The organism is Aeromicrobium piscarium (assembly GCF_007421815.1).
Lineage (GTDB): Bacteria > Actinomycetota > Actinomycetes > Propionibacteriales > Nocardioidaceae > Aeromicrobium > Aeromicrobium piscarium.
In genome coordinates this window covers 1-56,632 of the sequence record NZ_VLNT01000014.1, presented here as the reverse complement: position 1 = coordinate 56,632, position 56,632 = coordinate 1, and the positions used below count along the sequence as shown (strand labels likewise).

Sequence of the window (56,632 nt, the reverse complement as noted above, 5' to 3'; positions counted from 1 at the left end):
GAGGACGTCGAGAAACTCATGATTCACGAATAGCCGTTCGCGGCCGACCTTGACATCGTGCAGGAGCCCGGCCTCCACCAGTGCGTGCAGCCATATCGAGGCCGTCTGTCGCGAAACCTCGCAACGGTCGGTGACCGTGGCGATGCGGCAGTAGGGCTGTTCGAACAGCACAGCGAGGAATTGCGCATCCCGGCCCCCTTGGGTGGCTGCCCGCGCACGTTCTGCGATGTCCTCCTGGCAGGTGCGTATCGAGTCGATCTTCCGGATGGTGGATGCTGCGGATTCGAGCACGATCTCGAGCATGTAGTGGATCCACTCGATCCACGCGCCTTCGGCTGTCACTGCGCGGAGCAGGCGGTAGTAGTCGTTTTTGCGCGCGATGATCGAACGAGAGAGATAGAGGATCGGATCGTCCAGCAGGCCCGATTCCATCAGCATCAGGATGTTGATGACGCGTCCCGTACGTCCGTTTCCGTCGTGGAAAGGGTGGATCGCCTCGAATTGGTAGTGCGCCACAGCCATGCGCACGAGAGGGTCGAGATCATCGTCGGCGTGGACGAAGCGTTCCCAATCGGCGAGTTTCTCCCGGATGACCGAGGCGCCCTCGGGCGGTGCGTAGACGATCTCGCGGGTGTTCGGATTGGCTATCCGCGTCCCTGGGACAGCTCGCACATCCATATCCCGGCCGTGGAGGCGTGAGCAGATCGTGGTTGCTGTGCGCGTCGAGAGGGGGCGCTGCCGGAGGGTATCTATTCCAGCGAATAGTGCGCTTCGGTAGCGAAGTGCCTCTTTCGTCGCGTGGTCGCCACCGCCGGAATCGACGTGCTTGAAGAGTTCGTCCGCCGTGGTGACGATGTTCTCGATCTCAGAGCTCGCTTGTGCTTCGAGGAGAGGGACAGCGTGGAGTAGCACGTTCGGATTGGGAAGTAGGCGACCTGCCTGAGCAAGCGCTGCCAAGGCAGAACGAGCCTCGATCGCGAGTTTGAGAACGGACTTCGGCTCCAGATCGATCCCCGCTGGGGGGAGGGGAGGAAGAGCGTTGAAGGGAACCTCAGGACTCCACCCCACGTGTTAACTCCTCCGCCATATCCGCTCGACGTGTTAAGAATATCGAGAAATCTTAACACGTTGAGCGGATGCGTTAGATGAGTTGACGTGTCGGATCAGCGCCGGTCGCGTCGTTCCTCCGGGGCCGAGTCCGGGAGTGGAACATCGACATCGAGGGGTACCCCTTCGTCCGGCTTCGGCCGGGTCAGATTCATGACGACGGCCAGGATCGCCGCCGGGACGATGCCGGTCTCGAGCAACACCTTGATGTTCTCCGGCATCAGCGCCATCGAGTCGGGCACAGCCGCGAAGCCCTGGCCCACGCCGATCGACACGGCGATGACGAGCATGTCGTGGCGGTCGAGCGGGTTCTCGGCGATCAGCTTGATGCCCGCGCCGAGCATCATGCCGAACATGACCACCGCCGCGCCGCCGATCACCGAGGACGGCATCAGCGCGATGAGGGTCGCCAGCTTCGGGAAGAGCCCGAGGAAGACCAGGAACGCCGCGCCGATCGACACCACGTGACGGCTCATGACGCCGGTGAAGGCGACCAGTCCCACGTTCTGGCCGAAGGTGGTGTTCGGCAGCGCGCTGAACAGCGACGCGAAGGCGGTGGAGACGCCGTCGGCGATGACGCCGCCGGACATCTCCTTCTTGGTGACCTCGCGGCCGGCCCCGCTCTTGGTGACCGCGGACAGGTCGCCGATGGTCTCCACCGAGGTCGCGATCGCCATCGCTCCCATGGCGATCAGTGCGGCCACCGGGAAGTCCAGACCGAATTCCAGCGGGGTGGGGATCGCGAACCACTTGGCCTCGTTGATCTCGGCGAAGTCGACCTTGCCCATCGGGATGGCGACGAGATAGCCGATGACCAGGCTGATGAGCACGGCCGAGGCCCCGATGAGCCCGTTGCCGAAGCGGTAGAGCACGAGCATGATGACCAGCACCAACGAGGCCAGGCCGAGGTTGGCGAAGGAGCCGAAGTCCGGTGAGCCGTTGCCACCGGCGAACAGCGCCATGCCGGTCGGCAGCAGGCCGATGCCGATCACCAGCACGACGATGCCGCTGACGAGTGGCGGGAAGAGCACCTGCAGCCACCTGAGACTGAAGCCGAGGGCGACCTGCACCACGCCGGCGAAGATGGCTCCGCCGAAGACCGCGGCGATCCCGTAGTCCTGGGCGAGGGGGATCGAGACGGCCAGGAAGCCGAAGCTGGTGCCCTGCACGATCGGAAGCCGCGAGCCGACCGGGCCGAAGCCGACCGTCTGCAGGAAGGTGGTGAGGCCGGCCACCAGGAGGGCGACCTGGACGAGGAACGCGGTCTCTCCGGTGGTCGCGCCGATCGCGGTGGCCAGCACGATCGGCAGGGTGACATTGCTGGCCATCATGACCAGGACGTGCTGGATGCCGAGCAGGGTCGCCTCCCCCCACGGAGGCATCTCGTCGATGTCGTAGCGCGCGTGGATGGAGTTGTTGGTACTCACGGGGCCCTTTCGGATCGAGGGGTATCCCCTCGATCCTTCCGTTTGTGACATCGGTCTCACTACCCCAGATCTGCACAGTTCGCCGATCGCCTGACTGTGACACGTCGACAACCCCGGGCGGGCATCTGTTTATCTCGACTGTGATAAACAGGCGTCATGGGTCATCTCGATGTCTCCGCCTGCTCGCTGACTCTCCCGGACGGTCGGGTGTTGCTCGATGACGTGTCCTTCCGGGTCGCGGAGGGCTCCAAGGTCGCCCTGATCGGCGCCAACGGCGCGGGCAAGACCTCGTTGCTGCGGATCATCGGCGGCACCCTGAGCGCCTCGTCCGGCGCCGTGCAGGTGGCCGGTGGTCTCGGCATCATGTGGCAGTTCATCGACGAGTCCGCCGAGACGATCGCCGACGCGCTGCTCTCGGTGGCACCGCGCTCCGCGCGCGAGGCCGCGGAACGACTCGCCGCAGCCGAACGGCGGATGATCGAGGTCGCAACCGAGTCGGCCCAGCTCTCCTACGCGTCGGCGCTCGCGGCATGGGGCGACGCTGGTGGCTACGAGGCCGAGGTGCTGTGGGACACCTGCACGGTCGCGGCGCTGGGCGAGCCCTTCGAGGCGTGCCGCGAGCGCGATGTGCGCACACTGTCCGGCGGCGAGCAGAAGCGTCTCGTGCTGGAGGCCCTCCTCCGCGGGTCCCACGAGGTGCTGCTGCTCGACGAACCCGACAACTATCTGGACGTGGCGGGCAAGCGCTGGCTGGAGGAGCAGTTGCGGGCCACCGCCAAGAGCGTGCTGTTCGTCAGCCATGATCGTGAGCTCCTGGCGCGTACCGCCGACAGCATCGTCACCCTCGAGCTGGGAGCCGCCGGCAACACCACGTGGACCCATCCGGGTGGCTTCGCGACCTACCACGAGGCGCGCGAACGACGCTTCGAGAGACTCGACGAGCTGCGGCGGCGGTGGGATGACGAGCACGCGAAGCTCCAGGCCCTGGTCCAGATGTACAAGCAGAAGGCCGCGTACAACTCCGACATGACCTCGCGCTACCGCGCCGCGCAGACCCGCCTCGCCCGCTTCGAGCAGGCCGGCCCGCCACAGGAGCGGCCGCGGGAACAGCGCATCGACATGCGACTGCGGGGCGGCCGGACCGGCAAGCGCGCGATCATCTGCGACCACCTCGAGCTCGTCGGCTTGACCGACCCCTTCGGCCTGGAGGTCTGGTACGGCGACCGGCTCGCGGTCCTCGGCCCCAACGGCACCGGCAAGTCCCACCTGCTGCGGCTGCTCGCGGCGGGCGGGAGCCACCCCGACGTCCAGCACCGTCCGGTCGGCGATCTGCCGATCGAGCCGGTCGAGCACACCGGAACGGCTCGACTCGGAGCACGGGTACGGCCCGGATGGTTCGCTCAGACGCAGGGCCGACCGGACCTGCACCGCCGGACCTTGGTCGAGATCCTCCACCGAGGAGACCAGCACCGCGACGGCATGGACCGCGAGACCGCGTCGCGGGCACTCGATCGCTACGAGCTCGCGACCTCGGCCGAACAGGACTTCGGCTCGCTCTCGGGCGGGCAGAAGGCCCGCTTCCAGATCCTGCTGCTGGAGCTCGGCGGCGCCACGCTGCTCCTGCTCGACGAGCCGACCGATAACCTCGATCTGCTGTCCGCGGAGGCCCTGCAGCAGGCCCTCCGCGCCTTCGACGGCACCGTGCTCGCGGTGACCCACGATCGCTGGTTCGCTCGCGAGTTCGATCGCTACCTGGTGATCGACGATGCGGGCGCGGTCCGCGAGACCGCCGAGCCGGTCTGGGCGGCGTGAGCATGGACGGTGTCGAGCGTTGCTCCGAGACCCTGGATCCCTCCCGCCGGGTGGGCGGTGGGTTAGGCACCTCTCCGGTGCTCCGACAGGTGCCTGACCCACCGCTGCCCGCGAGCCGGGAGGCGTGAGCGATGCCGGCCCGGATCGACGCCTCACAGCGGCGCGCGGACGTGGTCGCCGCCGCCTCGCGACTCGTCGCCCGTGACGGCGCGGCGGCACTGTCACTGCGGAGAGTGGCCGACGAGGCGGAGCTCAATGTCGGCTCGGTGCGGCACTACTTCGACGGCAGCGACGATCTGCTGACGGCCACGGCCGAGGACGTCGGCCGGCGGATGGGCGAGCGATTGGCCACGCACCGGCTGGACGACCTCGGCGCCGAGTGGCCGGAGCGGCTCGCCGTCTTCGTCGAGGAGGTTCTGCCGGTGGACGTCGAGCGACGGGAGGAGGCCGCTGTGCTCGTGGAGTTCGTCGTCGCCTCGCGCACTCGGCCGATCCTCGCGGCGGCGACCGCCCGGATGGGACGCGATCTGCGCGAGGCGCTGTGCACGGCGCTCGCCTCGGCGGGGATCGGTGCGGCCGAGCAGGAGGCGGATCGTCTCGCGACCCTCATCGGCGGCCTGACCATGGATGCGATCACCCCGCACGGCGAGCTCGGCCCGGCCGAGCTGCGCGCGACGCTCCGCCGCCACCTGGAGAGCCTGGCGCGCCACGAGTGATGGAACCGCCTCGCCACCGGGCGGTAGCCTGCCAACGTTATCCGCGCGCGATGAGGTTGATGACGTACCGCCGTAGTCGCTCCCTCAGTAGGTGGCTCGGCCGCCGCTGATGTCGTAGACGGCCCCGGTCGAGAAGCTGCACCGCTCGGTGGCCAGCCAGGCGACGAGCTCGGCGACCTCCTCGGCCCGCCCGAGGCGGCGCATCGGGATCAGGCCGGTGATGTGCGCGAGGACGTCGGGTGCCGTGGTGGCGTTCATCGGCGTCTCGATCACCGCCGGCGTGACGACGTTGACCAGCACGCCGCTCGTCGCGAGCTCCTTGCCGAGCGACTTGGTCAGGGCGATCACCGCCGCCTTGGAGGCGGAGTAGGCCGAGAGATTCGGGTTGCCGTCCTTCCCGGCCATGCTGGCGAAGTTGACGATCCTTCCCCAACCGCGCTCGCGCATGCCCGGCACAACGGCGCGGCACATGAGGAACGTCCCGAGGGCATTGACGGCGAAGGTCCGTTCCCAGGCCGTCGGGTCGACCTCCCACAGCGGCGCGTTGGGGCCCACGATGCCCGCGCTGTTGATCAGCACGTCGACCGGGCCCACCTCCCCGGCCAGCCGGTCGACCGATGCCGCATCGGTGACGTCGACGTGATGGTCGGCGCCCTCGGCGATGTCCGCGGTGACGACCCGGTACCCCTCGTCCGCGAGCCGGGCGGCGCTGGCCTCTCCCAGGCCGCTGACGCCTCCGGTGACGAGCGCGATGCGCGACTCGGTCATATGAGCTCCTCCTAGCGTTCCATTTAACAAAATCCTAGTCTATTATTTGGAATATGTCCGCAGACCTCCCAGCGCCCGACGCGACCGAGTCCCAGCGCCTCGTCGGCGCGGACCGTGTCCTCGCCGCGCTGGTGCGTCTCGGCGACCATCCCGACGGGGTCGGCCTGGACGACCTCGCTCGCGAGCTCGGCTCGGCCAAGCCGACCGTGCACCGCGCGCTCGCCTCGCTGAAGCGCGCCGGACTCGCCGCCCAGGCTCCCGACGGCCGCTACGCCCTCGGCGACGGTCTCCTCCGGCTCGCCTTCTCCTTTCACGACGCCCGCCCCGAGACCGCGGGCGTGCGCGACCGGCTCGCCTCGCTCACTCGCGAGTTCGGCGAGACGGCCCACTATGCCGTGCTGGACGGACGCGAGGTGGTCTACCGCGAGAAGGTCGTGCCCACGACCGGGGGCATCCAGCTCACCTCGACGATCGGCGGCCGCAACCCCGCGCATGCCACGGCGCTCGGCAAGATCCTCCTGGCCGACACCTTCGACGACGACGGCGTCAGGGCCTGGGCCGCGGAGCAGTCCCTGACCACCCGCACACCCCACACGATCACCGACCCCGGCCGGCTCGTCGAGGAGGTGGCCGCGGCCCGCGAACGCGGCTGGGCCGCCGAGGACGAGGAGAGCGAGCTGGGCGTGTGCTGCCTCGCCGTCCCGTACGACGACGCCCGGCCCATCGCCCACGCACGGGCGATCAGCGTCAGCTCGGTCGCCAGCCGTACCCCGCTTCGCGCCCTCACCGAGCGCGTCGACACCATCGTGGCCGCGTCGCGGCCCCTCAACGACCCCTTGGAGGCACCATGCGTGTGATGCGACTCGGACAACCCGGTGAGGAGCGGCCCGTCGTCCGCGTCGACGACGGGATCGTCGAGGTCGGCGATGTCGTCGGCGATATCGACGCCGCGTTCTTCGCCGGCGGCGGCGTGGAGCGGTTGCGGGACGTCGTGGCCGAACGCGTGGCCGCCGGCGCCGTCCGGCCGCTGGGCGACGAGCGCATCGGCGCCCCCATCGCCCGTCCCCACCAGATCCTGTGCGTGGGGCTCAACTACAGCGACCACGCCGCCGAGACCGGCCAGGCCGTGCCCGACGAGCCGATCCTGTTCTCCAAGTCACCCAATACCCTCGTCGGCCCCGATGACGACGTGCTCATCCCGCCCGGCTCGCAGAAGACGGACTGGGAGGTCGAGCTCGGCATCGTCATCGGTCGTCAGGTCACCTATCTGGCCGACGAGCGGGCCGCGACGGAGGCGATCGCCGGCTACGTCCTCAGCAACGACGTGAGCGAGCGCGCCTATCAGCTTGAACGCGGCGGTCAGTGGCTCAAGGGCAAGTCGGCGCCGACCTTCAACCCCTGTGGCCCCTGGCTGGCCACCCCTGACGAGTTCGACGATGTCGAGGATCTCGGCCTGTGGCTGGACGTCAACGGTGAGCGCCGCCAGGACGGATCGACGGCGACCATGATCTTCGGCCCGGCCACGATCGTGCACTACATCAGCCAGTTCATGACGTTGGAGCCCGGCGATCTGATCAACACCGGTACGCCGCCGGGTGTCGGCATGGGCCTGGATCCGCAGGTGTACCTGCGGCCGGGAGACGTCATGGAGCTCGGCGGCGAGGGACTCGGCCGGCAGCGCCAGCGCGTGGCGGCGACACAGGTATGAGCCAGCGCAGCGTCGTCGTCACGGGTGCCGCCCGCGGGATCGGCCGGGCGATCGCGCGGCGCCTGCACCACGACGGATGGATCGTCGTCGGCCTGGAGCGCGAGCCGGACGACGCGATGCGCGATGTCTGCGCCGATGTGGTGACCGGCGACAGCGCCGATGTCGACGCCCACCGGGCAGCGGCCGCCGTGGCGATGGCGCTGGCACCACTCGGCGGCTGGGTCAACAACGCCGGCATCACCCGGCTGACGCCGTTGCACGATCTCGACGACGAACTCGTGCGATCGGTCGTCGAGGTCAACGGGCTGGGTTATATCTGGGGCTGTTCGGCCGCGGTCGGCGCCTTCCTCGACCAGGGCACGCCCGGTGCGATCGTCAACGTCGGCTCCATCCACGGTCGCGCCAGTCACGTCGATCACGCCGCCTACGAGTTCACCAAGGGCGGTGTCGATGCGCTGACCCGCAGCATCGCGGTCAGCTACGGTGCGCGGGGGATTCGTGCCAATGCCGTCGCGCCGGGGGCGGTGCGCACACCGCATCTCGAGGCGAGCCTCGCCGCCCAGCCCGACCCGGCGGCGGCCGAACGCGGGCTCGCGGGAGGTTCGCCGGCGGGCCGGCTCGCTGAGCCCGAGGAGGTGGCGGCGGTGGTCGCCTTCCTGCTGTCCGACGACGGCTCGTTCGTCAGCGGCGAGTCGGTCGCTGTCGACGGCGGCTGGTCCGCGCGCTTCTCCACCCACGCCGACTGAATCCCTCGGCCCGTGGCGGTAGGTGGTCAACCTTTCGCCGATAGTGGCGGTAGTTCATCAACGTCATCAGGCCCGGTTGGGGTTGATGACGTACCGCCACGAGGTCAGCCGAGGGACTTGCCGGGGTTGAGGATCCCAGCGGGATCCAGGGCCCGCTTGATCGCTCGTTGCACGTCGAGGTGCAACGGTCCGACCTGCTCGGCCATCGCGTCGCGCTTGGCCTGCCCGACTCCGTGCTCGCCGGTGACCGTGCCGCCGAGCCGCAGTCCGAGCTTCGCCACGTCGTGGGTCGCGAGCTGAGCCCGGCGCTCCGCATCGGCATCGTCGGGCGCGAAGATCACCGTGGGGTGCATGTTGCCGTCGCCGATATGGCCGAAGCACGCCACCGTCACCCCGTGGCGTTCGCCGATCCGCTGGCAGCCGGCCACCAGCTCGGGTACGGCGGACAGCGGCACGCACACGTCCTCCAGCATCCAGCGACCTCGCGCCTCGAGGGCGTCCACGGCCGTCCGGCGGGCCATCGTCAGCATCTCGGCCTCGGCCGCGTCGTGCGTCGTCATCACGAATGCCGCCCCGGCCTCCTCGCACGCCTGGGCGCAGCGGGCGATGGCCTCGGCATCGCCGTCATCGGTCTGGACGAGCAGCAAGGCGGCGGCGTCGGTGTCCAGGCCGCTCGGGCGGAAGGCCTCGACGGCCCGCAGGGTCGGCGCGTCCATCAGCTCGCACATGCTGGGACGGCCCGCGGCGAGCACTCGTGCGACGGCACGACCGGCCGCCGTCAGGTCGTCGAAGGTCGCCACGAGAGTGCCCAGAGCGAGTGGCGCCGGATGGAGCCGGACGGTCACCTCGGTGACGACTCCCAGCAGCCCCTCGCTGCCGACGAACAGGCCGACGAGGTCGAGGCCCGCGACGTTCTTGACGGTGCGCCCGCCGGCCCGCAGGGTCCGTCCGTCGGCGAGCACGACCTCGAGGCCGAGCACCGCGTCGCGCGTGACGCCGTACTTCAGGCAGCACAGGCCACCGGCATTCGTCGCCACATTGCCGCCGATCGTGCAGAACTCGGCCGATCCGGGATCGGGTGCGTAGCGCAGGCCCTCGGCGGCGGCGAGGCGCTTCAGATCCGCCGTCACGACACCGGGCTGCACGACCGCGTAGTGGTCGTCCCGGTCCATCGTGAGGACCCGATCCATCGCCTCGAGCGACAGCACCACACTGCCGGCCAGCGCGTTGGCCGCTCCGGTCAGGCCCGATCCGGCTCCGCGGGGCACCACGGCGATGCCGTGCTCGGATGCCCACCGCAGCACGGTCGCGACCTGCTCGGTCTCCGCCGGCCGGACGACGGCACCGGGCGGGTGCGCCGGCGCCCACAGCTCTCGGTCGCGGGTATAGGAGCCCAGCACGTCGGGGTCGGTGACGACGCTGCCGGGCGGCAGTCGCGAGGTGAGCTCGGCGAGAGCGGCGGCCGGGACAGCGGCCGATCGGTCGGTCATCGTGTCGCGGTGCTCGGGACGTCCATGCCCCGATTCTCCTCGTTCGCCGCCGAGGTCTCCAGCCTGGGAATCGACTCGCGGCCGGTCGCCCGCGCGAGCTGGTCGAAGAGCACGTCCACCTCGGCGCGGGTCTCCGGGTCGAGAGTGAAGCCCTCCGGTCCGCGCGTCGTCGTAGAGCTGAAGACGCCCTGGCGGACCAGTAGATGCTTCTCGACCGCGACGAAGGCGTCGAGCCCCGACTGCAGGGCGACGAGTCCCGCCAACGGCCCGTTCACGGCGTAGACGGTGTCGAAGTCGCCCGCCTCGAGAGCCCGCCACAGCGCCGCGATGGCCCAGATGGTCTCGGTGCCGGGCATGGTGCCGATCGCACCCCGACGGTAGCTGTCGACCAGTGCGGCACCCGCCGTGCCCTCGAAGATCCGGGCCTGGCCGTCCGTCGCATCGCGCAGCGCGCTCACCCGCGGACCGAGCGGCGCCGCCTCGGGCTTGAAGTAGACCCGCTCGCCATAGGTCCGACACAGCTGTGCCTGGAGGTCGATCGACAGCGGCTGACCGACGTATCCGCTGGCGTCCTGGACGATGACGCCGAGTCGGGTCGACTCGATGAGGGTCGCGTAGTAGTCGTAGAGCTGCTGCTCGCCCAGGCTGACCGACAGCGGGGGGATCGCCATGACGGCGCGAGCGCCCGCGCGCTCGGCGTGCCGGGCGAGCCGGCGCGCCGTGTGGATGCTCTCCGCCCCGCAGCTCGCCACGACCGGCACCCCAAGCCGGTCCCCGTGCTCACAGACGATCTCGGTGAGCTGCTCCTGCTCGTCCGTTGCCAGGCGCAGCACCTCCGAGACCATGCCGATGGTGAGGCCGTGGGCGCCCATGCCGATGGCCCAATCGATCTCGCGGCGGAGCTCGCCGGCGTCGATGGACCCGTCCGGCCGGAACGGTGTCTGCAGGACGGGCAGCACACCGGCGAGTGCGGGAGTGGTGGTCGGCATGGGGCCTCCAGTCAGGATCGGCCGACGACGGGCGGAACGACCCGTCGTCGGTCTGGGGTGGGTGCGGCGAGCACGTCGAAGTCGGCGCCTTCGGGAGCCTGGAGGACGCGTTCGCGATAGAGCGCGGGCCAGCCGCGACGATGAGGCGAGGGGCGCGGCGACCACGCCTGTCGTCGGTGTTCGAGCACGGTGCCGTCGACGAGCAGGTCGATGCGGCCGGCGGGGACGTCGAGGGCGATGAGGTCGCCGTCCTCGACGAGGGCGAGCGGGCCGCCGACCTCGGACTCCGGGGCGACATGCAGCACGACGGTGCCGAAGCTCGTGCCGCTCATCCGGCCATCGCTGATCCGCACCATGTCGGTCACTCCGGCGCGGGCGAGCGGCTCGGGCACCGGCACCATGCCCCATTCGGGCATGCCGGGCGCACCGACGGGGCCGCAGCCCCGCATCACGAGCACCGCATCGGGGCCGATCGCGGACGCCTCGTCGTCCATCCGCTCGCGCATGTCCTCATAGGACGAGAACACCCGCGCCGGGCCGGTGTGGCGCAGCAGCTCGCGGGATGCCGCGGCGACCTTGATGACCGCGCCGTCCGGTGCCAGCGAACCGCGCACGACCGCCATCGTCGGTGCCGGGGCGAGCTCCCGCGAACGCGGGCGGATGACCTCGCCGGGGGCTGGTGCCTCGGCGACGACGTCCGCCACCGTTCGGCCGTCCGCGGCGGGCGCGGTCGGGTCGGCCAGTTCGCCGAGCGCCTTCAGTAGCGTGCCCAGGCCACCGGCCGCCACGAAGTCCTGCATCAGCCTCGCCCCGCACGGCTCGACATCGGCGAGCAGGGGAATGTCGGCGAAGATCCGGGCCGCGTGGTCCAGGCTCGCGTCGAGTCCGAGCCGGCCGGCGATCGCGGCCAGGTGGATGATGGCGTTGGTCGATCCGCCGACCGCGGCGAGCACGCGCAGGGCGTTGTCCAGGCCCGCCTGCGTGATGACCCGCTGTGGACGGATGTCCTCGCGCACCATCTCGACCACCCGGCGGCCGGTGCGTGTCGCCAGCTCCGCGAGTTCCGTGGACCAGGCGGGCAGCCCGGCGGCACCCGGGAGCGTCATCGCGAGCGCCTCGGTGAGCAGCGCCATCGTGGAGGCGGTGCCCATGGTGTTGCAGGCTCCGGTGGTCGTGCCCAGGCAGTGCTCGAGCTCGGCCCATCCGTCGTCGCCGAGCCGGCCGGTGCGCCGTTCGTCCAGCATCCGCCACAGGTCGGTTCCGCTGCCCAGCCGGCGTCCGCGCATCATCGCCGGCGTCCGCGGACCGCCGAGCAGCAGGAGGGCGGGCAGGTCGGCGCTCGCGGCGGCCATGAGGGCGGCGGGGACCGTCTTGTCGCAGTTGGCCAGCAGCACCAGACCGTCGAGAGGGTAGGCCCGCGCGGTCTCCTCCAGCTCCATCGCGGCGAGATTGCGGTAGAGCATGGCGGACGGCTTCATGAGGTCCTCGCCCAGGGACATGACCGGGAACACCACGGCTGTGCCGCCGGCGTCTTCGATCGCGCTCCGGAGGGGATCGATGAGGTCGCGCAGCCCCAGGTTGCAGGGGTTCAGGTCGCTGGCGGTGTCCGCGATGCCGATCACGGGTCGTCCGTCGGGTGTCGCACCGGCCGATCGCAGCGCGGCCCGGTGCAGCAGCGCCGCCTCGTCGGTCCCGTCGAGCCAGGCGCTCGAGCGCAGCTTCCCGGTCATGCGTCCTCCGACCCGGCGGCCGTCTCGACGATGTGCTCGTCGGCTGCCTCGATGAGCCGTTCCAGGCAGCCGGCGGCGAGGACGCTCTGCCAGACCTGATAGCGATCGCGCTCGTAGGCCTCGCGGGTGGGCAGGTAGACGTGCCCCGGGCCGTTGGTCAGATTGGCCACCACCACGGGGCGGTCGACGTGGCGACGGCGCAGCTCGGTCTGCAGCGCGGAGTAGGCCTCGCCGGGATGCGCGACGAGGACGGCGGGGCCGAGGTGCCAGACCCAGACCGGATGCCGTGCCCGGTCCCCGTCCACGTACCCGCGGCGGAGTCTGGCGGCGCGCCGGGCGCGCTCCTGCGCGACGTGCTCGGGAAGGTCGGCGTCCTGCTCGGCCACGCGGCCGGCCAGCGGCATCGAGACCTCGATCCGCTCGCAGCGCAGCCCCCCGATCCCGTCGGCGGGGTGGTGCTCCCATACGCCGACGGGGGCGCCGGACTCCACGACGCGTGTGAGTTCCAGCCCGGTGCCGGGCGGCGGCATGAGGGTGAGGGCGGCGCTCGCGGCGTGGCCCAGAGCGTGTCCGTTGCGGTCGGCGTCCTCCGGGTCCCCGGTGAAGCCGTACCGGGGGCCGAGGTCCCCGGAGGCGCCCTGGACGAAGAGGCACGGCGCCCCGGTCTCGGCCTCGACGATCTCGCGCGCCCCGGCGACCAGATCGGGTGAGAGCAGGGTGTTGTCCCAGGCGAGCGTAGTGGGATGACAGGCGTAGTTGAGTAGCGTGCCGAGCACTCGGTCGTTCTCGTCGGTGATCCGCCCCACGAGCAGGGTGTCGTCCGCGGGTGTCCCGGGGTTGAAGGCCACGACCGTGCCGTCGCCGCAGGGCAGGTCGCGGTTGACTGCCAGGTCGCAGCGGCCGTAGGCCCAGGTCACGAGCCCGGGCACACGGGCCCGCGCTGCCTCCTCGCACGCGTCGACGATGTGCTCGGCGAGCGCCGCGATGTAGTCGGGGATCAGCTCGCCGCCGGGCAGGTCGGTCTCGTCGGTGCGCACCGAGGGACCCGCGTGCGTGTGGATCAGGTGGATGAGCAGGCGTTCCTCGCCGGCTCCGAGCCGGTCCAGCACGATATCGCGCAGGGCGCGCTCGTCCTCCGCGCTGGCCCACCAGCCGAGGTCGAGGCTGACGAGATAGGCGGGCCGATCGCCGTCGCCGAGCGCGAGGGCGGTCGCGGTGAGCGGCGCGTGCACGCCGGTGGAGACGTCGGAGAGCGCCGCACCCCAATTACGTGCCCGGATGCCGACCGGCGGGGTGATGTCGCGCCGGGCGATGCCCAGGGCGACGGCCGTCGCGGGGGGATCCCAACGACGGACGGCAGCATGTCGCGCTGTGACAGCCACGCTAGTTCCTGTTCGTTATGACCGAAAGCTGTACGGCAATACCGTGTCACGAAATCCGGTCGGGGGTCAACCGGCTGTCCGCGAGCGTGGCGTTCTCGTCTCTCCTCCCGCGGTGGCGGTGCGTCGTCAACCCCAATCGGGGAGCGATGGGGTTGACGAGATACCGCTGCCACGCGGGAAAGGTTGATGGCCTACCGCCACCTGGGGAGGGGCGGTCAGAGGGGGGTGACGCTGGCGGCGTGCTTGTGCACGAGCTGGCCGACGAGGTCCGGGCGGCGCATGGTGTCGTCGGCGGTCAGGCCGGTCACGCTGAGGGCGGCCATCGGGCGGCCGTCCCGGCCCGCGATGGCCGCCGCGACACAGGTGATGCCGACTGCATCCTCGCCGTCGTCGACGGCATAGTCCGCCTCGCGGATCTCGGCGAGGTGCTCGATCACCGCGTCGACCGTCCCCAGGGTCCGCGGCGTGTGCATCGGGGTGCCCAGGCGGGCGAGGATGTCGCGGACCTCCTCGTCGGGCAGGAGCGCCAGCAGCGCTTTGCCCAGCCCGGTGCAGTGCGGGCGTTCCAGCTGTCCCAGCCGCAGGTCCAGCCGGACGGCATGGGGGGCGTCCACCCGGGCGATCACGACGGCCCAGCCCTCGGGATCGAGAACCGCCGCGCGGGCCGTCAGCCCGGTCTCACGGGAGAGCTCGTGCATCGCCGGGGTGAGAAGCGCGGTGATCGGGGTCTGCGCGGCCGCGCGCTCGCCCAGCCGGGTCAGGCCGAGTCCGAGGCGATAGCGCCGGGACATCCCCGCGCCGCTGTCGGCGACCAGCCCGTGGGCGAGCAGGGTCTGCAGCGTGGCGAACACCGTGCTCTTCTGCCCGCCGGCGATACGCGAGATGTCCGAGACGGTGAGGCCGGGATCGTTGGGCGTCACCTGCTCGAGGACGTTGAGGATGCCGATCGCCCGGCTGACGCTGCGGACTTCATAGGACCCTGCGGCCATGGCTGCCAAGCCTCCTTCGGACGAATGCGCCGACGACGGATGTACAGCGGCGTTGGGCCGACTCGACGACCCGAAGTGCTTGACATCCTGCCACACCGAGTGCCTAGAGTATCAACTACCCAATACACCGTTCGCTCATACCGCACAGTTCTCGGGCTGGTCAGTGGGCTCACGGCTCTCGTCTGTCTTCGCACCACCCGTCACTGAGGAGCCAGCAATGACGACCACGATTCCCGTCTCTCGCCGACGCCCGTTCCGTCGGGTCGCGGCCAAGCTCGCCGCCGTCACGCTGGCCGCCGCGGTCGTCGCCGGCTGCGGGGGCGGCGGAGGCGGCAGCGACGAGCCCGTCGAAGGCGGCACGATCACCGTCGCGACCGGCCAGGACGCGATCCCCCAGCTCGACCCCGGCCTGGCGACCTTCCACTGGGAGTGGGTGCTCTACCCGCTGCTGTGGGACGGCCTGACCGCCCTGGACGAGGAGAGCGAGGTGCGGCCCGCCATCGCCGAGTCGTGGGAATCCAATGACGACTTCACCGAGTGGACCTTCCACCTCCGCGACGACGTCACCTACTGGGACGGCTCGCCCCTCGAGGCCGACGACATCGTCTGGAATATCGAGCGGATCATCGCCGACGACAATGCCTCGATCGGGCACAGCTACCTCGAGGGGACCTCGGGCGCCTCGAGCGACGGTGACACCGTGGTCGTCACCCTCGACCGGGCGAACGCGACCCTCCCGCTCGCCATCAGCCACGTGCGCATCATCGCCCCCGACTCCGTCGACCGGATCAACGAGGAGCCGATGGGCACCGGCCCGTTCATGGTGGATTCCTTCGTGCCCAGCGATTCGCTGAAGCTCGTGCGCAACGACGACTACTGGGGCGAGGCCCCGACCCTCGACGGCATCGACTTCGAGGCCGTCAACGACACGGCCGCCGGCGTCACCGCACTGCGCTCCGGGGACATCGACGTGCTTTGGAATGTGCCCGCGCGCGACGCCCAGGCACTGGAGGGCGCCGCGGACATCCGTATCGACGAGCCCGAGATCTCGACGACCAACCATTACCTCTTCTTCGACACGCAGACCCCGCCCTTCGACGACCCGCGGGCGCGGCAGGCGGTCGCCTACGCCCTGGATCGCGAGTCCGTGCGGGACACCGCCTTCTCCGGCTTCGGCGAGCCCTCGCTGCGCAACACGCTGATCCCGCCGGACAGCTGGGCCCACGACGACAGCCTGACCGAGTACGAACCCGACCTGGACCGCGCGAAGGAGCTCTTCGAGGAGGCCGGCGTGACCGAGGGCGACACGCTCACCTGGTGGGGCATCGCGGGGGCCTACCCCGAATGGCAGACCGAGGCGCAGCTCCTGCAGGAGAGCCTCGAGGAGATCGGCATCACCCTGAAGATCGAGAACAACGAGATCGGCACCTGGGTGGACGCCTTCCTGCCGCTCGGCAAGGAGTTCCCCGGTTACATCGTGCCGAACCAGGGCGGTGATGTGAACGATCCGAACTATCTGCTGGACCGGCTCACCGGAGGCACCTACGAGGGCAACTGGCGCAGTGATGAGCTCGACTCCCTCGCGGCGCAGGGCACGGCCACCGAGGACGAGAGCGAGAGGGCGGCGATCTACGCCGAGGCCCAGCAGCTCATCGACGCCGAGGCCCCGCTCGTCAACAGCGTGCACACCGCGATGCTGACCGCCGTCCGCCAGGAGGTGGAGGGCCTGTGGACGTCGTCCGCCGGCAACCTGCAGCTCGCCCACGCGTACCGCACCGCTCCCTGATCGGCCTCGTCGATGCTCCGTTTCGCTCTACGACGGCTCGCCGGCGGCGCGCTGCTGCTGGTCATCGTCTCCATGGTGATCTTCGTGCTGCTGCGCGTACTTCCCGGTGACCCGGTCCTCATGCGGCTTGGGGCATCGACGAGTGCCGGTACCGAGGAGGCCGTGAATCAGCTGCGGCAGGAACTCGGTCTCGACGCACCGCTCCCGATCCAGTACCTGGACTGGATGCGCGGGGTGCTGACCGGCGACCTCGGGGTCTCCTATGTGAGCCAGTTCCCGGTCTCCACCCTGATCGGCCAGCGGATCCCCGCGACCCTCCAGCTGGCGGCGGCCGCGATCGTCCTCGCGCTCGTGATCGCGGTGCCGGTCGCCTTGCTGGGAGCCCGCTGGCCGGGCACGATCTACGACCGCCTCACCTCCGGAGGGGTGACGGTCGCGATGGCCATCCCGCAGTTCTGGCTCGGCCTGCTGCTCGTGTCGGTGTTCGCCGTCCAGCTGGACTGGCTGCCGGCCCGCGGCTACGTGGCCTTCACCGAGCAGCCCGTCGAGCACCTGAGACTGCTGCTCCTGCCCGCCGTCACCCTCGGCGTCACGCTGGCCGCGCCGATCGCCCGCTTCCTGCGATCCTCGCTCGCGGACGTGTCGGGGAACCTGTACATGCGCACGGCGGAGGGCAAGGGACTGATGTGGGGTCAGGCCATCGTCCGCCACGGCCTGCCGAATGCCCTCATGACCACACTCACCTTCGTCGGCCTCCTCGCCGGGCAGCTGCTCGGCGGCGTGGTGCTCGTCGAATACGTCTTCGGATGGCCCGGGCTGGGCTCGTTGACGGTCGACGCCATCGCGGGGCGCGACTACGGCATCCTCCAAGGGGTGATCCTGCTGCTCTCGGCCGGCTTCCTCGTCATCAACCTGCTGATCGATCTCGCCTACGGCCTGCTCAATCCGCGGATCCGGGTGGGGGCGTCATGAGCGAGCGCAGCGAGCCCGGACTCGTCCCGTCCCCTGGGGACCCCGGAGTACCCGGCGGCCCCGCCTCCGGCGGCCGGGCGAAGCGTGCCGGCAGGGGATGGCGAGCCCTAGCCGGCGACGCCCGGATCGGCGCCCTCCTGCTGATCGTGATCGTCGGCGCGGCGGTCGCGGCTCCGCTCATCTCGCCGTTCCCTCCCAACCAGATCCACCAGGACGCGATCTTCTCCGGTCCGACCTGGCCGTATCTGCTCGGGACCGATGAGCTGGGCCGGGATCTGCTCAGCCGGCTGCTGTACGGCGCCCGGCTGTCGCTCATCGTCGCCGGCGGCGCCGTGCTGCTGGCGATGGTGCTCGGCACCGTCTGGGGGCTGGCGGCGGGGCTGTTCGGCCGTTGGGTCGATGCCGTGCTGATGCGCCTCGTCGACGGACTGCTGGCGATCCCGCAGTTCCTGCTGGCCCTCTTGCTCGTCGCCGCCCTCGGCTCCTCGGTGCCGCTCCTCATCGTCATCATCGGCCTGCTGAACGCGCCGGTGGTCGCACGTCTCGCGCGCTCGGCCCTGCTCGACGAGATGAGCAAGGACTACGCCGTGGCCGTCGCCGGCACGGGGGCCCGACCGATCCGGCTGGTCTGGCGCGAGTTCCTGCCGAATGTGGCGCCGCCGCTGATGGTGCAGGCCGCGCTCGTCGGCGCCTACGCCATCCTCACCGAGGCGGGACTGAGCTTCCTCGGTCTCGGCGTGGAACCGCCGCGTGCCTCGCTCGGCAGCCTGCTGCTGCAGGGCTATCAGAACCTCTACAACTCGCAGCTGTACGCCGTGTGGCCGGGACTCGTGATCGTGGCCGTCGTGTGGTCGCTGAACGTGCTCGGCGACCGACTCCAGGAGGTGTTCGATCCGCGTGGACGTCGTTGATGAGACCGGTACGGAGGCCGCGCCGCTGCTACGCGTGCGCGATCTCTCGGTGCGCGTCGGCGAGGTGACGCCCGTCCGGGGCGTCGACCTCGATCTGCCCCCAGGGGGCCGGATGGCCGTCGTCGGGGAGTCCGGGTCGGGCAAATCGCTGACGGCCCTGGCGATCATGGGTCTGCTGAAGCCGCCCCTGACGGTCGAGGGCAGCATCGTGCTCGACGGTGTCGAACTGCTCGACCTCTCACCGCGCCAGCTCGCCGCCATGCGCGGCGGGAGCCTCGCGATGGTCTACCAGGACCCGATGTCCTCGCTCAATCCGGTGTACTCCATCGGGCGCCAGATCGTCGAGTGCATCCGGCTGCACGAGGACGTCAGCCGCGCGGTGGCCCGCCGCCGGGCGATCGACCTGCTGCACGAGGTCGGCATCGCCGATCCGGAGCGGCGGGTGGACTCCTATCCCCATGAACTGTCCGGCGGGATGCGGCAGCGGGTCATGATCGCGATGGCGCTCTCGGCCGAGCCGAAGCTGTTGATCGCCGACGAGCCCACGACGGCGCTCGATGTCACCACACAGGCCCGGATCGTGGACCTGATGCGCCGGATCTCCGAGGACCGCGGCACGGCTGTCGTCTTCATCACCCACGACCTCGCCATCGCGGCCCGCTTCTGCGATCAGGTCGCGGTGATGTACGGCGGGCGCGTCGTCGAGTTCGGTGAGGCGGAGCCGACCTACGACGACCCGCGGCACCCCTACACACGTGCTCTGCTCGGCTCCATGTGCCGCCTCGACGGCGATGTGAACGAACTTCTGCCGACGATCCCGGGCAGTCCGCCGCTGCCCGCCGAGCTGCCCACGGGGTGCAGCTTCCGGCCTCGCTGTCCTCGTGCCGAGGAGGTCTGCGCGGAGGTGTTCCCGCCGACGGTGATCACCGATCCGGGTCCCCGGCCGCATGGGGCGGAGTGCCACTTCGCCCAGGAGGGAATGCGATGACCGCATCACAGTCGATCGAGCCCGAGGACGGGGGTCCGACCGAGCGAGCCCTGCTCGAGGTCAGCGGACTGCGACAGGTCTACGGCCGTGGGGCCAACGCGTTCACGGCGGTCGACGATGTCTCGTTCAGCATCGAGCGCGGACGGTCGTTCGGCATCGTCGGGGAGACCGGGTCGGGCAAGTCGTCGATCGCCAAGGCGGTCACGCGGCTCGGCGCCGAGCCCAGTGGCGGCTCCGTCGTGCTCGACGGCACCGAGGTCACCACCCTCCCGGCGGGTCGGCTCCGGCAGCTGCGCCGCCGGATGCAGATGGTGCTGCAGGACCCGCACGCCTCACTGAACCGGCGCAAGACCGCCGCATCGGCGATCGCCCTCGGGCTGGAGACCCACGGGCTGGGCGATCGTGAGGAGCGGCGCCGCCGCGTCGACGAGGTGCTCGAGACGACCGGCCTGCGACCCGAGTACGGCCGCTCCTATCCCCACCAGCTGTCCGGCGGGCAGGCGCAGCGGGTCAACATCGCGCGCGCCCTCGCGGTGGAGCCCGAGCTCATGGTGCTCGACGAGCCCGTCTCGGCCCTCGACGTGTCGACCCAGGCGCAGATCCTCAATCTGCTGCGGCGACTCCAGGATCAGACGCGGATCGCGTTCCTGTTCATCGCCCACGATCTCGCGATCGTCCGGTACATGTGCGACGAGGTCGCGGTCATGTATCTCGGCACCTTCGTGGAGCGGGCGCCGCGCGATGCCCTCTTCGGCAACCCGCTGCACCCCTATACACACCTGCTGCTCGACGCGATCCCGGTGCCCGATCCGGTGACCGAGAGCAACCGGGAGAGGGTGTCGGCCACGAGCGACAGCACGACGGTGCGCCCGGCGCAGGGTTGTCGCTTCCGTAACCGGTGCCCCGTCGGACGCGAGGAGCGGCTCTGCGCCGAGGTCGAGCCGCCGCTGGTCGAGGCGGCGCCGGACCACTGGGTCGCCTGCCACTTCCCTGGTCCGCCGCGACCGGCCGCCGGTGACTCCGCGGAGGACGTGACATGAGGATCAGCGACGTAGCGACGGTCGTCGTCGGCGCCGAGTTGCGTAACTGGGTCTTCGTCAAAGTCACGACCGACGAGGGGCTCGTGGGCTGGGGCGAGGCGACACTGGAATGGCAGACTCGGGCTGTCGTCGGGGCCGTGGACGACCTCCGTCCGCTGCTGCTCGGCGAGGATGCGATGCGCACCGAGCATCTCTGGCAGAGCATGTGCCGTCACCACTTCTTCAAGGGCGGCATCGTCACGATGAGCGCCATCAGCGGCATCGAGCAGGCGCTGCACGATGTCAAGGCCAAGACGCTCGGCGTTCCGCTGTACCAGCTGCTGGGCGGATCGGTCCGCGATCGGCTGCGTTTCTACGACCACCTGGGCGGTGGCGACTCCTCGGCCGTCTACGAGACTGGCTCACCGGAGGCCTTCGGTGAAGCAGCGGCGAGCAGCGTGGCGGACGGATTCGACGCGCTGAAGATCCTCGCGGTCCCGGTCGGCGCCCCGCTGTCGGGATCGGCCGGTGTCCGGCTGGCCGTGGCCAGGATGGCCGCGGTACGCGAGGCCGTCGGCCCGGATGTCGATGTCATGGTCGATCTGCACGGCCGCACCAGCCCCGCCATGGCGATCCGCTACGGCCGGGCGCTCGCCCCCTACGACCCCTGGTTCCTCGAGGAGCCCACGCAGCCCGAGGACATCGGGGCGCTGCGCGGCATCGCCGACGCCGTGCCCGTCCCGATCGCGACCGGCGAGCGGCTGATCGGCCGCCGGGCCTTCGTGGATCTCCTGGCCGAACGCGCCTGTGCCGTGATCCAGCCCGATGTGTGCCACTGCGGAGGCGTCGCCGAGCTGAAGCGCATCGCGGCGCTCGCGGAGTCCTATGGTGTCGCCGTCGCCCCGCACAACCCGCTCGGTCCGGTCGCGACCGCCGTGAACGTCCACATCGGCCTCAGCACACCCAATCTCCTGATCCAGGAGGTCATGCGGGTCGACGTGCCCTGGCGCCAAGAGGTCGTCACCGGCGAACTCGCCGTGGTCGGCCCGAGCGTCGGCCTCCCCTCGGCCTCCGGGATCGGCGTCGAGGTCGACGAGGATGCCGCCGCCCGTCACCCGTACGCGCCCGAACCCCAGCTACGCACCCTGCTCGACGACGGCTCCGTCGCCGACTGGTGACCCCGACAGTCCCCAACCTGGAGGTATCCGATGGTCGACATGCCCGCCACTCTCGCCCCCGACACCGGTCCCTCGGTGATCCCGCTGCGGTGGAGCACCGATGCGCCGCGACACATCGCGTCCTTCACGATCCGCGTTCCCGATGTCGAGGGCGCACGGTCGCATCGTGGGGTGTTCGTGGACAGCGCGGGGGTGAAGCACGAGGTCACCGGCAGCGGCGGCGACATCGACCTGGCTCCCGTGTGGGATGCGCTCGCCACCGGCCATGTCCGGGGCAACGCCACCGTCGAGTTCGAGGACGGCTCTAGCCGCAACATCGGCTACGGCCTGCGATTCGTCAAGGGAACGGACTTCGCCGGCTGGCAGCCGATCGATCCCGCCACCTCCTATGACGAGGTGATCGACGCGGTCTACGACGTGCTGACCAGTCACGAGCACCACGGCGAGCACGATCCCTCGTTGCCGCCGTTCGTCTGGCACGGTGTGCTGGAGGCCGAGCGGCGCGAGCTGGACAGCCACGCCTATCCCGGCCTGCACTACTCCTTCTATCTGGACTTCCTGCGCGCCTACGCGCGGGCGCGTCCCGAGCGGGCGGAGGAGGCAATCGGATACGCGCGGCTGCTCATCGACACCACGAACCGATTCGTCACCCCCGACGACTACGCCTGGCCGCGCTATCCGTACTCCACGATCTCGCGGGGGCACATGGGCGGCGAGTTCGCCGAGGGCGACACGATCCAGCCGCTCAAGGCCGCGATGTGGGCGACCGGCCTGCTGCGGTTCGCCGAGCACGAGGAGCGTCCGGACGCCTTCGAGACCGCGTTGCACATCGGCCGCGAGCTCGCGCGACATCAGCTGCCGTCCGGCGGGATCGGCTTCCGCGTCGACGCCCGGACTGGCGAGCCCCAGAAGGAGTCGGACGAGAGCACCAGCCTGGTGTTCGCGCTGGAGCTGTGGCGGCAGCTGCGCGACGCCGGCGAGGCCGGCTTCGACGAGCCGATCGCCGCCGCGACGCGCTGGCTGCTGGAGGGACCCGTGGCGGACAACCAGTGGATCAGCGACTACGACGACGTCCCGAGCTCCCTCAACGACTCCACCTCGAAGAACTACAACAATCTCGACGCGCTGGCCACCGCTCAGTACCTGCTGAGCCACACCGACGAAGACCCCGAGCATCTGGAACGGGCCCGGCGGATCCTGCGCTGGGTCGAGGACGGCTTCGTGTTCTGGGCGGTCGAGAGTCCGGTCGACTTCCTCTCCTATCCGTGCCCGGCGGTGATGGAGCAGTGCTCGCACTACTATCCGATCGACTTCCACCTCGCCAACTTCGCGCTGGCGCAGTTCGCGTTCTACGAGCACACGGGAGAGGAGGAGCATCTCGCCAAGGCTCGGGCCTGCTGTGCGGCGCTCACGCACTACCTGAGCCCGGAGGGGCTTCCGCTGACCTACGCGCCCGATCCCGATGTCGGCTACGGGCTGAAGGACCATATCTGGCTCGGCTGCGCCGCCTGGACCGGACACGTGTTGTTGACCGAAGGAGCCCGATCGGAGGAGGTCGCGGCACGATGACCCGCGGGCAGGCGACGTTCCGCGTGGGCGAGGCCGAGGCCGTCGTCGACGCGGACGACGGTTGCCGGCTCGTGTCGCTGCGCGTCGGTGGGCATGAGCTCCTCGTCACGCGAGGGCGGCGCCCCTGGTGGTACGGCGGCTTCGTCATGGCGCCGTGGGCCGGTCGGCTGCGCGGCGGCGTGGCTCGTCACGACGGGCGAGAGCGCCGGTTCCCGGTTCTCGGCGACGGCCACTCCTCGCACGGCCTGGTCCACAGCACGGCGTGGGAGTCCGATGGCGAGGGACGGTGGCACACGACCGTCTCGGCCGACGAGTGGCTGGGTGCGCTGACGCTCCGGCAGGCTGTGCGGCTGCGACCCGATGGCCTACTCCTCGAGCTCTCGGCCGAGGCGACGGAGGCCGAGGTACCGGTGACCCTCGGCTGGCATCCGTGGTTTCGCCGCGAGGTCGCGGGACGCTCGGTGGAGGTGGGCCTGCCCTCGGAGTCGATCCTGGCCAAGGACGATGCCGGCATCCAGACGAGCGAGCGCGTGCCGGCCGGCGACGGACCCTATAACGACGCCTTCGTCGGCCACGACGGAGCGGCGGTCATCCGCTGGCCGGGTGTCCTCGACCTGCGTCTGCGCAGCGACGCGCCCGTCTTGCTGGTGTACGACGCCGATCCCGCGGGAGTCTGCGTCGAGCCTCAGACGGGTCCGCCCGATGAGGTCAACGGCGCCTCGCCGAGGACCACCCGTCCCGGCGAGCCGGTGTCCCTCCGCGTCGAGATCGGGTGGGATTCCTCATCCGGCGAAGGGCCGGTGCGGTAGTCCCGTCGTGCCCGGCCGCAGGACGTACAGGTCACCGCCGGAGGACCGATCCGATGCTCGGGCCGTGGTGATGACGAGCTGATCGAGCCCCGGTCCGGCGAAGGCGCAGCTGGTGGGATTCTCCGTCGGCACCTCCACGGTGGCCAGCAGATGTCCGTCCGGGGCGAACCGCCGGACGGCCGATCCTCCGTAGAAGGCCACCCAGATCGCTCCCTCGATGTCGATGGCCAGGCCGTCCGGAAGACCCGGCCACCCACTGGTGTCGACGAGCGTGCGGCGGGCGTCCACGGCACCGGTCGCGATGTCGTAGTCGAACACGTCGAGGGCCCGGGTCGCGCTGTCGATGAGGTACATGAGGTCACCGTCCGGGCCCCACCCGAGACCGTTGCTGATCGTGAGGTCGCCGACGACGGCGTGACACGACCAGTCCGGCTCGACCCGGTAGAGCGTGCCTGTGCCGGGGCTCGCGTCATCGGCCATCGTGCCGACCCACAGCCGGCCCGCCGGGTCGCAGGCGGCGTCATTGGTACGTGCCCAGGAACGGTGCGACTCGATGGGGAGCTGAATCCGACCAGGGTCAGCGGAAGTGGTGAGACCCGAACGACACGCGAGCACTTCCCCGGCATCGGCGAGGGGCAGGACGGCGCTGACGTCCTCGAGGGTGGTCACGGTGGTGACGTTCCCACCCGCCCAGGACATGGCGTAGACGGTGCGATTCGGGATGTCGACCCACAGCAGCCGCTCGTCACGCGGGTCCCAGCACGGGCCCTCGAGCAGGCTCCCGTCGAGGCGGAGCAGGAGCTCACAGGTCATCCGGCTCATCCGGCGATGCGGTCGACGATGACCTCGGCGAGTTCGCCGGGCGCCTCCTCGGGGATCCAGTGCGAGATCCCCTCCAGCTCGACGAAGCGGTAGTCGGCATCGACATGATCGCCGCAGCGCTCCGCTCCGGCCCGGCCCAGGGCTTGGTCGTCGGTGCTCCAGACATAGGTCGTGGGCACCCGGACCGCCGGCAGGTCGGTCTCGGGGGTCATGGCGCGATACCAGTTCAGGGCCGCGGTCAGCGCTCCCGGCTCGCGCAGGGCCGCGAGATGCTCCCCGACGAGATCGGCCGGGACGCGCCCCTCGAACATCGCGATCAGCCGCCGGGCATCGTCCTCCAGCAGCAGCTCCTCGGCTCGCTGACCGTCACGGAACAGCCCGATATAGGAGGCGCGGCGCTGCTGATCGGCGTCGTGGGCCAGCGCCCACCCGTACGCGGCCAGGTGCGGCACCGACACGGCCGTCAGGGTCTCGACTCGCTCCGGGTGCAGTGCGGTCAGCTTCCAGGCCACCGCCGCGCCCCAGTCGTGACCGACGAGGTGGAAGCGATCCAGTCCCCACGCATCGGCGAGGGCGAGCACGTCATCGGCCAAGGTGTCCATCGTGTAGGCCTCGACCCCTTCCGGCCGTGCCTCCGGGGAGTAGCCGCGCTGGTTCGGGGCGTAGGTGCTGTACCCGGCATCGTGCAGGAGGCCGGCGACGGTTCGCCAGCTGGCGGCCGTCTCGGGGAACCCGTGCAGGAGCACGACCGGTGGCCCTTCCCCGCCTCGTTCGACCTCGAAGGTCATGTCGCGTGCGGTCGTCTGCTCCATCCGGCCTCCCGGTGAATCGGCGTAGGGTGACGTCCATGGTCCACGTGGACATCGACTCTCGTCAGGGCGAGGGTCCTGCCGTGGTGATCCTGCCCGGAGTGGGCTACACCGCGCAAGCGCCGCTGTTGTACTGGTCGGCGCGAGCGCTCGCCGACGACGGGTGGTGCGTGGCGACGGTGAGCTGGACCGTGGACGATGCCGCCCGCGCGCGGTCCCGGGAGTTCGTCGAGGACGCCTACCGGAGAGCCTGCTCGGTGCTGGATCGCACCCCCGGCCTCGTCGTGGGCAAGTCCTTCGGCAGTTGGGCGCTGCCGATCGCGGTCGACGCGGGAGTACCCGGGGTATGGCTTACCCCGTTGCTGATGGAGGACGCGATCAGCGACGCGTTGCGGTCGGCGGGAGCCGACCACCTCGCGATCGGTGGGACCGAGGATCCCGCCTGGCTGCCCGAGCGCGTCGAGGGGACCCGGGCTCGGCTCGTGACGATCGAGGACGCCGATCACGGTATCGAGGTGTCGTCATGGGATACCTCGATGGAGATCCAGCGCGGAATCGTCGCCTCCGTCGCCGACCACGCCCGTCACCGGGTTCACCGGGAGTAAGTTGACGCTCGGCGGAGTTGTCCGAGAGGTGAGCGATATGAGTGCGGTCGACGCGGGGGTCCAGCGGGTCATCGAACGGCTGCGGACCGAGTCCGGCAGCGCGCTCCTCCTGGTGGGCGTCGCGCTGTTCGCACTGGTGTGGGCCAACTCGCCGTTGTCCGACAGCTACGAGCATCTGCTGGAGATCCCGATCATGGTCGAGATCGGCGACTTCATGATCGACATGGATCTGCACCACTGGGTCAACGACGGCCTCATGGTGGTCTTCTTCTTCCTCATCGGACTCGAGGTGCGCCAGGAGTTCGCGGTCGGGTCGCTACGCGACCGCCGCCGCGCCCTTGTTCCCCTGGTGGCTGGCCTCGCCGGCGTGGCGTTGCCAGCGCTGATCTACCTGGCGATCGCCGGGGGTGAGGCGGCACGTGGTTGGGGCGCTGTGGTCGGCACCGACACTGCCTTCCTGCTCGGCGCGCTGGCGCTCCTTGGCCCCGCGATGTCGAACCAGCTGCGCGTCTTCCTGCTGACGCTGACGGTCGTCGACGACTTCCTCGCGGTCTCGATCATCGGCATCTTCTACACCGACGACCTCGCGGTCACCCCGCTGCTGATCTCCTTCGTCTGTCTGGGACTGCTATGGCTGCTCGGACGGTCGCGTCAGTGGCGCAGCAGCCCCTATGTCGTCATGATCGTCGTTCTCTGGGCGGCGACGCTGCTGTCGGGCATCCATCCCTCGCTCGCCGGCATGGCCGCGGGCCTGCTGGTCCCGGCCGCGGCGCCCGAGCGCGAGGACGTCATCCGGGCCAAGTACCTCTTCCGCGACTACTGGCAGTCGCCGCAGGCCCGCGTGGCCAGGACGGCACAGGCGGGCCTGGCGCGGTCGATCTCGGTCAACGAGCGGCTGCACACCGTCATCGCCGCCCCGGTCGCCCTCGTGATCGTGCCGATCTTCGCCCTCGTCAACGCAGGGGTCGACCTGCGCGGCGGTGTGCTCGGGGATGCGCTGCGTTCCCCGGTGACCTGGGGCATCGTGGCCGGGCTCGTGGTCGGCAAGACCCTCGGCATCTCGCTCGGCGCCTGGGCCGCGGTCCGGCTGCGGCTCGGCACCCTGCCCGACGGGGTCGGTCCGGGCAGTGTCGCCGGGGGAGCCGCGCTCTCGGGCATCGGATTCACGATGTCGCTCCTGATCGTCTCGCTGGCCTTCGAGGGCGAGACGGCGCGCTTCGCGGTCATCGGCGTGCTCATCGCGATGGGGCTCTCGTGGCTGCTCGGCTGGGTCGTGTTCCGTGTCGCGCGGAACCGGCTGGGAGAGGAGAGCGCCGACCTGCCGATGGTGCTCGATCCGCCGCTGGACCCTGAGCGCGACCACATCCACGGCGATCCCGCCGCGCCCGTCGTCGTGGTCGAGTACTTCGACTTCGAATGCCCCTTCTGCGCCCGCAGCACCGGCATGGGCGACGACCTGCGTGCCCACTTCGGCGACGATCTGTGCTTCGCCGTGCGTCATCTGCCGCTCGAGGACGTCCATCCGCGGGCCCTCGATGCCGCGATCGTGGCCGAGGCCGCTGGACGGCAGGGCAAGTTCTGGGAGATGTACGGACTGCTCTTCGGGTCGCAGGCGCATCTGGAGGACGACGACCTCGTGGGCTATGCCGACCAGCTCGGCCTCGATCTCGACCAGTTCGCTCAGGACTGCGCCGATGCCCAGGTCCGCGATCGGGTGCGTGACGACGAGGTGAGCGCCTTCGCCAGCGGCGCGCGCGGAACCCCGACCTTCTTCCTCAACGGCATCCGGCACCGTGGCCCGCACGATGCCCGCACCCTCATCGCGGCGCTCGAACAGCAACGCGCCGCCGACCGTTCCCTCCGCGGCCGGCTGTGAGCCGAATTGTACATTTCAGCGCAATCGGATACTATGGTGCCATGAGTGAGATGACCGTCAGCGATGCTCGGGCCCGTCTGGCCGATGTCGTCGAGCGGGCACGTATCGAGGCCGATCCGGTGTTCCTGACCCGCCGCGGCCGTCGTGTCGCCGCGGTGGTCGACGCGGACCATTTCGACCGGCTGGTCGAGGCCGCCGAGGATCTGGCCGATATCCGGGCTGCCGCGGCCGCTCGGGCCGAGATGGAGGAATCGGGCGAGGCATCGATCCCCTGGGAGCAGGTCAAGGCCGATCTCGGTCTCGCATGACTCAGTGGAGTTACCGGATCGAGGTGAGTCCACCGGCAGCCCGTCAGCTGCGTAAGCTCGACCCCCACGCTCGGAGGCGGATCCAGGCCGCTGTGGAACTGCTGGCGTCTGAGCCTCGACCACCGGGTGCCAGGAAGCTCGTCGGCGGCTCCGGCGAATGGCGGGTCCGCACCGGCGACTACCGCATCGTGTACGAGATCCACGACCAGGTGCTGCGAGTTCTGGTCGTCGCGGTCGGCCACCGCCGTGACATCTACCAACGCCGCTGATGTGGTGGCAGCATCGCGCCGAAGTGTGGTTGATGATTCACCACGATGAGGCGCTGACGGCCGGGCCGATGGCCACCCCATCGGCCGGTGCTTCCAACGCTGCAACCGTAGTGACCAGCCGACAAGCGGCTCTCAGTCCTCGAGGGTGGGGTCCTTCTGTGCCTTGCCGCCGGTCTTGAGCAGGCTGGCGACCGTCGTGATGACGAGGATCCCGACGATGACGATCAGCGACATGCCCGTGGAGACCTCGGGCACCTTCACGTGCTCGCCGTCGTTGATGAAGCCCAGCGTGTTCTCGTGCAGGGCATGCAGCACCAGCTTGACGCCGATGAAGGCCAGGATCAGCGACAGTCCGTAGGAGAGGAAGACCAGCCGGTCCAGCAGGCCGCCGATGAGGAAGAACAGCTGCCGCAGTCCCAGCAGCGCGAAGGCGTTGGCCGTGAACACCAGATACGCCTCCTGGGTCAGACCGTAGATCGCCGGGATCGAGTCGACCGCGAAGACCAGGTCGGCGAAGCCGATCGCCACCAGCGTCAGCAGCATCGGCGTCACCAGGCGCTTGCCGTCGATGCGCACGGTGAGACGGTCGCCGTGATACTCGTCAGTGGTCGGCAGGACGCGCTTGACCAGCCGCGCGATGCGGCTGTCGCCCTCATCGTCGTCGTCCTTGACGTGATCGACGATGAGCTTGACGGCCGTGTAGATCAAGAACGCGCCGAAGAGGTAGAACACCCAGGCGTAGGCATTGATCGCCGCGGCGCCGAGAGCGATGAACGCGCCGCGCATCACCAGTGCCATCGCGATGCCGATCAGCAGCACCTTCTGCTGGTACTCCCGCGGCACCGAGAAGCTCGCCATGATGATGACGAAGACGAAGAGATTGTCGACGCTGAGCGCCTTCTCCGTCACATAGCCGGCGAAGTACTCACCGCCGAACGTGCCACCCCACACCCACACGACGATGAGACCGAAGATGATCGCGATGCCGATGTAGAAGGCCGACCAGAAGCCGGATTCCTTGAGGGTCGGGGCGTGCGGAGTGCGTACGTGGGCGAAGAAGTCGAACACGAAGAAGCCGGCGATGACGGCGATCGTGACGAGCCAGGTCAGCAGGGAGACGTCCACAGAGAATCCTTCGGTGTGTGCGTAGTCACCGGAGGTCTCTCCCGCCGGGTGGAAACCGGCCGCCGACCCGGGACGACATCGGTGTCGCACGTGATGACGAGTCGGACGTGAGTGGGGATACTCCCCTCCTGGTGCACTAGTGAACCATGTCGCGCCGACGATCGCCTACTTCGCCGGCTGGCCGATCGGCTGACCCGGCTCTGGCGGATCGGCCGATGCCCCGGACCCGCTCCGTCTTCCAGGATGGAGGCATGACCACGACCACCGCCCCTGCCATCCGGCTCCGCGGGCTACGCAAGACCTACGGATCGGTCGTCGCCGTCGATGACATCGACCTCGAGGTGGCCACCGGTGAGATCCTCGGTGTGCTCGGTCCGAACGGGGCCGGCAAGAGCACGATGATCGACTGCATCGCCGGACTGGCCCGCCCCGACGCGGGGACCGTCGAGGTCCTCGGCGTCGACCCGGCCCGTGACCGCGCCACCGCTAAACGCGACCTGGGCGTACAGCTTCAGCAGGCCGGCCTCCAGCCGAAGCTCCGTGTGAGCGAGGCCCTCGATCTCTTCGCGAGCTTCTATGACGATCCTCGCGATCCAGCCGAGCTCGCCGACCGGCTCGGCCTCACCGAACGCCTCGGACATGCCTGGACCGCGCTCTCGGGTGGCCAGCAACAGCGTCTCTCCATCGCCTTGGCCCTGATCGGCCGGCCCCGTATCGCGCTCCTCGACGAGCTCAGCACGGGACTCGACCCGGCGTCGCGGCGCGATGTGTGGTCGCTGGTACGGGAAGTGCGCGAGGCCGGCACGACGATCGTTCTCGTCACCCACCTGATGGAGGAGGCGCAGTTCCTGTGCGACCGTCTCGCGGTGATCGAGCGAGGGCGGATGATCGCCCTCGACACGCCGGCGGGTCTCGTCGGCAGCACCGCCGCACCCGCGGTGATGCGGTTCGCACCGTCGGCGAGTGTCGCCCTGGACGTCCTGCGCTCCTTCGACGGAGTCGCGGACGTGACCTCCGGTGACCAGACGGTCCAGGTGGTCACCGATGACGACGGCGTGCTCGCCGTCCTGGACCACCTGGCGCGGGAGGGCATCCGACCGCACGGCCTGAGAATCACCGAGTCGAGCCTGGACGAGGCCTATCTCGATGTCGTCCGCCGCGAATCCGAAGGAGCGAACCGATGAGCACGACCACCACCGCCCGCGCCGTCCTCGGCGCCGAGACGCGGTTGATGCTGCGGGAGCCCGGCGCGCTGTTCTGGATCATCGTCTTCCCGCCTGCCCTGCTCGGCATCCTCGGACTCATCCCCGACTTCCGCACGCCGAGCGAGGATCTCGGCGGGTTGCGGACCATCGATCTGTATCTTCCGACGGCGCTGATCCTGACCGCCATCATGGCCTCGCTCATGACGATGCCCGCCGTGATCTCCACCTATCGCGAGAAACTGGTGCTGCGGCGGTACGCCACCACTCCGGCGCGGGCGGGCGACCTGCTGTTCGCCCAGGGTGTGCTCCATGCGGGCGCGGTGCTGATCGGGTCGGGACTCGCCCTGCTCGTCGGCTACGTCGCCTACGATGCCCGGATCGCCGCGCTCGGATCGGCCGCGTTGGTCTACGTGCTCGCGGTCGCCGCCAATCTCGCCTGCGGGGCGCTGATCGCCGGACTCGCGCCCTCGGCGAAGACCGCCTCGGTCATAGGGACGGCGGTGTTCTTCCCCTCGATGTTCACCGCGGGCGTGTGGTATCCCATCAGCGCCCTTCCCGGGTGGGCGGAGAGCATCGTGGGGCTCACCCCCAATGGCGCGGCGGTCCTGGGACTGGAGCAGGCGGTCGCCGGGGACTGGCCCGATCCGGTCCACCTGATCGTGCTGGTGGCGTGGACGATGCTCGCCGGCGCGGTGGCGGCACGCTACTTTCGCTGGGAGTGACGACCACCGAGCGACCGGGGAAGGGCCATGAGCGAGCGCAGCGAGCGAACCGGCAGTGTTTTCTCATGCCGGCATCGCCTACTGTCCTTTTTCCTTGAGGTGGTGGCGGCATGAGCGAGCGCAGCGAGCGAACCGGCAGCGATCTCGCGACCGACCTCGATCGTCGGTGGTCGTGGCTCCTGCGTCGCGGGCCCTATGTGCTGCTGGCGGCCACGGTGGTGTTGTGCCTGGCCACCGGTCCCGCCTTCGGTACGGCCGACCGGGCACCGACCATCGTCGCGCTCTCGGTTCTCCTGGCTGTCGGGCACTGGTGGTGCGGGGATCGCCCACGCGATGAGTCCACCGATGACGCGCTGGGTCATGTCTATGTCTTCGCCCGCACGCTCGTGGCCTTCGTGCTCACCTGGCTCAACCCGCTCGGCTCCCTCTATGCGGCGGCCGGCTACTTCGACGCCGAGCGCTATGCCCGGGGCCGTTGGGCGATGGTCGTCCGCGTGGGCAGCGCGATCACCCTGGCGGCAGCGCAGTCCGGCGGGTTGCCGATCCACGGCGTGCAGTACCTGCTCTTCGCCATGCTGCTGATCGTGCACGTCATGCTCATGACCGTCTTCGCGCGGCTCGGTCGTGACGAGACCGCCCTCGCCGACGAGCGCGCCGCGACGATCGCCGCCCTCGAGGAGGCGAACGCGAAGCTGGAGCGGGCTCTCGACGACAACGCCATCTTGGAGGCGGAGCTGTGGGAGCGAGCCCGGGCCGAGGGTGTGCGCGACGAGCGGGAGCGCCTCGCTCTGGAGCTGCACGACACGGTCGCTCAAGGACTCGCCGGGATCGTCACCCAGCTGCAGGCTGCCGCCGACGTACCGGTCGCCCCCGTGGTCGCCGAGCATCTACAGCGAGCGGAGACGCTGGCCAGGTCCTCCCTCCAGGACGCCCGACGGGTCGTCGTCGCCCTCGGACCGGACGGGTTGGGCGGGTCGTCGTTGCCGAGCGTGCTGACCGAGCGGGTGCGGTCGTGGTCCGAGGAGCATGTCATCGATGCCGATGTGGTGGTGACGGGCGATCCGCTCGCGCTCGGTCCCGATCGCGAGGTGGTGGTGCTGCGGATCGTCATGGAGGCTCTCGCCAACACGGCGCGCCATGCCGGGGCATCGCGCGCCACGGTGACGCTGTCGTACACCGACGACGAAGTCATGGTGGACGTCCGCGATGACGGTTCCGGCTTCGATCCGCGTGCGACGGTGGCCGACGAGATCAGCGGCTTCGGGATCGGCGGGATGCGTCGCCGGGCCGAGCGTGCCGGCGGGGATCTGCTCGTGGAGTCCGAGGAGGGCGGCGGCACCGCCGTCTCGCTTCGTCTACCATCGGCGCACGATGACTGAGCCGATGCGCATCTCGATCGTCCTCGTCGACGACCATCCGGTGGTCCGCGACGGTCTGCGGGGCATGCTCGAATCGGCCGGCGACCTCGCCGTGGTCGGCGAGGCCTCCGATGGTCCGGCGGCCGTCGAGCTGGTCGCCCGGACCGACCCCGATGTCGTCCTCATGGACCTGCGGATGCCCGGGGGCAGCGGCGTCGACGCGATCACCGAGCTGACCCGGCGGCGGATCCGCGGCCATGTGCTCGTGCTCACCACCTATGACACCGATCGCGACATCATGGCCGCGCTGGAGGCCGGCGCGACCGGCTATCTGCTCAAGGACGCCAGGCGCGAGGAGCTGTTCGCCGGCGTGCGCGCGACGGCGCGCGGCGAGTCGGTGCTCTCGCCCTCGGTCGCCACCCGCGTCGTCTCACGGGTTCGCGCGGACACGACCGAGTTGAGCGACCGGGAGGGGGAGGTCCTGCGGCTCGTCGCACGTGGCCGTTCCAACCGCGAGATCGCCCGGACGCTGTTCGTCAGCGAGGCGACCGTCAAGACCCACCTGACCCATGTGTACGAGAAGCTCGGGGTCGGGGATCGAGCCGCGGCGGTCGCGGTCGCCTACGAGCGCCGGCTGCTGGGCGACTGACTCACCGCGGGCGCGGTCCACTCGCGCACCCGCATGTCCGGGCCGGTGAGTCAGCGTCCGTCTCTCGTGGGTGGGCGGTGCCTAGGCGTCCATTCGGCGCTCGCGAAAGGACGCTGACCAACCGCCGGAGCATTCGTGACTCAGCGAGGATACGGTCCGCGCAGGTGGATGAGCGGGAACGGCCGGCCTTCGCCGTCGGTCGGCGACCGCCCGGTCTCGACGAAGCCGCGCGACCGGTAGAAGGCCAGCGCCGAGGGGTTCTGCTCGTTGACATCGAGGTCGAGGGTCGCGTGCCGGGCGGCCGCGTGGGCGAGCAGCCGGGTGCCGATGCCGAGGTTGTGCGCCTCGGGGTCCACGAAGAGCATCTCCACCCGCTGCTCGTGCAAGCCGAGGAAGCCGATGATCCGCCCGCTCAACTCGGCGACGGTGACCTCGAGGGCTGGGAGATAGACATCGCGGATGTGCCCCTCGTAGAAGTCGATGTCCTCGGGGGTGAGGAAGTTGTGCGTCGCCTCCACGGCGCGGCGCCAGACGTCCACGACCGAGGCTTCGTCGGAGGAGTGGAGCGGGCGGAGGACCGGATACACCCCTCCATCATCTCTCTGTACTAGGGTGGTCCGCATGGGATCGATAACCAAGGCCGCCTACGGGCGGCTGAGCCTCGTTCGCGAGCGCAGCGCCTGACGGCGCGCCCTTGCTGAACCTCGTCGCGCCGTACCTCCAGTACTCGTCGTTTCCTCTTCACACTGGAGCACTTCGTGCGATCCCCTTCTGGTGGCCGGCATGAGCTCGGCCAGAACTTCCTGTATGACCGCGGCGCCATCGGCCGCATCCTCCACCTCGTCGACCACACGTCGGGCCCGATCCTGGAGATCGGCTGCGGGCACGGTGCGCTGACCCGGCCGCTCGCCGCGCGTGGCCGATCACTGCTCGCCATCGACATCGACCCGGCCTGTGTCCTGGCGACGCGTCGTTCCGCGCCCGCCGCCCGGGTGATGTACCTCGATGCCTTGCGCGTGCGTCTGGACCGTCCCGTGGTGGTGGGCAACCTCCCCTTCCACCTCACCACGCCGATCCTGCGGCGACTCCTGTCAGCGCCCCGATGGACCGATGCGGTCCTGCTGCTGCAGTGGGAGGTGGCGCGTAAACGGGCCGGAGTCGGCGGACGGACGATGCTCACTGCCCAGACCGACCCCTGGTTCACGGTGCGGCTGGATCGGCGCGTTCCGGCGGAGGCGTTCCGGCCGCGTCCGAGCATCGACGGCGGCATCCTCACGATCAGCCGGCGGGACGTGCCGCTGTTGCCGGCGGAACGGCGTCGTGACTATGAGCGTTTCGTGAAGGCCGTCTTCACGGCACGTGGGCGAGGGATCGCCGCGATGCTTCGGTCGGCCGGGGCGCCGCGTCCCGATCGGTCGCTCCGCGAGCTCGGGATCGCGGCACGGGCGTTGCCCCGCGATCTCGGGCCGGAGGAGTGGGCCGGACTCTTCGAGCGTCTCCGCTGACCCCGGCGGCCCCTCACCTGAGCGGTGGGTTACGCACCTCTCGATCGCCGCGAGGGGTGCGTAAGTCACCGCCTTGGGAGGTGAGGGGTGCGTAGGTCACCGCCCCGGTCGGGGGTGTCGTGTGTCTCGGTAGCGTGGTCGCCCGGACGGCTAGAGGAGGGAACGATGGAGTTGCGGGTGGAGACGGCGCGGGAGGCCGATCTCGCGGCCGTGGCCGAGGTGCTGGCTGAGGCCTTCCACGATGATCCGTTCATGAGCCGGTTGCTGCCCGGGGCGGATCGCCGGGATCGGATGCGGCGGTTCTTCGATGCCTCGGTCCGGACCCTCGGCGCCGAACACGAGACCATCGACATCGTCCGCGACGGAGACCGGATCCTCGCCGCCGCGGTGTGGACGCCGCCGGGACATCACCGTCGGCTCTCGCGCCTCGTGCTGCGGACACCCTCGATCCTCGCCGCGATGGGTCCGCGTGGGCTCGCCGCCGCTGTCGCGTGGGGACTGCGCGTGGCCAGGCGTCGTCATCGGCACGGGTCCAAGGAGCCGCGCTGGTACCTCGCCGATATCGGGGTCGGTGCCGCGGCTCGCGGTCGGGGAGCGGGTGGTGCCCTGCTGGCGCATCGACTGGCGATCATCGACGCCGCCGGGCAGCGGGCGGCACTCACGTCGACCACACCTCGGTCCGCCCGGCTCTACGCGCGCTGGGGATTCGAGCCCACCTCGGTGACCACGGCCTTCGAGCACGTGACCCTCACCTCGATGGTGCGTCCGCGACGTCAGCGTGGGGAAGTGTCGCGGGAGGGCGGCGGCGGACGGACGCCGTAGCCGTCACGGCGGAGGTCGACGACGAGCGTGGCGAGCGAGATGCCGGCGAGTAGGGCGAAGACGATGATGAGCAACCACATGGCAGATATCGTGCTACCGTTCAATTCCAGCCACGAGTGGCTGGAAGGACAGTGTTCGTCAAGATCCCGCCAGGGGGAGTCATGCGTCAGGTCGCCGTCATCGTCCCCGACGAAGTGGAGCCCTTCGGCCTCGGTGTGATCGCCGAGGTGTGGGCCGAGCCCTACCATCCCGATGACGACAATCCGGTCTTCGATGTCGCCTTCTGCACGTCTCGCCCCGGCCGCGTGCGTGGCTCGGCCGGTTTCGATCTGCACATCGAACACGACCTCGATCGCGTGCAGGGTGCCGACCTGGTGGCGGTCGCCGCCTCCAGGGACTTCCGCACCGAGCAGCCGGCCGTCAGCGAGGCGTTGCGCCTGGCGTACGACCAGGGGTCGACGATCGTCGCCTCCTGCACGGCCGCCTTCCTGCTCGGCTATGCGGGCCTGCTCGACGGCCGCCGTGCCACGACCCACTGGCGCTACGGCGACGAGATGGCGGCGCGCTTCCCGGACACGGAGGTCGACGTCTCCGTACTGTACGTCGAGGACGGGCCGATCCTCACCGGGGCGGGATCCGCGGCGGGCGTGGACACCAATCTGCACCTGATGCGTAAAGCCTTCGGCGCGGCGACGGCCGCGACGGCCGCCCGGCGGATCGTCATGCCGCCCCACCGCGGGGGAGGGCAGGCGCAGTTCGTGCCGACACCGGTGCGGGCCGAGGACTGCGAGTCCCTCGGCGATGTGCTGCAGTGGGCTCGCGATCGGCTCCATGAGCCGCTCACGGTCGGCGATCTGGCGCGGGTAGCCACCATGTCGGAACGGACCTTCGCCCGGCGCTTCCGTGACGAGACCAGCACGACCCCGCTGCAGTGGCTCACCGCGGAGCGAGTCGCCCGCGCCGAACAGCTGCTCGAGCAGACGAGGCTGTCGGTCGAGGAGATCGCCGGGCGTTGCGGATTCGGGTCCGCGGCGACCTTGCGCCACCACTTCACCGCCTCGCGGGGCACCAGCCCGGCCGCCTATCGCCGCCAGTTCACCTGCCTCGAGACCGCCTGACCTCGCGTGCCGGCGGTAGCTGGTCAACGCTACGACGTAGCTGGCGGTAGCCAGTCAACGTCACGGCCGATGGATGAGGTTGATGGCGTACCCCCAGCCTCGGGTGTGGCACGTCATCCGTGGGGGCCTCTGTGCTCCGGTGCCACCCCGAGGCGGTCGTAGTCGTCCTCGGACAAGGGAGGCATGGCCGGTCCACCGGGGCCGAGCGACGGCAGGATCAGGGCCAGATACCGTCGACGCACCGTGCGCGAGGAGGCTTCGGAGGTCAGGCCGAGCACCAGCATCCGCAGGACCCAGAGAAGGTCCACCGGCTCGAGATCCCGGCGCAGGACGCCTGCCTCCTGGCCGGAGCGCAAGAGCTCCACGAAGGGATCCGCGAGGGTCTCGAGAGCCTCGTCGGTGACCTCGGAGACCTCGATGGCACTGAACAGCGGCGCGTATCGGCCGATCGTGGCGACGAACTCCTCGGCCACAGCGAGCAGATCGAGCTCCTCGGCGACGGCGGCCCGCTCGACGATCGGCGCGATCTCCTCGGCGAACAGCGCCTGGCAGGTGGCCATCTCCAGGGAGCTGCGGTTGGGGAAGTGCCTATAGAGCGTCGCGATCCCGACCCCCGCTGTCTGGGCGACCTGCTCCATCGACGGTGAGGCATCGCCCGTCCACAGATCGCGCAGCGCCTGCACGATGCGTTCGGCATTGCGACGGCTGTCGCGGCGCTGTGACATGACTCTCCTGCGCTGACATGTGTTCTGGTTGGAACTCCATCCTACGATATGAGAGTTGCCTATCACTTCGTTCTGAGGAGATCGCACGCGTGTCCACGCTGCTGTACCGGCTCGGCAAGTCGGCCTTCGCCCATCCGTTCCGTTTCATCGGCGCGTGGGTGATCCTGCTCGCCGTCATCGGTGGCTCGCTCGCGCTGAACACGCCGCGCATGAGCTCGGAGTTCACGATCAACGACGTCCCGGCCCAGGACGTCATCGATCAGCTGTCTGCCGACCTCCCCGAGGCAGCCGGCGGACAGGGTGCCATCGTCTTCGAGGCCCCCGATGACACGACCTTCTACGATGACCCGCAGGCCGCCGCCGCGCTCGGCCAGGCCGCGGCCGATGTCTACGACAACGACGAGGTCGTCAATCCCGCCGAGCTCGCCGCGAGCGCCGACCCCGAGGCCGCCCAAGCGCAGGCCGTCGAGCAGGTCGCGGCCGTCCAGCAAGCCCTCGCGGCACGCGCCTCCGGCGTCGAGCTCGAGCAGCCGTTGCCGCTCGTCGTCGGCGAAGGAGCCCAGGCGCAGCCGGTGCCGGGCATGGTCGTCTCCGCCGACGGCAGTGTCGCGATGCTGCAGTTCCAGTTCACCCAGCAGACCTTCGACCTGCCGCAGGGCACCATCGAGGATGTCCTGCACGCCGCGGAGCAGCCCACCGAGGACGCCGGCATCAATGTCCTGCCGGGTGGATCCCTGCAGGAGCTGCCCGAGGTGGTGGGTCTGGGCGAGGTCATCGGCCTCGTGGTGGCGGCCGTGGTACTGATCCTCACCCTCGGATCGCTCGTCGCCGCCGGCCTCCCGCTCCTCACGGCGATCGTCGGCGTCGGAACCGGCGTGGGCGGCGCCTATGCCCTTGCGCACTTCTACCAACTCAACTCGATGTCCCTCGTCCTCGGCCTCATGCTCGGTCTCGCCGTCGGCATCGACTACGCCCTCTTCATCGTCAACCGGCAACGACGGCTCGTCATGCGTCAGGGTCTCTCCGCGCACGAGGCCGCTGGTCGCGCCGTGGGAACGGCAGGCAGCGCCGTCTTCTTCGCCGGCACCACGGTCGTCATCGCCCTGCTCGCGCTGTTGGTGATCGGCATCAGCCTGCTGAGCAGCATGGCGATCATCGCCGCCGCGACCGTCGCGATCTCGGTGCTCGTCGCGCTGACTCTGCTGCCTGCGCTGCTGGGTCTCGTCGGGGAGAGGGTCGTCAGCGCGAAGGCTCGCGAGACCTACTCGCGCAAGGTCGTCGACGGTGACGACCACGGCGTCGCCCGGGGCTGGGCCGGTTTCGTGACCAAGAATCGCTTCGTGGTCGCGATCGGCGTCGTGGCGATTGCCGCCGTCGCCGCCATCCCCGCCCTCGACATGCGCATGGGCCTGCCATCGGGAGAGAACTACAACGAGGGCTCCGTCCAGCGCGAGAGCTACGAGGTCACCAGCCGTGCCTTCGGCGAGGGGTCGAATGGCCCGCTGCTCGTCGTCGTGGCGTCGGCGGACGAGAACCCCGTCGATCCCGCAGCGATCGGGGCAGTGACGGAGGACATCTCCGGCAACGACGATGTCGCCTCCGCCGAGGTGGCGGGAATGAGCGAGGACGGACGCACCGTCATCATGTCGGTGGTCCCCACGAGCGGACCGACCGATCCGGAGACCGACACCCTGGTCCACGAGCTGCGCGATGCCTCGGACGGCTATGAACAGGACTTCGGCGTCACGCTCGGTATCACCGGGCAGACCGCGATGGGCATCGACATCGCCGAGAAGATGGCCGATGTCATGCCGGTCTACCTGGCGATCGTGCTCGTGTTGTCGTTGATCGTGCTGACCCTGGTGTTCCGTTCGCTGCTGGTGCCGCTGAAGGCCACGGCCGGGTTCCTGCTGTCGATCCTGGCGACCCTCGGTCTGACCACCGCGGTGTTCCAGTGGGGCTGGGTCAACCAGATCTTCGGGCTGGACTCGACCGGGCCGGTGATGGCGATGCTCCCGATCCTGGTCACCGGTATCGCCTACGGCCTCGCGATGGACTACCAGGTGTTCCTCGTGTCATCCATGCGCGAGTCCTGGGTCCACGGGCATCGCGGTCGTGACTCGGTGATCGACGGCTTCTCGCACTCCAGCCGGGTCGTGGTGGCAGCGGCGATCATCATGGTCTCGGTGTTCTCGGGCTTCATCTTCAACGGCGACCCGATGATCAAGCAGATCGGCTTCGCGCTGGCTGTCGCGATCGCGATCGATGCCTTCTTGGTGCGGATGACCCTCGTGCCGGCGCTCATGGCGATGTTCGGCGACCGCGCCTGGCGTCTGCCGCGCTGGCTCGACCGGCTCCTTCCCGATCTCGACGTCGAGGGCGAGAAGCTGCTCGAGTCCCTGGGGGAGAAGCCCGCCGCGAAGAGCTAGAGAACCCGTTGAGTGTGGGGGTACCTCCCTGGACGGAGCGCAGCGGAGTCCTTGGGGGAACGTTTGGACGGTGACATCAAGGGTTCTGCCGTCCAACCTCACACTCAACGGGTTGTGGGTCCCACGCTCAAGGGGCGGTGTCGACCCGGAGGGTGAGGAGGACGACATCGTCGCCGCGGTCGCGGCCGTCGGTCAGGATGCGGGCGATCTCATCGGGCCGCAACGGGTCATGCTCGTCGAGCGCGCTGGTCAGGGCGGAGAGCCGCTCGGCCACATCCGCATCCCGTTGCTCGACGAGCCCGTCGGTGTAGAGCACGAAGGTGTCCCCGGGCTCGAGGCGCGTCATGTGGTCGGCGCGCGATCGGCCCGGCGAGACTCCGAGCATGAGATCGGGGGCCGCCTCCATCAAGGCCGCCGGCTGCCCGGAGCGCTGGAGGATCGGAGGCAGGTGGCCGGCGTTGCTCCAGGTCAGCGTCCGGCTGCCATCGGACTCCGGTGCGCCGAGGATCGCGAGCACTACCGTCGTGAGCGCGTCCGGGCCGATGCTGGAGTTGAGATCGTCCAGCGCGGACAGGATCGCGGCGGGCTCGTCGCGTCGGCTCCACAGCAGGGTGCGGAGGGCGAAGCGCAGCTGTCCCATCGCCGAGGCGGCCTCGATGTCGTGTCCGGCGACATCGCCGACCGCGACGGCGACGCGTCCGTCCGCCAGCTCCAGCACGTCGTACCAGTCGCCGCCGACCTCGTCGGCCACATGGGCCGTGCGGTAGACCGCCCGGATCGGTAGCCCGGCGATCTCAGGGACCTCGGTGAGCATGGATCGCTGGAGGTGATGGGCGGCGTTCTGCCGCGCCTCCAGCAGCTGGGCGCGGTCGAGCGCGACGGAGGTGTAGCGGGCGAGCGCGGTCAGGGTGAGCTGATCGGCCGCGGGGACGGCGAGGGTGTCCGACCAGACGATCGCCGCCAGCCCGATCGTGCGATTCTCGACGCGCAACGGCAGCACCGTCGCGGCACCCGTCGCATTCGCGGTGACCTCGGCGGGCAGCAGCTCGAAGAGCTCGGGACCGAGTGCTTCGGGTGAGGTCGTGAAGATCGGGGTCGCGGGCATCGCGCGGCGTAGACCGTCCCAGTGCTCGGCGCTGGCTGTGGTCTGGGTGCCGTCCTTCGCGTGCCAGACCAGCGCGCCGGTGGAGTCGGGCACGCCGATGCTGACCGCTCCGGCGCCCACCAGCTCGCCGAGCCGGCCGGCGGCCTCGAGTACCTCGCGGATGGTCGTCGTCGCCACGAAGGCTTCGGCCATCTGCAGCAGCGCGGCGGTACGGCGGCTCTCACGCTCGGCCCGTTCGCGGGCGGCGGTGGCTTCGGTTGCGGCGGCGGACGATCGCAGGTGCGCGGTGCAGGCGAGGGAGATGTCGTGGAGGACCGCGAGCTCGCGGTCCTCCCAGGTGCGGGGCTCGGTGTCGATGGCGCAGAGCGCTCCGATCGTGGTGCCCTCGGCGTCGCGCAGCGGCACGCCGGCGTAGGCGACGACGCCCAGGTCCCCGATCGCGAGATTGTCGCGGAGCGTCTCGATCTCCCTGGCGTCATTGACGACGAGGGGCGCATCCTCGGAGCGCACGTACTGGCAGAAGGAATGCGAGAGCGGGGTGGTGCGATCGGTCTGCCAGGGCTCGGGGAGGCCGACGGCGCCGATGAACCGCTGATGGTCGTCGGCGACCTTGGTCACCAGTGCGACCGGGACGCTCAGGAGATCCTGGACCAGTCGGGAGTAGCGGTCGTACACGGCATCGACGCCCGTCTCCGTGTGCTGGACCGCTCCCATGTGTCTCAGGGTAGGACGATGGGCCGTGAGACGCCCCCGGGGGAGTGGGCCTGTGGACATCCGCCTCGCCTGTCGGCGCGACCTGACACGATCGGGACATGAGCACCCAGGAGCGAGCCCTCGAGTTGTTGCACCGGCTGACCGGTCGCGACGATGCCGTCTTTCACGAGGGTCAGTTCGAGGCTGTTAGCGCGCTGGTCGACGACCGTCGGCGCGCCCTCGTCGTCCAGCGCACCGGCTGGGGCAAGTCCGCGGTGTACTTCGTGGCCACCGCCCTCCTGCGTGAACGCGGTGCCGGCCCCACCCTGCTGGTATCGCCCTTGCTGGCGCTGATGCGCGACCAGGTCGCGGCGGCCGAACGCGCCGGTGTGCGCGCCGCGGCGATTAACTCCGCCACGGTCGACGAATGGGAGTCCATCAGTGCGCGGCTGGCCGCCGACGATGTCGATGTCCTGCTGGTCTCCCCCGAGCGGCTCAACAATCCGCAGTTCCGCGAGCAGCAGCTGCCCGATCTGCTCGCCCGCATGGGGCTCCTGGTGATCGACGAGGCACACTGCATCTCCGACTGGGGTCACGACTTCCGGCCGGACTACCGCCGGATCGCCACGCTCCTCAACGATCTGCAACGCAATGTGCCGGTGCTCGCCACCACAGCCACCGCCAACGCGCGGGTGGTCGCCGATGTCGCGGACCAGCTCGGCGACGGGGTCCTGACGCTGCGCGGATCGCTCGCCCGTGACTCCTTGCGGTTGGGTTGCCTCCAGCTGCCGAGTGCCCGCGACCGGCTTGCCTGGCTGGTCGCGCATCTGGGCGAGCTGCCGGGCAGCGGCATCGTCTACGCCCTCACTGTCTCCGCGGCGGAGGACACCGCGCGGTTGCTGGGCGAGGCTGGACACGAGGTCGCCGCGTACACGGGGCGGACCGACCCGGACGAACGCGAACGCCTCGAGGGCGCGCTCAAGGCCAATCAGGTCAAGGCGCTCGTCGCCACCAGCGCCCTGGGCATGGGCTTCGACAAACCCGATCTGGGATTCGTCGTGCATCTGGGGGCACCGTCGTCACCGGTCGCCTACTACCAGCAGGTCGGTCGCGCGGGCCGCGCGACCGAGCACGCCGATGTCCTGCTGCTGCCGGGTCCGGAGGATCCGGACATCTGGCGGTACTTCGCCACTGTCTCGATGCCCGATCCCGAGCGCGTCGCTGCGGTGCTGGGCGAACTCGGGTCCGAGCCGTTGTCCACCCCGGCGCTGGAGGCCCTCGTCGACATCCGGCGCACTCAGCTCGAGCTCCTGTTGAAGGTGCTCGACGTCGATGGCGCGGTACGGCGGGTACGCGGAGGATGGGTCGCCACCGGCGAGAGCTGGGAGTACGACTCCGAGCGGTATGCCCGCATCGAGCAGGCGCGAGTGGCCGAGCAGCAGTCCATGCTGACCTACGAGCGCGGCGAACGGTGCCGGATGGAGATCCTTCAGCAGGACCTCGACGATCCCACCGCGGCACCGTGCGGCCGTTGTGACGTGTGTGCGGGCGCCTGGTATCCCGCCGAAGTGCCCGGTGGTGCGGCCGAGCAGGCGGCCGGCCAGCTGCGGCGTGTGGGCGTGCCCGTCGATCCCCGGGGCCAGTGGCCCACCGGTGCCGATCGCCGGGGGCTCGACGTCCGCGGACGGATCGCGGTCGAGGAACGCCACGAGGCGGGCCGGGCCATCGCCCGCCTCACGGATCTCGGCTGGGGTGGCGCGTTGCGCGAGGTGTTCGCGGCCGGGACGCCCGATGCCCCGATCGACGAACGGCTGGCCGAGGGCGTCATCGCCACCTTGCGCGACTGGCCATGGCGGCAGCGTCCGGTCGGTGTCGTCGCGATGCCCTCGATAACCCGCCCTCAGCTGGTCGGTTCGACGGCGCAGTTCATCGCGGAGCGCGGCCGGTTGCCGCTGCTCGGCGCCCTCGACGTCGATTCGGCGGTCCCCGTCGTCGGGCCCGGAGGCAACAGCGCCTTCCGGCTGGCCTCGGTCTGGGGTCGGTTCTCGGTGAGCCCCGAGCTGGCCGCCGCGGTCTCCGCCGCACCTGGACCGGTGTTGCTGGTCGACGATCTCGTCGACAGCCGCTGGACCTTCACCGTCGCCGCCCGTGCTCTGCGGCAGGCCGGCGCTCCCGGCGTGCTGCCCTTCGCGCTGGCCTCGGTGGGGTGACGGCTCGTCAGCGGACGAGGTCGGCGGGGACGATCGTGACCGGGAGGGGAGCCGTGACCACGAAGGACTCGGCCCCGGCCGCACGTGCCACCTCGTGATAGACGCCCTCGGTGAGGGACCAGGCCAGGATCGACGGCTCGTCGGGATCGACCACCCAGTAGTGGGCGCACCCCGCCCGCTCGAGACGCTCCTTCTTCAGCAGCAGATCGAAACTGCGCGTCGACGGCGAGAGCACCTCGACGGCCAGTAGCGGTGGGCCCGGCAGATCGCGTTCGGTGAAAGCGTCGCGGTCGGCGACGAGAAGGTCGGGCTGGAGCACGGTGTCTCCTGAGAGGACCACATCAAACGGCGCGAAGAACAGCTCCCACTGCTCGGGCACCACGCGATCCAAAGCGCGGAACAGCTGCGCTGCCGCGCGTTGGTGATTGTGCCGTGGTGCGGGACTCACGACGAGCACCCCGTCGACGAGCTCGTAGCGATGCCCGTCATCGGGCATCGCATCCAGATCGTCGCGCGTCAGCGACCTGCCCCGCGGCAGCCCATGCGCCTCGATGGTCGCCATGGCACTCAGCATAGGTCGCCCCTTTCGCCATAGCCATCATCGAACAGCGGAGTCCGGTTCTCGTCCAGCGCCTCGGTCGCGACCTGTGGACAACTCGATAGGGTGAACGACGATGGCCGACACCGTTGAGACTCGACCCGTGCTCGTCGCTGAGGGAATCACCGCGAGCATCGACGACCAGCCTCTCGTCGTGCCGACGGATATCACCGTCTCCGCAGGAGAGTGCGTGGCGTTGACGGGGCCGAACGGGTCCGGCAAGACCACCCTGTTGCGCCTGCTCGCCGGCCGACTCGTACCGAGCGGCGGGACCGTGCTGCTCGATGACGAACCGGTCGACGAACGCTCGACCCACGTGCGCTCGGCGCTCTCCGTCCTGATCGGTGTTCCGGCCCTCTATCCCGATCTCACGCTGGGCGATCACGTGCAGCTGGTGCATGCCACCTGGGGTTCCGTGGGTGAGACCGATCTGGAGCGCTTCGGGGTCGGTGCTCTGCGCGATCGTTTCGTTCATGAGCTGTCCTCGGGCCAGCAGCAGCTGTTCAGCCTCGCGCTGGTGTTTGCGCGCCCCTCGCGCGTCCTCGTCCTCGATGAGCCCGAGCAACGCCTCGATGCCGACCGAAAGGACCTGTTCGCGGTCGCGGTCGAGGAGGCGCTGGCCGATGGACGATCGGTCGTCATGGCCTGCCACGACCACGACCTCGTCGCGCGGCTGGCGCGACGACAGGTCAGCCTGTGACCGCACCCGACCGGCTGCTGCGCGAGATCCGCACGCGGCCGCGTGCCGCCGACCGCGCGACGGACCTCTACATCGTGGTCCTGTCCGTACTCGTGTTCGTCCTCCCGTTGGCGCGCTGGGGTACCCAGCAGGTCGCTCCGGCGACGCAGTGGTCGCCGCCCTGGTGGACTGCTGCGATCGCCGCCATGCTTGTGGCGATCGGGGCGGCGGCAGCTGGCCGGACGCGTGGTCCCGTCGCCGTCTCGGCACCGTACGTGGAGTGGGTCGTCGCGGGCTCCGCTCCTCTGGCGCGTCGGCTGCGACCCTCCTGGTGGCGGAGCCTGCTGGTCACTATGGCCGCCGTGCTCTTCGTCACCGTGGTGGCGGTCGTCTCGCGATCGACCTGGCCCGACCCGGTCGGTGCTGTGACGGTCTCGGCTGTAGCCCTCGGCAGCGGCGTGCTGCTGTCCGTCGTCTGGCTCAGCGGCCAGGCGCGCCGCTGGAGGAATGCGGCCGTGCTCGTCTTGCTCTCCGCCGGCACGGGCCTCGCCTGGACTGGCGCATGGCGCTCGCTCGACGGCGACCCGGCGTGGTGGTCACTCCTGGTGGTGCCGGTCGCCGTGGGGACCGCGGTGGTGGTCCCCCGCGCGTTGTCGGCGATCCGGCCGAGCCGATTGCGGACGCAGGCCATCCGATGGAGCCGGATCGAGGTCTTCGCGACGACGGCCGACCTGGCCTCGGCCGCCGCCGTGCTGCGGGCGCCGACACGCCTCGGCCGGCATTGGCGACCCGCCTTCGCGGCGCCGCCGTTCGTGCGTCGTGACCTGATCGGTCTCGTGCGAGCACCTGGACGGACGGCCACCGGCCTCGGCGCCGCGGCCGCGGCCGGGTCGCTGATCCCGATCGCCCAGAACGCCGTCACCCCGCTGATCGCCCTGATATCGGTGGCGGCCGCCTATGTCGGCGTATGCTTCCTCAGCGACGGTCTGCGGTTCCATGCCTTCGACCGGGAACGTCCCTCCGCCTTCGGCGTCGGGCCCGGGGCCGCGGCCCTCCAACACCTCGTGGTGCCGACGGCGCTGCTGACCCTCGTGATGGGGTCCGCAGCGGTCCTCGGCGGCTCCCCGCACGTGGCCATCGCACTTGCCCTGTTGGTCGTCGCCTGCCGAGCGCTGTCGGTCTTCAAGGGGCACATGCCGCTCGAACTGCTCACCCCGGTGATGACCCCCGTCGGTGAGATGTCGTCCGCCGGTCGTCTGATCTGGCTGGCGGATGCGGTCCTCGTCGCCCTGCTCGTCGGAGGCACCACGGTCTCCCAGGCCTCGGGATGGGATGCGGTCGCCATCTTGGTGGTGGCCGCCGGACTCGTCGCGGTCTGGGCCCGGTCGCGCTGGCGTCAGTGACGGCCGCCGACGGTCATTCGGGCGATATCGAGGTAGCGCTCCACCAGCGCCTCGGGGGTGAGCGGTCCGTCGGAGCCATACCACTGCGCCACCGAGGTGCACATGGTCACGACCGCGCGGCTCGCCTCGACCGGGTGCGGGGTGGTGAACAGGCCCCTCGCGACCCCGCTGTCGACGACCGTGTCCATCAGCCGCTGCTGGATGTCTCGCCGGCCGATGTGCGCCTCACGTGCCTCGTCGTCCAGGCTGCGGATCTCGCTATAGGCGAGGAAGGCCTGCTCGCGCTCATACGCGTGGAAGCGCACGAGGCAGGCGACCAGGGCGTCGAAACGCGCCGTCGGATCCTCACCGGCCGCATCGAGAGCCTCGACGCTCTGCTGGTGGAGCGATTCCATCGCGGTGCGGACGATCGCCTGGAGCATCTCCTGTTTCGAGCGATGGTGATGGTAGAGCCCCGGCACCGAGAGTCCGGCGCGCGTGGCGATGACCCGGATCGAGGTTCCGTGATAGCCCTGCTCCACGAAGCAGTGCTGAGCGGCGCGCAGGATCGGAGTCATCGCCGGCGGGGCATCGGTTGTTCGCGCAGCGGCGCACATGATGTCTCGTTCCCTCCCGGCTTGACAGAGCTCACACGTGTGTCGACACTCTAACCGAGCGATCGATCGGTCGGAAGGGAATGCCAGATGGAACACCGGTGGTTGTCGTTGTACCCGCAAGGGTTGGAAGCCAGCATCGAGCGAGAGCACGGCACGCTCGTCGAGGCATGGAATGCCCGCGTCGCGCGCCAGCCGGAGGCGCCGGCTCTCGCGTACTTCGACGGCCGCTACACCGTGGCCGAGGTCGATGAGATCGCCGAAGCCCTCGCTAGTGCCTTGGCCGAGCGCGGGGTCGAGCGCGGTTCGCATGTTGGCGTCTACCTGCAGAACGTGCCGCAGTACGCCTTCGTGCTGCTCGCTCTCTGGAAGCTCGGCGCCGCGGCCCTCATCCTCAATCCGATGTATCGCGGCGAGGAGCTGCGTCGGCTGATCGTGGATGCCGAGGCGGTGGGCCTGATCTGCGAGGACGACACGATCGAGGCCGCGCGGGCAGCCGCTGACGGCACGACAGTCGGCTGGGTCATCAGCACGAGTCCACGGGACTTTCAGAGCCGCGACGACGAGCGCGTCTTCGGTGCCGCTCCGGGTGAACGGGCCGTGGCCGATGCCGATCTCCTGGCCCTCGTCGAGGAGCACCGGGGCCGCCGCGTGCCCGCGCTCGCACTCACCGCCGACGACATCGCCCTGCTGACCTACACCTCCGGCACGACCGGACCGCCCAAAGGGGCGATGAACAGCCACGGTGCCGTGCTCCAGGTCGCGGTGTCGTACGCGCGATGGACCGACCTGCGCCCCGGCGACGTGGTGTTCGCGATCGCGCCGCTCTTCCACATCACTGGCGCGGTCGTGAACGCGACGATGGCACTGGTGCACGACACCCTGCTGGTGTTCATCCACCGTTTCCGCCCGGAGGTGGCGCTCGAGGCCTTCATCGAGCACGGAGTCACGACGATGGTCGGCTCGATCACCGCCTTCAACGCATTGTCGGAGGTGCCGGGGGCGGGACGTGAGCACTTCGCGTCGATGCGCGCGGTCTACTCCGGTGGGGCGCCCATCCCGCCCGCCACCGTGCGTAAGTTCGTCGACCGTTTCGGCGTCTACATCCACAATGTCTACGGCATGACCGAGACGAGCTCGGCGATCATCGCCGTCCCCCTCGGTGCCGAGGCCCCTGTGCATGAGCCGAGTGGCACGTTGTCGATCGGCGTCCCGTTGCCCGACATGGAGGCACGGGTGGTCGATGAACAGGGTGAGCCGTTGCCGCCGGGTGAGCAGGGCGAGCTGGAGCTGATCGGTCCGCAGCTGATGAGCGGATACTGGCACAAGCCCGAGGTCACCGCCGCCACGATGCCCGGTGGGAGGCTGCGCACCGGCGATGTCGCGATCATCGACGAGGCGGGCTGGGTCTACCTCGTCGACCGGTTGAAGGACCAGATCAATGTCTCGGGCTACAAGGTGTGGCCGCGCGAGGTCGAGGACGCGCTCTACGAGCATTCGGCCGTGCTGGAGGCCGCGGTCGTGGGCCGTCCCGACGACTACCAGGGCGAGTCGGTCGTCGCCTATGTCTCGACCGCCTCGGGCTCGACCGTCGATCCCGAGGAGCTGCGCGCCTTCGTCAAGGAGCGGCTCGCGGCGTACAAGGTCCCCCGTGAGGTGCACGTGGTCGATCAGCTGCCCAAGACGGCGACCGGCAAGATCCGCCGCAACGTCCTCCGTGACGCCGAGGGCTGAGAGCACCCTCGGTGGAGGGTATCGAGGCCACGTCCGGTGGTTTCGATACGGCCCTCGTTCCTCCCCCGCAAGCGGGAGGTGCCCCCAGGGCCTACTCAACCACCGGACTGGATCCTCGGTGGTCGAGTAGCTAAAGGCCGTCCACGGCCGACGCGTATCGAGACCACACTTACGGAAAGGTGATCTCGAGTAATGACCGGAGCGCTGGAGCCAGCGCACTAAGGCCGCGTTGGAAGCGAGCTTCCTGCTCGATCACCGGACCTCATCCTCGTGCGCTCTCGGCTATCGGTGTGGCTGGGTGGATTCGCGGATGGCGAGACCGGGCACGAGTCGCTCGACGGAGGGCTCGCGCCAGGCGTCGCCCTCGCCCATCAGCAGCTCCGTGGTGCGACGCGCGATCTCCCCGACGGGGGGCGACAGCGAGGTGATCGGGGGGTCGGTCAGTTCGAGCAGCTCGGAGTCGTCGAAGCTGACCAGGGCGATATCGCCGGGGAGCGAGACACCGCTGCGCTGGAGGGTCGAGTGAACCCCCACAGCGAGCACATCGGCGCCGCAGACGATCGCGTCGATATCCGTCGTCGAGTCGAGCAGGTGCCGCGCGGCCTCGCGTCCTGCCGAGGTCGAGAACTCCGAGACCACGGTGACCGGGGCATGCTCTCCGGCGATGTCGGTGAATGCCGCGAGGCGTTCGGCTCCCGATGACGACGCGGTCTCCGCGCCGACATAGGCGATGCGCTCGCGTCCCGCCTCGCGCAGATGCTCGATCAGCAGTCGCACCCCCGTGATGTTGTCGAGCACGATCGCGGCCGTGTTCCCGTCGCGGGTACGGCGATCCACCTGAGCGAGTGGCACGGCATCGCGGGCTTCGACGAGCGCGGCGCCGGAGTCCTCATAGGAGACGGGGACGATCGCGATGGCATCGACGCGGCCGTCGGTGAGGCGGCGAAGATGAGCCGCCTCGGACTCCACGTCGTTGCGGGAGTCGGCGATGAGGAGATCGGCGCCGCGATCGCGGGACTCGCCAGCGAAGGCCTCGGCCAGGGCGACGAAGTACGGATTGGTGAGGGTCGGGACCACGATGCCGATGGTGCCGGTCTGACCGGTACGCAGGGCACGCGCTGACACGTGCGGACGGTAGCCGATGCGGCGGGCGACCGCCCAGACCCGTTCGGCGAGTACCGGATCGACGTGGCGGGGAGATCCCGAGAGCACCCGTGAGGCGGTCGCCCGGGACACGCCTGCGGCCTCGGCCACATCGATGAGGCGGACGCGCTGCCTGTTCACAGGGTCTTCCTCTCATCGACGGACGGGACCCGAGGCTATCGCAAGCTCCGTGCGCCGACACCGGGGGTTGACGAGAAAAGCGACGTGGGTCACCATGGGCAAATCGATTATCGGGAAAACGATCTCCCAGATTGGAGTCGCCGATGCGACCGCAGGTCACCGTCGTGGGCTCGGTGAACAGAGACGCGACCGTCGCCGTCTCGCAGTTCCCGCGACCCGGTGAGACCCTGCTCGGCGGGGACCTCGCGCAGACCCTGGGTGGCAAGGGCGCCAACCAGGCCGTCGCCGCCGCACGGCTCGGTGCCGTGACCTGCTTCGTCGGCGCCATCGGCGTCGACGGTGCGGATGTCCGGTCCGAGCTGGTGGAGGCGGAGGTCGGCGTCTCGGGCCTCGTCACCCTCGAGGATGTCCCCACGGGAGCCGCCTTCATCCTCGTCGACGATGCCGCGGAGAACATGATCGTCGTGAGCCCCGGTGCGAACGCGCGTCTCGCCCCGGCCCATCTCCCGGCGGCTCTGCTCGATGGCCCCGGGGGCGTGCTGCTGCTCCAGCAGGAGGTCCCGACGGACGTGGTGACCGAGGCCGCTCGGCGAGCCAAGGACGAAGGGGGGACAGTCGTGCTCAACCCCGCCCCCTCGCGTCCGATCGCCCTCGATCTCCTCGATGCCGTCGACGTGCTCGTGCCGAACCAGCACGAGCTCGCCGCGCTGCTCGATGCCCCCGAGCCGGAGGGGATCGAGGACTGCCGCGCGCTGCTCGCCCGGCTGCCCGAGCACATCGAGGCCTGCGTGACGCTCGGTGCCGATGGTGCGCTGGCACGCTCGGACGCTGAGATCGTGCACATCCAGGCCCCGAGGGTGACGGCCGTCGACACCGTGGGTTCGGGAGATACTTTCTGCGGTGCGCTGGGCGTCGCGCTCGGCAACGGAGCGTCCTTCACCGACTCCGTGGCGTGGGCCGTCCACGCCGCCAGCATCGCGGTGGGCTACCGAGGCGCGCAGGGCGCCTTCCGCGGCGACGACGATCTCGCGCGGCTCGGACCGATCCCGGTCTGAGCGTCGCCGCTCACAGCCAGGGTGCGCCGAGGATGTCGCGCCGGAACAACGGAGGAACACAGCATGTCGAACGAAGCTCACGAGCAGCCGGTCGCCGCTCAGAAGGGGCCTGAGCTCAACGGCGTCAACCCGGTGCCGCTCGAGGAACGCCGCGGGAAGTCCGCAGGACTCTTCGCCGTGTGGTTCGCCTGGAATGTCTCCATCATGGGCATCGGTTACGGCATCTACGTCTTCGGCCTCGGTCTCAGCCCCCTGCAGGCCATCATCGCCGGCACCATCGGTTACGCCGTCTCGGCCTTCCTCGTGGGCATCCTGTCGGTCGGCGGACCGCGCACCGGCCTGCCGACCCTCACCCAGACCCGGTTCGCCTTCGGCTACGAGGGCAACAAGATCCCCGCCTTCTTCGCCTATCTGTCCAATATCGGCTGGAAGGTCACGATCATCACCCTGGCCTCCACCACCGGCGCGAATATCTTCGCCCGGCTGTGGCCCGACCAGTTCGCCACGGCCGCCGGCCGCCCCGTCTCGTGGCTGATCCTCGTGTGGTTCGTGATCGTCCTCGTCCTGACGATGTGGTTCGCCGTCGCCGGTCACGCCGTCATCATGAAGGCCGAGCAGTGGATCGCGGCGCTCACCGGCGTCATGACACTGGTCTTCATCGCGATGATCGTCCCGCACATCCACTGGGACCGCCTCGGCGACAATCCCTCAGGATCGGCGCTTGCCTTCGTCGGCGGCATCGTCATGGCCATGACGATGGTCGGCCTCGGCATGCTCAACTACGGTGGCGACTTCGCCCGCTACCTGCCGCGCGAGACCCCGGCCCGTGGAGTCATCGGCTGGACCACGCTCGGCATCGCGCTGCCCGTCACGGTGCTGCTGATCCTCGGCATTCTGCTCGCCGGCTCCAATCCCGATCTCGGCGGCCAGGCGGCCATCGACCCGATCGCCGCGCTCACCGTCCTGTTGCCGACGTGGTTCTTCGTGCCGTTCAGCATCGTCATCGTGATCTCGCTGATCTCCGCGGCGATGACCGGCATCTACTCCTCGGGGCTCGCGCTGATGGCGGTGGGCGTGCCGGGCAGCCGCGTGATCATCACGATCATCAACGGTGTCATCATCGCCGCCGGTGCCTTCTACCTGCTGTTCATCTCCACGTCCTTCCTGGCGACCTTCCAGGCCTTCCTCGCCCTGATCGCCGTCGCGATGGGGACCCTGGGCGGCATCCAGCTCGTCGACTTCATCCGCCAGCGCCGGATGAACTGGAATGTCGACATGGCGCTGCCCGCGGGCCAGGGTGGCCGCTCCGGGCGCTGGACGGCGCTCCTGTCGCTCGTCGTCGCCACGGTGCTCGGCCTCGGACTCGTCACCTCCGGCGATCCCTATATCGCTCGGGTCGTGGGCTTCCTGCTCACCGAGGAGCAGCGGAACGGCGTACTCGGGGCGAGCAATATCGGGGTCGTGATCGCGATGGTCGTCGGATCGGCGTTGTATGCGATCGTGACCTTCGTATTCAAGCAGGACCCGAAGCCGGACTACTCGGCGGTGACGAAGGAGCGGTCCGTCCGTGCCTGAGACGAGGGTCGTCTCCACCGGGAGCGTCGAGGAGTTCGCCGCTCCCGGGCCGTACAACGCTCCGGCGGCGTACTGGTTCTGGCATCGCCTCCCGACGCCGGAGGAGATCGCCGTCCAGGTTCGCGACATGCGCGAGGCCGGCTACCAGTCCTTCCAGATCCAGACGCGGATGTCCTTCCCGCTGGAGGAGTACCTGTCCGAGGAGTACCTGCGACTGTGCCGTCTGGCCGCCGACGAGGCCGCCCGGCAGGACATGGTCGTGGGGATCTACGACGAGTACAACTGGCTCAGCGGACACGCGGGCGGACGCGTCGTCGCCGGACACGACCACCTGCGAGAGCAGCACCTGTTCCATGTCACGGTGCCGGTCGCCGGGAGCCGCGCGGAGGGGCGCATCGACGGTATCCGGCCCCAGGACGTGGCCTACCTGCTCGACGCGGGGATGAACTGGGTCTTCGAGGGCGGCGCACCGCTCTGGGACGACTGGAAGCTGGTCGCCGCGGTCGTCCGGGACGGCGACGAGGTGCGCGAGGCGACCCCCGCCGCGACGATCGTGGCCGCGACCGAGGACGGCTGCGAGCTCGCCGCCGACCTGGAGGGTGAGACGCTCGGCGATGACGCGGAGATCGTCTTCTTCGTGAGCGCGCGGTGCGCGAGCAGCCGGATGATCAACTACCTCGATCCCGCGGCTGCCGAGCGTTTCACGGAGGTCGGCTACGACCCCTACGCGCGCGCTTTCGGCGAGCACCTGGGCTCCACCGTCCAGTACGTCTTCTTCGACCAGCCGCACGCCTGCTTCTTCACGTGGGACCAGAATCCCGGCGTCATCGCGGCGACGCTGATGTACGACGAGGGCTTCTACGCGGAGCTGGCCGGCGAGGTGGGTGAGCGCTGGCCGGCGATGCTCGCCTCGCTCGCGGCAGATGTCGGCGAGGCGACCGCGGCGCTGCGCACGGAGTTCTTCGAGCGCTACTCCGCGCGTGCCGTGAACTCCTTCTTCGGCACGCTCCGGCGCTGGTGCGAGGAGCACGGGGTGCTGCTGACGGGACACGAAGTGCTCGCGCACGTCTCGTCCTGGGATCCGACCGGCACGATCATCGCCGACGATCCACGGACCAACTTCGGGCTCGACTACTTCGGTCTCGACGCGTGGCGCCAGATCACCGCGGTCGACGCGCGCAACGAGTACCCGCAGCTGCCCGCCAAGTTCGGCGACTCGGTCGCGCGGAGCAACGGGCGTTCCGGGTGCATCGTCGAGCAGTATTTCGGGCGCGTCGTCCCGGGTTCGCACTTCGCCGCCGGCTGGTGGGAGCTGACCCTCGCCCAGCTCCGCTCGCAGACCCTGCGGCATTTCGCCTTCGGCGCGCGGCAGATCCTCATGCACGCCTACTGGCTCACCGACGGCCACGAGCGTGAGGAGATGTTCACCAATCCGCGCTTCGACTTCGCGCCGGGCGTGAACTTCGAGCCGTGGTTCGGCTACCACCGGGCCTACGCGGAGGAGACCGCCCGGGTCTCGGTCTTCCTCGACGGCGCGGAGCCCCTCGATGAGGTCGCGGTGCTCTATCCCCTGCGCACGGCCTGGTACGGCGGGCCGGAACACGAGTTCGGCGAGCAGACGGCCTTCTGGACCGAGCACCTCGCCCGCGACAGCGTCGACTACCACCTGATCGACGAGCGCGATCTGCGCGCGGCTGCCGTGGCCGATGGGCGCCTGCACCTGCCGCACGGGCGCGAGTACCGGGTGCTCGTCCTGCCCGGCGTGGAGGTCCTCCGCGACGAACGGGTCCTGGAGGTGCTCGAGGAGTTCGTCGCCGCCGGGGGCCGCGTGTTCTCGACGGGCGTCACCCCGCGGGCCACCCAGACCGCCGGGCACGATGCCGTCATCGTCGAGCGTGTCGCAGCGGTGCGTGAGAGCTCCTCGTGGACCGCGTGGGAGGAGCAGCCCGACTGGGCCTCGGCGGTGCGGCCGCGGGTGTTCGAGGCGATCCCGCCGGGGCCGCGGATCGATGACGAGAGCGGTGTCGAGGGTCAGCTCTGGGTGCGCCGGAGCAGTACGCGGGTGATGGCCTTCAACGACGCGGAGCATCCGCGGCCCGTCGTCGTGCGTCCTGGCACCCTGCGCAGTCGTGTCCGGTGCTGGGACCCGCGCACCGGCAGCGTCGAGGGCTGGCGGGACATCGGCGAGTCCTTCAGCGTCGAGCTGGCGCCGGGCGAGGTGCTCCTGGTGGAGATCTTGCGGACAGGGGAGGCCGCTCCGTCTCGACGGTTCCTCGTCGACGGGTGGACGGTGGAGATCGAGGGTGTCGAGGTGCCTGTCGACCCGGCCCGGGGCTGGGAGACTCAGGGCTTCGAGACCTTCTCGGGTATCGGCACCTATCGCATGCGGGTGACCCTCGCCGAGACCGACCGCTCCTGGGAGCTGGTGCTGCCCGTCGTCCACGGTTCGGCCGGCGTGAGCGTGAACGGCGTCGATCTAAGAGAGCTGCCGTGGGCTCCTGGCAGGGTGCCGATCCCCGAGGCCGTATTGCGACCCGGAGAGAACCTGATCGAGATCCGGGTGGCCTCGTCGGCTGCGAATGCGTACTACCGGGGCACTGGCCAACAAGGGGACGGTCTCGCGCCGAGCGGGCTCGGTGCGGTGCCGCTGCTCGTACCTGTCGAGGCCTCGTCTGCCACACATCGGAAGGACTGACCATGCTGAAGGGCGTCAACCCGCTGTTGGGACCGGAGCTGCTCTACGCGCTAGCGCGGATGGGACATGGTGACGAGCTGGCCGTGGTGGACACCAACTATCCCGCGTACGCCGCCGGTGCCGAGGTCGTCCGGCTCGACGGTGTGGACTCCACCGAGGCGATCCGTGCGATCACCTCGGTGATGCCACTGGACCAGTTCCTCACGTCGCCGCTGCGCTACATGATCGGCACACCGGGTGAGGATCGGCGGGTCGTGGCTCAGGACGCGGTCGAGACGGTCGCCGTCGCCGAAGGACGACAGGTCGGGGCTGCGCCCATCCATCGCCTGGACTTCTACGAGGTCGCGCGTTCGGTGCGTCTCGTGGTGGCGACGGGTGAGACCCGCCCCTATGGCTGCTTCCTGCTCACCAAGGGCGTCTGGCCCGATCTCCACCCCGGCGACTGACAGTGATGATGTGGGTGAGCCCCGCAGCGGTCGTCCTGACTCAGCGACTGACTGACTGAGGGTCTTTAACGGGATCTGTCGGTCGATCCGCTGCGGGGCTCGTGTGCACTCACCAGACG

General features: G+C 69.8%; 50 protein-coding genes (1 of these 50 cut by a window edge). 33 read left to right on the top strand and 17 right to left on the bottom strand.

Features of this window, described 5'->3' with window-relative positions; genetic code table 11:
* Both FNM00_RS14605 and FNM00_RS14600 read right to left on the bottom strand, forming a co-directional pair.
* Window positions 1-1,068, bottom strand: partial view of a Fic family protein gene (locus FNM00_RS14605; RefSeq protein WP_143914288.1) — the 5' portion only. It extends 15 nt beyond the left edge of the window; only the first 1,068 of its 1,083 coding nucleotides appear in the window; its start codon is at window positions 1,066-1,068; its stop codon lies beyond the left edge, outside the window.
* A gap of 95 nt (window positions 1,069-1,163) precedes the next feature.
* Window positions 1,164-2,534 (bottom strand): uracil-xanthine permease family protein, encoded by a 1,371-nt coding sequence (locus FNM00_RS14600; RefSeq protein WP_221933755.1) that lies wholly within the window; start codon window positions 2,532-2,534, stop codon window positions 1,164-1,166.
* Between the two features lie 156 nt (window positions 2,535-2,690).
* On the opposite strand from FNM00_RS14600, the gene FNM00_RS14595 reads away from it, so the two are divergent.
* Together FNM00_RS14595 and FNM00_RS14590 are read left to right on the top strand one after the other, a co-directional pair.
* A complete protein-coding gene (locus FNM00_RS14595) occupies window positions 2,691-4,346 on the top strand; it encodes an ABC-F family ATP-binding cassette domain-containing protein (protein WP_143914286.1) in 1,656 nt (551 codons plus the stop codon).
* A gap of 131 nt (window positions 4,347-4,477) precedes the next feature.
* Entirely contained in the window at window positions 4,478-5,062 is a 585-nt protein-coding gene (locus FNM00_RS14590) for a TetR/AcrR family transcriptional regulator (protein ID WP_143914285.1), read from the top strand.
* An 84-nt stretch (window positions 5,063-5,146) separates the two neighbouring features.
* Here the strand turns inward: FNM00_RS14590 and FNM00_RS14585 are convergent, their stop codons facing one another.
* On the bottom strand, window positions 5,147-5,830 hold the full coding sequence (locus tag FNM00_RS14585) for an SDR family NAD(P)-dependent oxidoreductase (protein WP_143914284.1): 684 nt from the start codon (window positions 5,828-5,830) through the stop codon (window positions 5,147-5,149).
* A 53-nt stretch (window positions 5,831-5,883) separates the two neighbouring features.
* On the opposite strand from FNM00_RS14585, the gene FNM00_RS14580 reads away from it, so the two are divergent.
* Genes FNM00_RS14580 through FNM00_RS14570 form a run of 3 tightly spaced genes read left to right on the top strand, consistent with a single transcriptional unit; the run spans window position 5,884 to window position 8,284 of the window.
* A complete protein-coding gene (locus FNM00_RS14580) occupies window positions 5,884-6,687 on the top strand; it encodes an IclR family transcriptional regulator (RefSeq protein WP_143914283.1) in 804 nt (267 codons plus the stop codon).
* Window positions 6,678-7,538: a fumarylacetoacetate hydrolase family protein gene (locus FNM00_RS14575; RefSeq protein ID WP_143914282.1), complete on the top strand. Its 861-nt coding sequence runs from the start codon at window positions 6,678-6,680 to the stop codon at window positions 7,536-7,538. The genes FNM00_RS14580 and FNM00_RS14575 overlap by 10 nt, the downstream gene beginning before the upstream one ends.
* Complete coding sequence (locus tag FNM00_RS14570) at window positions 7,535-8,284, top strand: SDR family NAD(P)-dependent oxidoreductase (protein ID WP_143914281.1); 750 nt, start codon at window positions 7,535-7,537, stop codon at window positions 8,282-8,284. The genes FNM00_RS14575 and FNM00_RS14570 overlap by 4 nt, the downstream gene beginning before the upstream one ends.
* Before the next feature lie 104 nt (window positions 8,285-8,388).
* Here FNM00_RS14570 and FNM00_RS14565 read toward each other — a convergent pair whose 3' ends face one another.
* The 5 genes from FNM00_RS14565 to FNM00_RS14545 all read right to left on the bottom strand — a co-directional run bounded on the left by FNM00_RS14565 (window position 8,389) and on the right by FNM00_RS14545 (window position 14,864).
* The gene (locus FNM00_RS14565; protein WP_143914280.1) at window positions 8,389-9,774 is read right to left on the bottom strand and encodes an FAD-binding oxidoreductase; all 1,386 of its coding nucleotides are present in this window, start codon (window positions 9,772-9,774) and stop codon (window positions 8,389-8,391) included.
* Window positions 9,771-10,763 carry a dihydrodipicolinate synthase family protein gene (locus FNM00_RS14560; RefSeq protein ID WP_143914279.1) on the bottom strand — a complete coding sequence of 331 codons (993 nt, stop codon included), beginning with the start codon at window positions 10,761-10,763 and terminating at the stop codon, window positions 9,771-9,773. The genes FNM00_RS14565 and FNM00_RS14560 overlap by 4 nt, the downstream gene beginning before the upstream one ends.
* A gap of 11 nt (window positions 10,764-10,774) precedes the next feature.
* Window positions 10,775-12,493 (bottom strand): dihydroxy-acid dehydratase, encoded by a 1,719-nt coding sequence (locus tag FNM00_RS14555; protein ID WP_143914278.1) that lies wholly within the window; start codon window positions 12,491-12,493, stop codon window positions 10,775-10,777.
* Window positions 12,490-13,875: a hypothetical protein gene (locus FNM00_RS14550; protein ID WP_221933754.1), complete on the bottom strand. Its 1,386-nt coding sequence runs from the start codon at window positions 13,873-13,875 to the stop codon at window positions 12,490-12,492. The genes FNM00_RS14555 and FNM00_RS14550 overlap by 4 nt, the downstream gene beginning before the upstream one ends.
* A gap of 215 nt (window positions 13,876-14,090) precedes the next feature.
* On the bottom strand, window positions 14,091-14,864 hold the full coding sequence (locus FNM00_RS14545; RefSeq protein WP_143914277.1) for an IclR family transcriptional regulator: 774 nt from the start codon (window positions 14,862-14,864) through the stop codon (window positions 14,091-14,093).
* Between the two features lie 217 nt (window positions 14,865-15,081).
* Here FNM00_RS14545 and FNM00_RS14540 point away from each other — a divergent pair, with 217 nt between their 5' ends.
* The 8 genes from FNM00_RS14540 to FNM00_RS14505 are packed head-to-tail and all read left to right on the top strand — an operon-like array spanning window position 15,082 to window position 24,096.
* Window positions 15,082-16,650, top strand: a complete 1,569-nt coding sequence (locus FNM00_RS14540; RefSeq protein ID WP_185973170.1) for an ABC transporter substrate-binding protein — start codon at window positions 15,082-15,084, stop codon at window positions 16,648-16,650.
* A 12-nt stretch (window positions 16,651-16,662) separates the two neighbouring features.
* A complete protein-coding gene (locus tag FNM00_RS14535; RefSeq protein WP_143914275.1) occupies window positions 16,663-17,622 on the top strand; it encodes an ABC transporter permease in 960 nt (319 codons plus the stop codon).
* Entirely contained in the window at window positions 17,619-18,533 is a 915-nt protein-coding gene (locus tag FNM00_RS14530) for an ABC transporter permease (RefSeq protein ID WP_143914274.1), read from the top strand. The genes FNM00_RS14535 and FNM00_RS14530 overlap by 4 nt, the downstream gene beginning before the upstream one ends.
* Window positions 18,520-19,521 (top strand): ABC transporter ATP-binding protein, encoded by a 1,002-nt coding sequence (locus FNM00_RS14525; protein ID WP_221933753.1) that lies wholly within the window; start codon window positions 18,520-18,522, stop codon window positions 19,519-19,521. The genes FNM00_RS14530 and FNM00_RS14525 overlap by 14 nt, the downstream gene beginning before the upstream one ends.
* The gene (locus tag FNM00_RS14520) at window positions 19,518-20,561 is read left to right on the top strand and encodes an oligopeptide/dipeptide ABC transporter ATP-binding protein (RefSeq protein WP_143914272.1); all 1,044 of its coding nucleotides are present in this window, start codon (window positions 19,518-19,520) and stop codon (window positions 20,559-20,561) included. Before FNM00_RS14525 ends, FNM00_RS14520 begins: the two co-directional genes overlap by 4 nt.
* Complete coding sequence (dgoD, locus tag FNM00_RS14515) at window positions 20,558-21,718, top strand: galactonate dehydratase (protein WP_143914271.1); 1,161 nt, start codon at window positions 20,558-20,560, stop codon at window positions 21,716-21,718. Before FNM00_RS14520 ends, dgoD begins: the two co-directional genes overlap by 4 nt.
* Before the next feature lie 39 nt (window positions 21,719-21,757).
* Window positions 21,758-23,287: a hypothetical protein gene (locus FNM00_RS14510; protein WP_143914270.1), complete on the top strand. Its 1,530-nt coding sequence runs from the start codon at window positions 21,758-21,760 to the stop codon at window positions 23,285-23,287.
* Window positions 23,284-24,096, top strand: coding sequence for an aldose 1-epimerase (locus FNM00_RS14505; protein WP_143914269.1), 813 nt, complete (start codon window positions 23,284-23,286; stop codon window positions 24,094-24,096). Before FNM00_RS14510 ends, FNM00_RS14505 begins: the two co-directional genes overlap by 4 nt.
* Here the strand turns inward: FNM00_RS14505 and FNM00_RS14500 are convergent.
* Together FNM00_RS14500 and FNM00_RS14495 are read right to left on the bottom strand one after the other, a co-directional pair.
* A complete protein-coding gene (locus tag FNM00_RS14500; protein WP_185973169.1) occupies window positions 24,070-24,909 on the bottom strand; it encodes an SMP-30/gluconolactonase/LRE family protein in 840 nt (279 codons plus the stop codon). The two genes, FNM00_RS14505 and FNM00_RS14500, sit on opposite strands and share 27 nt — an antisense overlap.
* A gap of 5 nt (window positions 24,910-24,914) precedes the next feature.
* A complete protein-coding gene (locus FNM00_RS14495; protein ID WP_143914267.1) occupies window positions 24,915-25,730 on the bottom strand; it encodes an alpha/beta fold hydrolase in 816 nt (271 codons plus the stop codon).
* Between the two features lie 35 nt (window positions 25,731-25,765).
* On the opposite strand from FNM00_RS14495, the gene FNM00_RS14490 reads away from it, so the two are divergent.
* Genes FNM00_RS14490 through FNM00_RS14475 form a run of 4 tightly spaced genes read left to right on the top strand, consistent with a single transcriptional unit; the run spans window position 25,766 to window position 28,785 of the window.
* The gene (locus tag FNM00_RS14490) at window positions 25,766-26,332 is read left to right on the top strand and encodes a dienelactone hydrolase family protein (protein WP_143914266.1); all 567 of its coding nucleotides are present in this window, start codon (window positions 25,766-25,768) and stop codon (window positions 26,330-26,332) included.
* 37 nt (window positions 26,333-26,369) lie between these two features.
* Window positions 26,370-28,208, top strand: coding sequence for a Na+/H+ antiporter NhaA (gene nhaA / locus FNM00_RS14485; RefSeq protein WP_143914265.1), 1,839 nt, complete (start codon window positions 26,370-26,372; stop codon window positions 28,206-28,208).
* A gap of 41 nt (window positions 28,209-28,249) precedes the next feature.
* Window positions 28,250-28,516: a type II toxin-antitoxin system Phd/YefM family antitoxin gene (locus FNM00_RS14480; protein ID WP_143914264.1), complete on the top strand. Its 267-nt coding sequence runs from the start codon at window positions 28,250-28,252 to the stop codon at window positions 28,514-28,516.
* Entirely contained in the window at window positions 28,513-28,785 is a 273-nt protein-coding gene (locus FNM00_RS14475) for a type II toxin-antitoxin system RelE family toxin (protein ID WP_143914263.1), read from the top strand. The genes FNM00_RS14480 and FNM00_RS14475 overlap by 4 nt, the downstream gene beginning before the upstream one ends.
* A 132-nt stretch (window positions 28,786-28,917) precedes the next feature.
* On the opposite strand, the gene FNM00_RS14470 is transcribed toward FNM00_RS14475, so the two are convergent.
* Entirely contained in the window at window positions 28,918-29,910 is a 993-nt protein-coding gene (locus FNM00_RS14470; protein ID WP_143914262.1) for a TerC family protein, read from the bottom strand.
* A 251-nt stretch (window positions 29,911-30,161) separates the two neighbouring features.
* Here FNM00_RS14470 and FNM00_RS14465 point away from each other — a divergent pair, with 251 nt between their 5' ends.
* The 4 genes from FNM00_RS14465 (at window position 30,162) to FNM00_RS14450 (ending at window position 33,844) form a co-directional block, all read left to right on the top strand.
* Window positions 30,162-31,094, top strand: a complete 933-nt coding sequence (locus FNM00_RS14465) for an ABC transporter ATP-binding protein (protein ID WP_143914261.1) — start codon at window positions 30,162-30,164, stop codon at window positions 31,092-31,094.
* Window positions 31,091-31,837 (top strand): ABC transporter permease, encoded by a 747-nt coding sequence (locus FNM00_RS14460; RefSeq protein WP_143914260.1) that lies wholly within the window; start codon window positions 31,091-31,093, stop codon window positions 31,835-31,837. Before FNM00_RS14465 ends, FNM00_RS14460 begins: the two co-directional genes overlap by 4 nt.
* Window positions 31,838-31,947: 110 nt before the next feature.
* The gene (locus tag FNM00_RS14455) at window positions 31,948-33,216 is read left to right on the top strand and encodes a sensor histidine kinase (protein WP_143914259.1); all 1,269 of its coding nucleotides are present in this window, start codon (window positions 31,948-31,950) and stop codon (window positions 33,214-33,216) included.
* Window positions 33,209-33,844, top strand: a complete 636-nt coding sequence (locus FNM00_RS14450; protein WP_143914258.1) for a response regulator — start codon at window positions 33,209-33,211, stop codon at window positions 33,842-33,844. Before FNM00_RS14455 ends, FNM00_RS14450 begins: the two co-directional genes overlap by 8 nt.
* A gap of 140 nt (window positions 33,845-33,984) precedes the next feature.
* Here FNM00_RS14450 and FNM00_RS14445 read toward each other — a convergent pair whose 3' ends face one another.
* On the bottom strand, window positions 33,985-34,431 hold the full coding sequence (locus FNM00_RS14445; RefSeq protein WP_221933752.1) for an acetyltransferase: 447 nt from the start codon (window positions 34,429-34,431) through the stop codon (window positions 33,985-33,987).
* 171 nt (window positions 34,432-34,602) lie between these two features.
* On the opposite strand from FNM00_RS14445, the gene erm reads away from it, so the two are divergent.
* The 3 genes from erm (at window position 34,603) to FNM00_RS14430 (ending at window position 37,289) form a co-directional block, all read left to right on the top strand.
* On the top strand, window positions 34,603-35,349 hold the full coding sequence (gene erm / locus FNM00_RS14440; RefSeq protein ID WP_143914256.1) for a 23S ribosomal RNA methyltransferase Erm: 747 nt from the start codon (window positions 34,603-34,605) through the stop codon (window positions 35,347-35,349).
* 165 nt (window positions 35,350-35,514) lie between these two features.
* Complete coding sequence (locus FNM00_RS14435) at window positions 35,515-36,171, top strand: GNAT family N-acetyltransferase (RefSeq protein WP_221933751.1); 657 nt, start codon at window positions 35,515-35,517, stop codon at window positions 36,169-36,171.
* A gap of 161 nt (window positions 36,172-36,332) precedes the next feature.
* The gene (locus FNM00_RS14430) at window positions 36,333-37,289 is read left to right on the top strand and encodes a GlxA family transcriptional regulator (RefSeq protein WP_143914255.1); all 957 of its coding nucleotides are present in this window, start codon (window positions 36,333-36,335) and stop codon (window positions 37,287-37,289) included.
* A gap of 113 nt (window positions 37,290-37,402) precedes the next feature.
* Here the strand turns inward: FNM00_RS14430 and FNM00_RS14425 are convergent, their stop codons facing one another.
* A complete protein-coding gene (locus tag FNM00_RS14425; protein WP_143914254.1) occupies window positions 37,403-38,014 on the bottom strand; it encodes a TetR/AcrR family transcriptional regulator in 612 nt (203 codons plus the stop codon).
* Between the two features lie 89 nt (window positions 38,015-38,103).
* On the opposite strand from FNM00_RS14425, the gene FNM00_RS14420 reads away from it, so the two are divergent.
* Window positions 38,104-40,443, top strand: coding sequence for an MMPL family transporter (locus tag FNM00_RS14420; protein ID WP_143914253.1), 2,340 nt, complete (start codon window positions 38,104-38,106; stop codon window positions 40,441-40,443).
* A 127-nt stretch (window positions 40,444-40,570) separates the two neighbouring features.
* Here the strand turns inward: FNM00_RS14420 and FNM00_RS14415 are convergent, their stop codons facing one another.
* A complete protein-coding gene (locus FNM00_RS14415; RefSeq protein WP_185973168.1) occupies window positions 40,571-42,262 on the bottom strand; it encodes a GAF domain-containing SpoIIE family protein phosphatase in 1,692 nt (563 codons plus the stop codon).
* Window positions 42,263-42,360: 98 nt separating this feature from the next.
* On the opposite strand from FNM00_RS14415, the gene FNM00_RS14410 reads away from it, so the two are divergent.
* Window positions 42,361-44,451 (top strand): RecQ family ATP-dependent DNA helicase, encoded by a 2,091-nt coding sequence (locus FNM00_RS14410; protein WP_143914251.1) that lies wholly within the window; start codon window positions 42,361-42,363, stop codon window positions 44,449-44,451.
* 7 nt (window positions 44,452-44,458) lie between these two features.
* On the opposite strand, the gene FNM00_RS14405 is transcribed toward FNM00_RS14410, so the two are convergent.
* On the bottom strand, window positions 44,459-45,013 hold the full coding sequence (locus FNM00_RS14405) for a Uma2 family endonuclease (RefSeq protein WP_221933750.1): 555 nt from the start codon (window positions 45,011-45,013) through the stop codon (window positions 44,459-44,461).
* Window positions 45,014-45,125: 112 nt separating this feature from the next.
* On the opposite strand from FNM00_RS14405, the gene FNM00_RS14400 reads away from it, so the two are divergent.
* Together FNM00_RS14400 and FNM00_RS14395 are read left to right on the top strand one after the other, a co-directional pair.
* Window positions 45,126-45,749 (top strand): ABC transporter ATP-binding protein, encoded by a 624-nt coding sequence (locus FNM00_RS14400; RefSeq protein WP_143914249.1) that lies wholly within the window; start codon window positions 45,126-45,128, stop codon window positions 45,747-45,749.
* Window positions 45,746-47,131 (top strand): hypothetical protein, encoded by a 1,386-nt coding sequence (locus FNM00_RS14395; protein ID WP_143914248.1) that lies wholly within the window; start codon window positions 45,746-45,748, stop codon window positions 47,129-47,131. Before FNM00_RS14400 ends, FNM00_RS14395 begins: the two co-directional genes overlap by 4 nt.
* Here FNM00_RS14395 and FNM00_RS14390 read toward each other — a convergent pair.
* Entirely contained in the window at window positions 47,125-47,727 is a 603-nt protein-coding gene (locus FNM00_RS14390) for a TetR/AcrR family transcriptional regulator (protein WP_143914247.1), read from the bottom strand. The two genes, FNM00_RS14395 and FNM00_RS14390, sit on opposite strands and share 7 nt — an antisense overlap.
* Window positions 47,728-47,814: 87 nt before the next feature.
* On the opposite strand from FNM00_RS14390, the gene FNM00_RS14385 reads away from it, so the two are divergent.
* A complete protein-coding gene (locus tag FNM00_RS14385; protein ID WP_143914246.1) occupies window positions 47,815-49,458 on the top strand; it encodes a class I adenylate-forming enzyme family protein in 1,644 nt (547 codons plus the stop codon).
* 282 nt (window positions 49,459-49,740) lie between these two features.
* Here FNM00_RS14385 and FNM00_RS14380 read toward each other — a convergent pair whose 3' ends face one another.
* Window positions 49,741-50,742, bottom strand: a complete 1,002-nt coding sequence (locus FNM00_RS14380; protein WP_143914245.1) for a LacI family DNA-binding transcriptional regulator — start codon at window positions 50,740-50,742, stop codon at window positions 49,741-49,743.
* A 143-nt stretch (window positions 50,743-50,885) separates the two neighbouring features.
* Between FNM00_RS14380 and FNM00_RS14375 the strand changes: the two genes are divergently transcribed.
* The 4 genes from FNM00_RS14375 (at window position 50,886) to FNM00_RS14360 (ending at window position 56,513) form a co-directional block, all read left to right on the top strand.
* The gene (locus FNM00_RS14375) at window positions 50,886-51,797 is read left to right on the top strand and encodes a ribokinase (protein ID WP_143914244.1); all 912 of its coding nucleotides are present in this window, start codon (window positions 50,886-50,888) and stop codon (window positions 51,795-51,797) included.
* Between the two features lie 63 nt (window positions 51,798-51,860).
* A complete protein-coding gene (locus FNM00_RS14370; RefSeq protein ID WP_143914243.1) occupies window positions 51,861-53,372 on the top strand; it encodes a purine-cytosine permease family protein in 1,512 nt (503 codons plus the stop codon).
* Complete coding sequence (locus tag FNM00_RS14365; protein WP_143914242.1) at window positions 53,365-56,067, top strand: hypothetical protein; 2,703 nt, start codon at window positions 53,365-53,367, stop codon at window positions 56,065-56,067. Before FNM00_RS14370 ends, FNM00_RS14365 begins: the two co-directional genes overlap by 8 nt.
* Before the next feature lie 2 nt (window positions 56,068-56,069).
* Complete coding sequence (locus FNM00_RS14360) at window positions 56,070-56,513, top strand: RbsD/FucU family protein (RefSeq protein WP_143914241.1); 444 nt, start codon at window positions 56,070-56,072, stop codon at window positions 56,511-56,513.
* The last annotated feature ends 119 nt before the right edge of the window (window positions 56,514-56,632 follow it).

Excerpts from the sequence above, each read along its gene's own strand:
- FNM00_RS14560 (WP_143914279.1), bottom strand. The coding sequence starts at position 10,763 with ATGCCGACCACCACTCCCGCACTCGCCGGTGTGCTGCCCGTCCTGCAG.
- FNM00_RS14585 (WP_143914284.1), bottom strand. The coding sequence starts at position 5,830 with ATGACCGAGTCGCGCATCGCGCTCGTCACCGGAGGCGTCAGCGGCCTG.
- FNM00_RS14545 (WP_143914277.1), bottom strand. The coding sequence starts at position 14,864 with ATGGCCGCAGGGTCCTATGAAGTCCGCAGCGTCAGCCGGGCGATCGGC.
- FNM00_RS14505 (WP_143914269.1), top strand. The coding sequence starts at position 23,284 with ATGACCCGCGGGCAGGCGACGTTCCGCGTGGGCGAGGCCGAGGCCGTC.
- FNM00_RS14360 (WP_143914241.1), top strand. The coding sequence starts at position 56,070 with ATGCTGAAGGGCGTCAACCCGCTGTTGGGACCGGAGCTGCTCTACGCG.
- FNM00_RS14410 (WP_143914251.1), top strand. The coding sequence starts at position 42,361 with ATGAGCACCCAGGAGCGAGCCCTCGAGTTGTTGCACCGGCTGACCGGT.
- FNM00_RS14475 (WP_143914263.1), top strand. The coding sequence starts at position 28,513 with ATGACTCAGTGGAGTTACCGGATCGAGGTGAGTCCACCGGCAGCCCGT.
- FNM00_RS14430 (WP_143914255.1), top strand. The coding sequence starts at position 36,333 with ATGCGTCAGGTCGCCGTCATCGTCCCCGACGAAGTGGAGCCCTTCGGC.
- FNM00_RS14555 (WP_143914278.1), bottom strand. The coding sequence starts at position 12,493 with ATGACCGGGAAGCTGCGCTCGAGCGCCTGGCTCGACGGGACCGACGAG.
- FNM00_RS14580 (WP_143914283.1), top strand. The coding sequence starts at position 5,884 with ATGTCCGCAGACCTCCCAGCGCCCGACGCGACCGAGTCCCAGCGCCTC.
- FNM00_RS14400 (WP_143914249.1), top strand. The coding sequence starts at position 45,126 with ATGGCCGACACCGTTGAGACTCGACCCGTGCTCGTCGCTGAGGGAATC.
- FNM00_RS14510 (WP_143914270.1), top strand. The coding sequence starts at position 21,758 with ATGCCCGCCACTCTCGCCCCCGACACCGGTCCCTCGGTGATCCCGCTG.
- FNM00_RS14595 (WP_143914286.1), top strand. The coding sequence starts at position 2,691 with ATGGGTCATCTCGATGTCTCCGCCTGCTCGCTGACTCTCCCGGACGGT.
- FNM00_RS14590 (WP_143914285.1), top strand. The coding sequence starts at position 4,478 with ATGCCGGCCCGGATCGACGCCTCACAGCGGCGCGCGGACGTGGTCGCC.
- dgoD (WP_143914271.1), top strand. The coding sequence starts at position 20,558 with ATGAGGATCAGCGACGTAGCGACGGTCGTCGTCGGCGCCGAGTTGCGT.
- FNM00_RS14520 (WP_143914272.1), top strand. The coding sequence starts at position 19,518 with ATGACCGCATCACAGTCGATCGAGCCCGAGGACGGGGGTCCGACCGAG.
- FNM00_RS14535 (WP_143914275.1), top strand. The coding sequence starts at position 16,663 with ATGCTCCGTTTCGCTCTACGACGGCTCGCCGGCGGCGCGCTGCTGCTG.
- FNM00_RS14405 (WP_221933750.1), bottom strand. The coding sequence starts at position 45,013 with ATGGCGACCATCGAGGCGCATGGGCTGCCGCGGGGCAGGTCGCTGACG.
- FNM00_RS14415 (WP_185973168.1), bottom strand. The coding sequence starts at position 42,262 with ATGGGAGCGGTCCAGCACACGGAGACGGGCGTCGATGCCGTGTACGAC.
- FNM00_RS14425 (WP_143914254.1), bottom strand. The coding sequence starts at position 38,014 with ATGTCACAGCGCCGCGACAGCCGTCGCAATGCCGAACGCATCGTGCAG.
- FNM00_RS14375 (WP_143914244.1), top strand. The coding sequence starts at position 50,886 with ATGCGACCGCAGGTCACCGTCGTGGGCTCGGTGAACAGAGACGCGACC.
- FNM00_RS14565 (WP_143914280.1), bottom strand. The coding sequence starts at position 9,774 with ATGACCGACCGATCGGCCGCTGTCCCGGCCGCCGCTCTCGCCGAGCTC.
- FNM00_RS14460 (WP_143914260.1), top strand. The coding sequence starts at position 31,091 with ATGAGCACGACCACCACCGCCCGCGCCGTCCTCGGCGCCGAGACGCGG.
- FNM00_RS14540 (WP_185973170.1), top strand. The coding sequence starts at position 15,082 with ATGACGACCACGATTCCCGTCTCTCGCCGACGCCCGTTCCGTCGGGTC.
- FNM00_RS14465 (WP_143914261.1), top strand. The coding sequence starts at position 30,162 with ATGACCACGACCACCGCCCCTGCCATCCGGCTCCGCGGGCTACGCAAG.
- FNM00_RS14490 (WP_143914266.1), top strand. The coding sequence starts at position 25,766 with ATGGTCCACGTGGACATCGACTCTCGTCAGGGCGAGGGTCCTGCCGTG.
- FNM00_RS14450 (WP_143914258.1), top strand. The coding sequence starts at position 33,209 with ATGACTGAGCCGATGCGCATCTCGATCGTCCTCGTCGACGACCATCCG.
- FNM00_RS14575 (WP_143914282.1), top strand. The coding sequence starts at position 6,678 with ATGCGTGTGATGCGACTCGGACAACCCGGTGAGGAGCGGCCCGTCGTC.
- FNM00_RS14455 (WP_143914259.1), top strand. The coding sequence starts at position 31,948 with ATGAGCGAGCGCAGCGAGCGAACCGGCAGCGATCTCGCGACCGACCTC.
- FNM00_RS14500 (WP_185973169.1), bottom strand. The coding sequence starts at position 24,909 with ATGACCTGTGAGCTCCTGCTCCGCCTCGACGGGAGCCTGCTCGAGGGC.
- FNM00_RS14370 (WP_143914243.1), top strand. The coding sequence starts at position 51,861 with ATGTCGAACGAAGCTCACGAGCAGCCGGTCGCCGCTCAGAAGGGGCCT.
- FNM00_RS14495 (WP_143914267.1), bottom strand. The coding sequence starts at position 25,730 with ATGGAGCAGACGACCGCACGCGACATGACCTTCGAGGTCGAACGAGGC.
- FNM00_RS14480 (WP_143914264.1), top strand. The coding sequence starts at position 28,250 with ATGAGTGAGATGACCGTCAGCGATGCTCGGGCCCGTCTGGCCGATGTC.
- nhaA (WP_143914265.1), top strand. The coding sequence starts at position 26,370 with ATGAGTGCGGTCGACGCGGGGGTCCAGCGGGTCATCGAACGGCTGCGG.
- FNM00_RS14390 (WP_143914247.1), bottom strand. The coding sequence starts at position 47,727 with ATGTGCGCCGCTGCGCGAACAACCGATGCCCCGCCGGCGATGACTCCG.
- FNM00_RS14530 (WP_143914274.1), top strand. The coding sequence starts at position 17,619 with ATGAGCGAGCGCAGCGAGCCCGGACTCGTCCCGTCCCCTGGGGACCCC.
- FNM00_RS14570 (WP_143914281.1), top strand. The coding sequence starts at position 7,535 with ATGAGCCAGCGCAGCGTCGTCGTCACGGGTGCCGCCCGCGGGATCGGC.
- FNM00_RS14435 (WP_221933751.1), top strand. The coding sequence starts at position 35,515 with ATGGAGTTGCGGGTGGAGACGGCGCGGGAGGCCGATCTCGCGGCCGTG.
- FNM00_RS14385 (WP_143914246.1), top strand. The coding sequence starts at position 47,815 with ATGGAACACCGGTGGTTGTCGTTGTACCCGCAAGGGTTGGAAGCCAGC.